Raw genomic sequence first — 57,671 nt, 5'->3', positions numbered from 1 at the left:
CCAGGCGTGCGGATCGGCCGAGCCCGCGTCGTGATCCTGGCTGAGCGCTTCGCCCGCTTCGATCTTGCGCGGTGCAATGCCCTTCGTGGCGACCACCGTCACGGCCTTGCCGCCCGAGGATTTCACCAGACGCGGCAGCCAGCCTTCGAGGCCAAGGCCATTGACGATCACGAGCTTCGCGTCGGTGATCTTCCGGGCGTCCGCGGGCGTCGGCGTATAGACGTGAGTATCGCTGTCGGGCCCGACCAGCGTAGTGACGCTAGCGCGGTCGCCGCCGACGTTCTTGGCAAAATCGCCGAGGATCGAGAACGTGGCGACGACGTTGAGCCGCTCCTGCGCACGCGCGGGGCTGAAGGCGGCAACGACCGCGACAGTCAGGATCGTCAGAACACGCCGCATCAAATTTCCCATCACGCTTCGAGATGGCGGCCGGGGAACAGTTGCCGCACCAGCCCGCTGACATTGCCGAACAGCACCGAGCCCACATACAGCACCGCGCAGACCAGAATGATCGCCGGTCCTGACGGCACCTTGGTGTGAAACGACAGCAGCAGCCCCGCGTAACCTGACAATACGGCGCTCGCCACCGCGATGCCGATCATACCGGTGATGTCGCGCGACCAGAATCGCGCGATGCCCGCGGGCAGGATCATCAGCCCCACCGCGAGCAAGGTACCCAGCGCATGGAAGCCGTTGACGAGGTTGATGACGACCAGCGCGAGAAACGCCAGATGTGCAGGCGCGCCGGCGCGGCTCACCGTACGCAGAAACACCGGATCGACGCACTCGATCACCAGCGGGCGGTAGATCACCGCCAGCACCAACAGCGTGATAGTGGCGTTGAACGCGATCACCAGCAGGGTCTGGTCGTCCATCGCCAGGATGTTACCGAACAGCACATGCAGCAGATCGATGTTGGTGCCCTTGATCGACACGATGGTCACACCAAGCGCCAGCGACACCAGATAGAACGCCGCCAATGAGGCGTCTTCCTTCAACTCCGTTGTCCGCGCAACCAGGCCGGACAGGATCGCCACCGCGAAGCCTGCAATCAGTCCGCCAAATGTCATCGCAAACAGATTGAGGCCCGAGAGCAGGAAGCCGACGGCCGCGCCGGGCAGAATCGCGTGCGCCATGGCGTCGCCGACGAGGCTCATCCGCCGCAGCATCAGGAATACGCCGATCGGCGCGCCGCCGAACGCCAGCGCGATGACGCCAGCCAGCGCGCGTCGCATGAACTCGAACTCGGTGAAAGGCGCGATCAGCGCGTTATAGATCATGACAATCTCACGCCGCCTGCGATGGCGTGTCGATGCACGGCGCGGCACCATCGTCAAACGCCTCGCACATGTGACGCGCGGCCAGAAGATTCTCGGCGGTCAGCACGTCCGCTGTCCGTCCCCATGCGACCTTGGAGCGGGCCAGCAGCAGCGTTTCGGGGAAATTTGCACGCACCATCTCCATATCGTGCAGTGCCGCCAACACCGTGCGCTTCTCAGAATGCCAGCGCTGCACCAGCGCAACCAGGTCGGCGGAGGTTTTGGCATCGATGGCGTTGAACGGCTCATCGAGCACGATCACGCGCGCGTCCTGTAACAACACCCGCGCGAACAGCATGCGCTGCATCTGCCCACCGGAGAGCGTGCCGATCGGGCGGTTCTCGAAGCCGCTCAATCCGACCGCGGCCAGCGCTTCGCGGATTTTCTGCTGCTCGGCCTTGCCGAGGCCACCAAAGATACCCTTGCGCCGCCAGAGACCGGTGCCGGTGAAATCGTAGACCGAGATCGGGAAACTGCGGTCGATGTCGGCGGTCTGCGGCAGATAGGCGATGTCGCGATGGTTGAGATCGCCAAGCCCGATAACGCCCGCCAGCGGCTTAAGGATGCCGACGATGCCGCGAAACAGCGTGGATTTCCCGGCCCCATTGGGGCCGACCACCGCGACCAGCGCACCGGCTGCGACTTCGCCACTGAGATGATGCACGGCGGGATGTCTGTCGTAGCCCAGCGTGACGTCACGGAGCTGAATCTGCGCGCTCATGCTCACCTCATCGCCACCAGCACGATGACCCACAGGCCCGCGCTGATCGCTGCTGCCGCGGCCAGACGCGCTGCCACCGTCATGCGCAGGATCGACCACGTCACCGGTTGCGCCGGATGGGGCGCATCACCGTGGCCATGCACCTGAGGACCGTGCGAATGATCGTGGCCATGGGAATGGCCATGCGCGTGAGAATGCCCGTGCGAATGGGCCATGAGGCAGCTTTCCAAACCAGATAAGGCTGAGCGGTCCGGAAACCCTCAACATCTTACTATGTTATAATATAACATAGCGTGAGTCCACGGTTCCGCAAGGCTGGACCGGACTCAGGGTTTACCGGTCATCATGGCGACCGCGGCCGCCAGAAACGGAAACGGCAGCGAACCCATTGCGCGGAACCAGACGAACCGGGCCGGCATGAAGGGAATTTCCCACAGGATCAGCCGCTGGAACGCAAACAGCGCCCAGGCGACCACATAGGCGGTCACCTGTGGCGCCCCGCCGCCGCTCTTGAGCGCTCTACGGCCCCGATGGAAAAGCCAACCACGGGCCCTCCGGGCGTCGCCGCGCCGGCCACCACGGCGGTGGCAACGCCGAACCATCCGGTGTCCGGACCGAGCCCGCCCACGATCACCTCCGAGGGAATGATTGCGGCGATGAAGCCCGACCCGATCACGCCAAGCGCGATGCGCGGCACGATGTTGATGAAATCCATTGCGCCGCCGCGCAGAGCCACGCTCAACACGGTCTTGTCCTGCCGCCACGCGATGATGCCCACGCCGAACAGCGAACCCCACAGCAGGATGTCGATGACAAGCGCGGTCACAGCTTGAACCTGTGCCGGACGCGGACGTAAACGAAGCGCCCGAGCGCGCCGGCGAGAACCGGCATCGGCAGCGAAATGACGATGCGCCAGAGCGTGAAATCCGCGCCCATGATCGGCATCTCCCACGCCACCGCGCGGCCATAGCCGATCAGCGTCCAGCTCACGACCATCGCGATGGTGGCGCCGACCGCGAGCAGCGCGCTCGCCACCGGATACGCCGTGAACGGACCGCCCGGCAGGATCGCGCCGAACGCCGTTCCGATCAGCAGCCCCTTCAGGCCGGATTCGGGTCCGAGCGATTTCGAGACCTTGTCGTGCGGCAGCACCGCAGCAAGCAATCCGCCGAGCAGACAGCCGGCCAGAACGCGGGGCATGATCTCGCCGAACAGGGAGATGTCATGAAAGAGAATGATCCAGACGCCGTCGAGACCGTCGCGCCGCCAGACCAGCGCGCCGCTGACCACGACCAGCACGGCGATGATGAAGGTCGACCAGCCGAATGGCTTGCCCTTGCGGGGCGGACTGGCGTCAGCGCCCTCGCCGTCATCGGCAGGTTCGGTTGTCGGTTGGGGAGCGGACAAAAACGGGGCTCGTGTGGAGTCAGGCAACGATCGAGCAATAACTGCGCCTCACGCATGAAGCAAATCGAAGCAGTGCAACATGCATGCGCTTGCCGCGTGGAGGCATGCGCATCAACGCGCAATACCGCTAAGCGAAATGCCGGACCAGCGCCAGACCCGCCACCAGTCCCGCGATCGACAGCACCACCGATCCCACCACATAGAACGCAGCGAGGCCAAGTTCGCCGCGCTCATAAAGCAGAACCGAATCCAGCGAGAAGGCGGAGAACGTGGTGTAGCCGCCAAGAATGCCGGTCATGATGAACAAACGCCAGGGCTGCGATGCCTCGCCCTTGAAGGCGAGGTAACCCGCGACGAGGCCCATCACCAGCGAGCCGGTGATGTTGATGACGAAAGTACCGTAGGGAAAATTGACGCCGCATGCGCGGGCGCAACCGACGTTGACCGCGTGCCGGAGCGATGCGCCCAGACCGCCGCCGACAAAAACCAGAAGATAGTTCATGGGATCGTCCGTATCTGCTTCACAAATGAAAAGCGGGGCCACAACGGGCCCCGCGAGATCATGTCGACATGCGCACGGCTGTCACACCGCTTTCGAGAACAGGGACTCGACATATTCCCAGTTCACGAGGTGATCGACGAACGCCTTGAGATAGTCGGGCCGGCGATTGCGGTAATCGATGTAGTAGGAGTGCTCCCACACGTCGACACCGAGGATCGGCGTCGCGCCGTGCACCAGCGGGCTTTCGCCGTTCGCCGTCTTCGAGATTTCCAGCTTGCCGTTCTTGACCGAGAGCCAGGCCCAGCCCGAGCCGAACTGGCCGACGCCTGCCGCCGCAAAATCGGTTTTGAATTTTTCGAGACCGCCGAGATCCTCGTCGATCTTCTTGGCGAGTTTGCCGGGCAGTTTGTCGCCGCCGCCGTTGGGCTTCATCCAGTTCCAGAAATGCAGATGGTTGTAGTGCTGGCCGGCGTTGTTGAAGAGCGGCGCGTTCTTGCCGAACGAGCCCTTCACGATGTCTTCAAGGGACTTGCCCTCGAACTCGGTGCCCTTCAGCAGATTGTTGCCGTTGGTCACGTAAGCCTGGTGATGCTTGTCGTGGTGATACTCGAGCGTCTCCTTGGACATGTGCGGCTGGAGCGCATCGTAGGCGTAAGGCAAATTCGGGAGCGTGAAGGTCATGGGTCTACTTCCGGAAATTGTGGGTGACGACGTGTCAACGCGGCGCACTATAGAAGGTTTCCCGGAGAGGGAAACAGGGAAGCCGCGGCCGGACGGCCGCGGAGATGTCCCGAAATGCGCGCTCAGGCCGCCTTTGGCAGCGCGCCAGCCAGTTCGTCCTTGGCTCTGGGCGGCCGCACATTCATCAGCATCTGGAACGATCCCGCTATCAGGCCGATGATAACCGCGCCTTTCCACGCCAGATCATAGTTGCCGAGATGATCGAAGATCAGGCCGCTGCCCCAGGCGCCGATGAACGATCCCACCTGATGGCTGAAAAAGGCGATGCCGGTCAGGGTCGCCATGAAGCGCAGTCCGAACAGTTGCGCGACGAGGCCGTTCACCAGCGGAATGACGCCGAGCCACAACGAACCCATCACCGAGGCGAAGATCAAGGTGGAAGCAGGCGTGGCCGGCAGGATGAAATACACCGCGATCGCCAGCGAGCGCACGATGTAGATGCCGCCGAGCAGCAGTTGCTTGGGATAACGTCCCCCGAGCCAACCGAATGCATACGATCCGAACACGTTGAACAGGCCGATCAGCGCCAAAGCCGTCGCTCCGAGGGACGGATCCAGACCGCAGATCGCAAGGTAGTTCGGCAGATGTGTCGTGATGAAGACAAGCTGCAATCCGCAGACGAAGAACGCCAGCGCCATGATGACGTATCCGGAATGGCTGAGCGCCGACTGCACCACCGCGCCGAGCGACAGATTAAGATCGTCCGCCTTGTCGATTTCGATCTTGTCGGCCTTGCCCGCGCTGAATGCCGACGGAAGCATGACGCAAGCGAGCGCGATGAAGCCGACCAGCGCGATCTGCCAGCCCGACGTTGAAATCAGGGACTGCGCTAACGGCGAGGCGATGACGAGACCGATCGAACCCGCGGCGGAAATCGCGCCCATGGTAACGCTGCGCTTTGCCGCAGAGACCGCACGCGCAGACACCGTCATGCTCATGCTGGAGGCGGTGCATGACAGCGCGATGCCGACGCAGATGCCGCAACCGAAGGTGAAGGCCAGCGCCGTGGTCGCGAAAATCATGGTGACAAGGCCGAGAATATAGACCAGCACGCCGACGAGCATCACATAGCGTGAGCCGTAGCGATCCGCGAAAATGCCGACGAAGGGCTGCGTGATGCCCCAGACGATGTTCTGAATCGCCGTGGCGAGCGAGAAGTCGGCACTGGTGATCTGGGTGTCGTGCAGGATGGAGGGCTGGAAAAGCCCGAAGCTCTGCCGCATACCCATCGACAGGCTCAACATGACGGATGCGCCGATCAGAATGGACCAGCGCTGGTAGGACGTGAGTTGAGCAGCCTGCATTGCAATTTCCTCCGGCCCTCGCGGGGCGCTGGAATGTTTTTCTTACTTTGGCATCGGAATCGCTAGTTTGCCATCGACCCCAAGGCAATGCTGATGTGCGCGGCGCAAGGACGAGCAATAAAATGAGTATCGAAATCGATATTGCGACCGGAGATTCCAGCTGGCCCACTGCAGAGCCCTTGCTTTCGGCGGTCTGGCCGCCCGAGACCGTCAAGGTGCTGCCATGGGGCCACATCGTCTTCGCTCATGCCGACCTGCGGGTGATGATCGAAGCGGATGGCGAGGTCGTCTGCCATGTCGGAATCTATCGCCGCACCGGCACCTGGAATGGCCGGCAGGTGATCATCGGCGGAATCGGCGGCGTGGCGACGCGCGAGGACTGCCGCGGACGCGGCTACGCGACGCTGGCGATCAATGCCGCGATCCATACCCTCACCGATGAACGGGCGACCGACTTCGGCATGCTGTTCTGCGAACCGGACACCGCCGCATTTTACGAAAAGCTGGGCTGGCAGACCTTCAACGGCACCGTCTATGCCGAGCAGCCTGGCGGACGCGGGACATTCACGGCGCTGACGCCCTATGTCTACAAGATCAAGCGCCTGCTGCGCGAAGGCACCATCGACCTCCGCGGCCTGCCGTGGTGAGCACGTCTCGCGCAGCAGCTTTCGCAGCGCTACGTTCATTGCCCGCTGAGGCGCAGCCGGGTTAACTTCCTTGCACAACAAGAAAAGCAAGGAGAGAACCACCGTGAATAAAATCAAGATTGCTCTGATGACCGCTGGCTGTATCGCTGCTGCGACGATGCTTTCACATCCAGCGGCGAAGGCCGAGACCGATGGCGACGGTTTCATCCGCATCAAGGCGGGCGAAGAGCAGTACAAGAATCCGTTCGGCGTCGGCGTCGAGGTCGCGACCCTGTTTGGCGATCCGTCGAAGCCCGGCATCTACGTGCTGCGCATCAAATGGCCGCCGGGCATCATGAGCAAGCCGCACAAGCATCCCGAGGACCGTCACGTCGTGGTGCTGTCGGGAAGCTGGTACACGGGCACGGGCGAAACCTTCGAACCGGAGAAAGCGATTCCGCTCAAGACCGGCGCTTACATGATGCATCCGAACGGCAAGGTGCATTGGGACGGCACGCGCGAGGAAGGCGCCGTCATCCAGATCACGGGATACGGTCCGAGCGGCAACGTCTTCAGCAAGCCGGACGAGCCGCAGTTCGGCAAGACCAACTGAGACATCCTGCAAGCCCGGCAAAAGCCGCCCAATGGGGCGGCTTTTTTCTGAGGCGCGGCAAAGAGGCCTAAATGCCTTCTGGTATACGATTGTGATGTATACCAAGATACGTTAGACGATTGGCCTCCCCATGGGGTTATTCCCTTGTGACGCTTGAGGGTTTGGCCTCCGCCGCTCCCGGCGAGACGGGATTTCTGGTGTGACGGACACTGTCCCTGTCCCCGCTTCGGCGGGTATCAGGGCATAATTTTGAACGGGTGATCATGGCGCGCAACATTCTCATTCTTGGAGCTTCATACGGCTCCCTGCTGGCGACGAAACTGCTGATGGCCGGTCACAACGTGACCCTGGTCTGCCGGAAGCAGACCGCAGACCTCATCAACAGCAAGGGCACTGAAGTCCGCATCAAGTTGCGTGACGAACCGGCGCATCGCTCGATCTTCTCGCGCGACCTGCCCGGCAAACTGGACGCAACCACACCCCATGAAGTCAGCCTGTCGCGTTACGATCTGGTTGGCCTTGCGATGCAGGAACCGCAATACACCAATCACACGATCCGGGTTCTGATGATCAAGATTGCCGAGGCGAAACTGCCTTGCCTTTCGATCATGAACATGCCGCCGCTGCCCTATCTCAAGCGCATCGAAGCGCTTAAAGGCATGGACCTCGAAGAAGCCTATACCAATGCCACGGTCTGGGAACGTTTCAAGCCGGGACTTGTCACGCTCTGCTCCCCCGATCCGCAGGCCTTCCGTCCGCCGGAGGAAGCAGCGAACGTGCTTCACGTCGGACTGCCTACCAACTTCAAGGCCGCGATATTTGAAGACGAGGCCCACAACAGGCTGCTGCGCGAACTGGAAGCGGATATCGATGCCGTGAAGCTCGACGGCCAGGATGTTCCCGTAAAGCTGAAGGTGTTCGACTCGCTGTTTGTGCCGCTGGCGAAATGGTCGATGCTGTTGACCGGCAATTATCGCTGCATCACGCCGACCGATCCGCAGCCGATCCGCGAGGCGGTGCATGGCGATCTGAAACTTTCGAAGTCGATCTACGAGCATGTCGACGCCATCGCGCTGCGACTGGGCGCCGATCCGCAGGATCAGGTCCCTTTCGAGAAATACGCCAAGGCGGCGGAAAGCCTGCTCAAGCCCTCGTCGGCCGCCCGCGCAGTCGCCAGCGGCGCCCCCTTCATCGAACGGGTCGACCTGCTAGTGAAGCTGATCTCGCATCAGCTGAACATGCCCAACGCTGAAATCGACCGCACGGTCGACATCGTGGATCAGAAGCTCGCCGAGAAGATCGTGCCGGGCGGATCGGGCGCATAGCGCCCTTCGGGCGAACATCCGCCGGCAAAGAAAAACCCTTCTAGATCACTGATCTAGAAGGGTTTTTTGTTTGGTTGCGGGGATAGGATTTGAACCTATGACCTTCAGGTTATGAGCCGCCCGGAATGCCAATCAAATATCTGATTTAATTAACATAAAGCCGCTTGAAAATATTTCTGTGCTAGCATTTGTGCTAAATTTCAAAGAATTCTGTGGTTTTGGTGGGCATCCCGACCTACGGGTTTAGACCGCTTTTTCGTTTGCACAGTCGTGGGCAAACGATAACGCACCGGCCTCTCGAGAATAAAGCCCACCGCCACTTTCGGCGTCAGAGTTCACGCAGAAAGATCGTTTCCCGCAGGAGTGCGGCAAACGATAGCGCCGGGCAAGCTATCAGGGAATCCTATTTGTCTGATGATTCATCACCGACGTGAGTCGCTTGCCGACTCCCTATCCAGCGCCGTCGGGAGATCATCGAGGCTCATCGCAAGCAGTAGCCAGGCATTTGCCAGTTTATTCCGGCTATCAATCCGCGAGAAAACAAACCCTTAGATCTACTTTTCCGCATCCGATTGCCGGTTTCTTTGCCGGTTTGGAATCAGGTCGATGAGCTATAGAAACCGTTTCTATAACTCACTGGCCGTTTTCAGCCGTTTAATCTCGTCACCCCTTGCAGAGAATAGCCTGCCTAATCTTCTCATTTCCCAGTCGCAGTGGATCCAAACGTACGCGATTAGACTCTGTCTGCCTTGTATGCATCTACCGACACATTTCGCACAATTGTCGATGCAGGTAACCTACTAACCGCAAGCCGACCAGCAAGCTCACGGGAGCGAGTCGGCCAAGTATTTAAGTGCAATGTCATGGGAAGATCCGGAACAGGCGTCGGATTCCATATGACTCGACGATGAACTAATTCGCCATCGACAAGCCACCGAATCTCACATGGATCCCATTCGATCGCGTAGCGATGGGGGGCCTTGGACGAATCAAATCCGAGCGGAATAGCTACCGGCGTCCCACGATAGCCATAGTCAAACTTTGCCCCTTCCGAACCCGGATTATAGAAAACGTTGACTAAAAGCCGAGTGGGACAATTTCCCGTTATCTCAATATCAATTTCCTGGCGAGGCGAGGAACGGTAAAGGAAGAAACCAGTAACTAGACCTGAAACGTTCGTTACTTGCAGAGTGGCCTCAAAACGCCCGTACAAAAATCTCTCAGAACTTGATATCGCGGCGGCGCTATAGTCCCGCACCCCGAGTGCTTCTCGACCAACTTTAAGTGCTAGACCAATATCTGGCTCAATCGACGCGTTAGCAGGACGGAACAATCCCAAGTTTCCAGGAAATGTATCGCTTCTTAGTAACCACCGGCGTGGCTGTATATTTATCAGATCTTCATCGAAACTTACCTTCAAAGCTAATGCGCGCGGCCGTTCTGCTGGACTCGCATTTATCCCGTTCCACCCCGTATACGGCCCTACACTCCATGGTGTCCGGTCGGACTTGAGAAGCTTAGCTCGATTTGCCCTTGCATTATCTATGACAACATCCCGATGCTTTCGCTGACCAATGTCTTTTATAGTTGGGTACGATGCTGTAGGTGGCGGCAGCCTCAAATGTTCACAAAGCACACGCCAGTCAGAACCTTCATCGCGATTCAAACGAACTACATCAGCACCATCTAAGATATCCATCATTTCGTCATAGCGAGAACCAACAGATTCCTTATCCTCAGTCACTATGAATTTAGCCTGCGGATAACACGACATAAGTGTTCGCAAATGAGGTTCTAGCGAACCAACATTGACGTAGGCATTGAATACGGTCTTGGCAGAACCGGCGAGGATTCTTTTAAGCTCTGCTTCCGGAATGCGCTCAATATCGCTGCAACATCGATAGCCTAGCATCGAGAGCGCTATCGCAAGTGACGACAGTCCAGATCCCGGCCTGCCAAATGCGAACACCGGAAATTGGGTCGGCTGCTGCTGAAATAGTGCAGCATTGCTGTAGTCGAGGACGCCGATCTTCGATAGGGCAGGCAAAATCGAATATGAATTGGTTGAAACAAGATCAAGACGTTGATGGATCACCGGACGCCGAAGAGCTCGCACATTAATGGTATGAAATAGGTGATTGATCCAAAGGTCGATGGGCCCCCGACACGGAAGGAGTCGAAGAAGCTTCTGCGCTCCTTTTTTCGATAATACATAGCCGGACAAGTACCAAAGCCCACGCTCTGGACGAAACACGTTTTCCGATATCAACTCCTTTGGTGCGCCATGACGCGCCTCTGCATAAGATAAATACAGAATATCAAAAGCGGGATCCGCCTTATCAATCTCCCTCATTTCGCGCCACGCTTGATCAATAGCGTTCGCGAAACACCTCTCAAACCAAACATCGTCTTCGACTACAAGCGCATAAGGCGCATCAGACTCCGCTACGGTCCTCCAGATCTCAATGTGCGAGCGGGCGATTGCAATCTCTGCCGGACTCATCCGTATCGGACGGTCTAAATCAAACTCGTCAGGCAGCGCATGAGGCTGCGGCTCAACATATAGCTGATCACCTAGCGTGTAGAAGGGATCAATTTCTACCAAATCTTCGAGGTCGTGTGGGGCATTTCTCGCGTCGTTCGCAGAGTACCTTACCGCCCACTTAGTCAGCGGCTCGCCGTCCGCACCTAAAATACAACCTAGCTCTCGAAGAACATCTATCCAACGCTCCGGCTGACGATCTAAGTTAATAACGTATATCTGGGTGATACCGGATTGTTGACCATCTGCTGATGGCACAAAAGAGTATGAACGTCTCCGCGGTAAATATGCTCGAATCTTCAAAAATAAGGAGTGCAAAATGCGAGAGACAGTATGCAAGGGCCTTGTAAGTTTCATTCCAGATTACTTTTCCTCGCGTTGAAACCGCTTTTGATTAGAGAAGCGCCAATTCCGAGCATCGTCACGATAGCTCAGAGGCCATTTCGAAATAGCAAGCGACTCCCAGTCTCGCAGTACCACCAAATCACGCTCCACAGCTTTTGCACCAACGCCAAATTCGAAAATTGACCTAGATAAATTTCCCGGTCCGGTCGTTGTCTGTATTTCCGGCAACGCATCCTTATCTGCGTATTGCAGCAATTCGGTTGCCCGATTGAGAGCAATTTCAATAATCGGATGGCGTCTGCTTGTAATGAGAGGATTGTTGTTGATGTAAAAAATCCAGCTTGATTCATAATTTCCTACTGGAAGGAAGCTGGCCGGGCTAATCATTGCTGATGATGCGATATCATAGCAGAGCGGCTGCACCTTCAATCGACCGTCATTGAAGAGAAAATCAATTTGCGGACCAATGCAGACATCGTCTGCATCAACATAGAAGCCTCCTTCTTCCCATAAATAACACAGACGAAAATAGTCTGATTGCATAGCTGGGTGGTAACAACGCTCAAAGGCCTGCTCATGCCGAGCATCTAGCGAATTTCGAATAAATGCCTTTGCGCTGATCTCATCGAACAAGCGATGCTCGAAGCCTCTCGCTGTCCAGCGGGTCCAAGAAGATATGCACTGGTGTATATCCGCCGGACAGGCAGTTAAATCATGCCAAAACTGCACAATCATTTTAGGTGGGGACTGTTTGTATTGGTCGTGGCATGCCCCTTCCAGCTCTGAGCGCTGGACTAGACCTCTGATAAATTCAGAGCGCTGCCGATGGTGCTCGGGACTATCCGACATGTCTACGCGATTAGTCATGCCTTATGGTATTAGTTCCAAAGCTCACAATCCACATGTAGTGTGCATGCATAGTTAGAATTGAGCTGAAGGTTAAAGCACGTATTTGTTTTCAAAGAATTCGGGCCGCAAGAGCATATTTGGAGCTAATTGGGAGACTGCGACGACATGAACATCCTTTCCTACAATCCCGGACATGACGGGGCTATCGCCTACCTCAAGGATGCTCGACTAGTTCTATCAATTGAAGCCGAGAAGAATTCGAACTATCGATACTCCCCCATATCAAGTGGCGATGTGTTCGATGTTCTGAGCGAAATAGGTGAGATTCCGGATGTCCTTTGCACTGGCGGCTGGTGGCCCAGGGATCATTTTGAATATGAGCGTGGAGCAATAACCCATGCAGGTTATCGCGGCACATTAAAAAACGATGTCATCGCGAACCAACGAAACTTATTGGGTAAACCCGTTCATTATTTTTCGTCCTCCCACGAGCGCTCTCACGTACTTTGCGCCTTTGGAATGTCGCCTTTACCGAAAGGCACTCCTTGTTACGCATTGGTTTGGGAAGGAGCGATCGGCTCATTCTACGAGATTGACTCAGAACTAAACATTAGATCGCTTGGCGAAGCTTTAGATAAGCCAGGAAATCGCTATGCGATGCTTTATGGCTTGGCTGACCCAACCTTTCCCAAGAATACTCCCTATTTTCGAATTTCTGACGCTGGGAAGCTTATGGCTTTGGCCTCATTTTCAAAACGAGATGTGCCATTGCCTGTCGAACAAAAATTGCTCGATTTCTTGTTAGAGGGTCCTTACCGGCAGCTATCCGAGTACGAAGACCTTGAGCACTTACCCTATCGTGATGTCGGGCTGGATGACCCAGAGTTTCGTAATTTTGCAGGCATATACAGTGACAAGATTTTTGATGCTTTTTATCAATTCGCAAGAAGGAATCTGAAAAGGGGAATGCCCTTAGTCATAGCGGGTGGATGTGGCCTGAATTGCGACTGGAATACAAAATGGAAGGAAACGGGCCTTTTCACCGAAATATTCATTCCCCCAGTTGCAAATGACTCGGGCTCGGCAATTGGAACAGCAATAGATGCGCAGTTTCATTTTACTGGTAATCCAAAAATCGACTGGAATGTTTACTCAGGCCTAGTCTTCAACAAGGCCGCGTCGTTTGATTTGGCGCAGTACGATATCTCGGAGACAAAATACAACACGATTGCCGACATGCTTGCCTGCGACCTGATCCTTGGGTGGGTGAACGGCAAGTATGAGATCGGTCCGCGCGCTTTAGGTAATCGATCTATTCTCGCGGCCCCATTTAAAGACAGCACTAGAATTAGACTAAACGACATCAAGCAACGTGAGCAATTTCGTCCGATTGCACCAATTTGTCTCGAGGAAGAAGCGCAAAGATGGTTTGGCTGCGATTGGGCCAGCCCCTTTATGCTCTACACACAAAAAGTCAAAACCGATGCCCTACCCGCTGTTACCCATGTCAATGGAACGGCTCGAATTCAAACAGTTTCAGCCGAAACAAACCGAGAGCTGTACGGACTGCTGAAGGCATTCAAGACCCGCACTGGCCACGGCGTGTTGTGCAATACCTCCCTGAATTTCAATGGGAGGGGTTTCATAAACAGAATGGATGATCTCTCAACTTACTGCCTGAATCATAACCTGGATGGGTTTGTTGTTGAGGGCAAAGCGTATCTTCGAAAATCGTCGGAGCGCTATCAGGCCTATCTCGACAGGCAAGCTCTCATGCCTTCAAGGCAATTGCAGAATTCTGAGTAAAATGCGCTGGCCAAACAACGCGGCTCAGTGTCACACTTTTAGGCAGCCTTCTTGACGAGCCCCCCTAGTGGGACGCAGGGTTGCTATCGCCTCTCTACCCAGCCCACTGGCAAGGATCGCGCCCAAAGCTGAGTCAACTTAACGCCTCTACTGTCGAGCAAGGACTCTCTCCAGTTGCTCAACAAGTGCAGCTCGTTTTTCTTTCGTCAGTGAATCGAGATTCTTCTGCCGCCATTTGACTGCGGGCAAATTGGCGGCCTCCGGTAATTCCAACAGTGACCAATCAGGTTCACCGCGCTCGAATTGTATAAGAAAGGAGCAATGGGGCTCTGGCATTTGGCCGACTATTTCCTCAATGAGCGCTTCCCGAGCTTTAAGAAGCTCGTCCAGACTTACAGGCTCGCTTGTCATGCCACGGAAGCCGCGCTCGTATTCTTGGGAGATGTCCTTGCGGTTGGCCGTCAGCACCTCGGACATCGGCCGACCGTGACTTGCGAGATAGACAACGAATGCTCGGCGAAGCTCTGATGTGAGGCCCTCATTGGCCAACAGATCCCTTATGTCGAAAAGATCACGAGGATGTTGACGATCAAGGGCGGCAACAATCTTGCCTGCATACAGATCTTCAAACGAAACCACCTGCATCTCTGCAAAGCCAAAGGCCTCTTCGACGGCCGGAGATACAGTTTTAAGTTCTGTAGCGAATACGCAGCCTCGTATGACAGGATTAACCTCTATCTTGACCTGCGTGCCATCATGAGTGAGGTGGAGTTTGACAGTCGCTCCATCCTCCTTTGCCTCGGTAATCCTGATACCGAGTACAGCTTGGACCGCGCGTTCTTTGATGCGCGCCATTGCGGCGGCAACCTCTGCCAACGAATCTTGGCGTGATTTTATCGGCAAGTAGGTCAGGTCTATATCGACGGATAGACGCGGCATATCACGGACGAACATGTTGATGGCGGTCCCGCCCTTCAACGCAAAGCACTTCTCCTCCGCCACCAAAGGCATCAATCGCAGCATCAATGCGACCTGTTTGCGATACCCTTCAGAGAATGCCATCAAGGTCCTCCGGGACCGTTATCTGGTAAGCGGAATCAAACTTGCCTCCCTTAGCCAACACGCGTTTGCCCTTACCGAGATCGATCTTGTCTTTCTCTAGATATTTGAGCCAAGCATGATGATGCCGATCGGAAAAGAAGAAGAAGAGCCTTTTAACCTTCACGCTTTTGCAGTCCACCAGTAGCTTCTGCAATCGTCTCGGACGCAGGCTACCCATGCCCTCCATCAGTTTGTCGACTTGGTGGAAGCTTTCATGATCGGGTAACTCAGCGAGCAATTCCAAGACAGCACGCTCAGGCGAGGATAGCGTGAGCGGCCAATTTGATTGCCCCCAGGATTGCACCTCAAAGCTCGCAGTGTCAGTGCTTGCAACCTGTTGTCTGACAACATCCCACTCCAAACTGCCAAGCCCTATCGTGACAGGTTCATTGCTGAAGAGTTTTTGGATGTTGTGATAGCGAAAATGCGTTTCTATCGGCAGCTTGTTCAGCCATTCCGGTGGCGCCTTGGTGCCGTAGAGATGCACCTCCAAAGTCCGATGCGAAAGATAGTGGGTGAATCCATGCAATTCGAGCGCGGTTCTCCCGCCGACGACAAGTGGAAGTTGCAACAGATTCTGGAGAGAGATCACCACCTGCTGCCAACTGAGGGGGCCACGGGAACGAGTATAGACCTGCCTTGCGGGCTGCTGAAGCCAACCACTCTTCACGTAGCGATGTCGTAGGGCGGTCGAATAATTATGCTTGGCAAGCCAGGAGGCATCAACCAAGAGCCCTTCTGGAAGGTGATGTTCCAACCAGTTTAACTTTCCGGCCATAAGCTCACTCATAGTTAGTAAAATAGCATATTTATAAACCAACGCCAGTTTAATATTACGCCCATAAGCTAACTATTAGTTAGCAAATGATCCATTTCTTAAACTATCGCTCTCGAAACAACCCATCCGGCAAGTAGCTTGCTGTCGCGAGGAGCGGACGCGATCCAAAGGCGGGCATGATAAAATCACGGGCCGAATCGCGACTACTGGAGCGTCCCAATGGATCCCCGAAATAAGTCGACACCAGACCTAACTGCCACCATGAGTGGCATAGATACCGCCACGGAACGTTTGCGCCTTGCCGCTGTCGGAGGCATTGACCCGAGCGTTGCAGCCAAGCTGCAAGGCGCGCTCGGTTCGGATGCTTTGCAGAAGCTCAACGTTGCAAGCGACCACATTAGGCAGGCAGCCTCGCGAATAACTGGAGCATCTGCTTACGATCAGGTTGCTAGCAGGCTTGCCGACCAGTTTAAGTCTATTGATGCCTTGCGCGTGAGCGTCCCGGAAATGCCGCGCATCCCAGAACCACCGCGCTTTCCGAAAATGTCGGTTCGCGACATCCCGGTCATTCAAAATCCCATTCTCGAAACGAATAAGCGGCTGAAGAGCATTGAGCAGCGGTTCAGTAAGATGGAAGAGATTGCGCTCAATGCCGCTGAAATCGCGACATCCTTGCAATCCTCTGCCGCGACATTCCTCGACAAATTTGAAGCCGCCGCCCATGATAACGACCAAACGACAAAGCGCGCAGTCAAGATCGGTGTTCTCGCACTGGTTGTTGCTGTTTTAATCCCGATGCTTCAATGGTTTTACACGGAAGTTTACCGCGCACCATCGGACACGGCGACGATGCAGGGAGCAATTTCCGACATCACGCGTGAGATGCAGAGCCTGCAACAGACGCAAATGATTATAGCTGACAAGGTTGCTGACGCTCTTGCCAAGAACGGCGACCAGGTAACCCAAGGCCTCAAGGAAATTAGAGACCTCCTGGCGAAACAGAAAGAACCCGCAACGCCTCCTACGGCCATCATTCCCTAGCGCGCAAACGGACATCGCAAAATCGATAAACGCGATCAGGAACATGGCGCTGGCGACGTCAACCGTAAAGCTACGACAATGAAAAACAGTCAAGCACAGTCGTTGACATCATCCCATATCTTACCCGTAGCAATCGGATCCAATTTATCAGCCTGTAGAAGCGCCCATTCCTGCCAGCGGGAAACGCGGACAATGTCAGCACCCTCGGTTGGCATTCCAATAACGGATGAGACGAAAGTCCGGATTGCCTGTGCCCGCTGATAGTTTTCTGCGCTGTCCGTAAGACGCTTCAACCTGTCGGCTTCCAACTTTAACAACCGTTCACGCTCGGCTTTTTCTTGCTCCAGTTTTTTCCTGATAGCCTCCTGCCGCATCTGCTCTCGGCGACGCACCTCCTCTTCGTAGACCCAAGTCCGGTGCTCGCGATATTGCATTTCTCCGGCGACGATAATTTCCACGGCAATGCTGGTAAGCTGATTCTCCAGCGATTGCTCGTCCGAGTCGACCCATGATGCGCGCTCAGTATTCTTATCGTAGCCCTTGAATATTGAGAACTTCAGCTTCTCGACAGTCTTTTCATCCAGCACTCGTCGGCGATTTGCTACGTGCTCAAGTCCTATGGATACGTTTTGGTGACCCACATTCACATAGATGGTGCGAGTGTCCTGGCCCTGCACCGTTACCGAGCAATCAAGGCGGCTCAATCCGTAAAAAAGCCCCTGTAAGATGCGGAGACGCCGCTTTTCCAGGGCGGTACTGAATATCGCTGTGTGCCACGACGATTGTGCAGCTTTCCGTGCATCATCCTCTACCTGGCGCCGAAACGCGGCATGCGGCGGCGATAAATTCTTCGACGCAAGCACGACCCCAATATTAAGCGTGACGCGCTCCCGCAAATTTTCTATGGGCTCGTCAAATACTGGCGCTACTGGTTCTGTCTCTTCAAGCTCCTTTTGATGCTGCCGATAATCCCATTGGCCGATCTGTATCGTATCGGACACGCCTGGCGGGCGCGGCGGCAAAGGGCTGGTCTTCACCTTCTGTCCCGCATGAACCTTATTCCAGTGCCCCTGTGGCGGTAATGGCACGAACGCCTTCACGCAGTGCTTTCTCAGTCCGTTATCGGACAACTCAAGCGTCTTCGCGACCTCGCGCATAGGTCCTGACCAGACGAGATCGTGCAATTGCTGGCGCGTGTAAGTTTTCATGTAGACTTCCTTGCTTGGGGCAAGCTAACCGAACCTCGGCAGCGCGACTGCTAGGTACGTAAGCATCTCTTTTCAGGAGCGCACAATCTTCTGTTGCTTGTTCGGCAGGCATCACCAGCGACGATGTGCAACAAACGCACTAACCTCTCACCATGCGTAAAATTCTTGTCTTTGCCCTGCTCGCCTTTGCGCCTGCAATGGGCTGGGCCGACTGCACCGCCCCCGCTGGCAACGAGGGCGATCAGGTTTATAGCGGCAACTATCATACTATGGTTTTCTGCAACGGTTCTAGTTGGATGAACATGGGCAGCGGCACCTTGGGCAGCAGCGGCTCGACCAGCGCGACTACCGGCACGTGGTGCGGTAGTCGGACGATAACGATAGAGGAGTGTTCCAGTGCTACGCCGCCGTATGCTTCCGTAAACATAGCTTGCGAGGGAGCGGCCATCACCGGCGCTTGCACCAATACCTACATTGCCAGTGAAGGCAGGTGGGCTTGGGTGCTTAACTCGACGATCAATTGTCCCGCCGGGTACATGGGGATGCGGTTTACAGGGCTAGGTTCAGTTTATATCTATTCTTGCGTCAAAACGTGAGAAGTCCACGCTTAAGCGTGGCGACAGGTTATCCTTCCAGCGCGTCCGCTTTTACATGCTCCTGCCCCGTGACTGGATGGCTCTTGTTTACGCGATCTGCACGCGGCCTCATTAGGTCCGTGCATAAGTCAAAACTTACCCATGAAAAGAACCCCTAAGCGTTCTATCCCCCGTAAGAATGTATGGCATGTCCTGAATGCAGAGTTTTTCGACCAGAAGCCTCACGCTCTCGGTGCAGCGTTGCCACATGAGTGCCCATGAAGTTAGCAATGGAGATGTCTCCCCGCACTATCCGCTGTATGATGTCCTCAGTGCGGACAGCAATTCCGTGTTGAGGCGTAAGAACCTCATTCAGTGGTCGGCTCCTGGCATGAGCCATAGGTAGAGCTGCTCCTTGTGAATACGCTGCGCCTTTATCGCTGACGGTTCTTACTTCCCAAGCCACCCGATTGATTGCTGCTGCACCCAACAAGAAGGGCGCAAGCATGGGCAATTGGCGATCTGCGACGACAGTTGCGGTTTTGCTATTTCCTTGTCTCGCGTGGGGTGCTTGCAACGTCCCAAACGGTGCACCCGGTCAAATCTTTTTTAACACTGCCTACAAAGTTCTCGAATACTGCAACGGCACTACCTGGATCAATCTCGGCAACCCCAATGTCACCGGCGCGTTAAACAACTGCACGTCGCCCGTCGGCGTGCCCGGCCAGATCTTTTTCAACACGGCCTATAAGGTACTGGAATATTGCAACGGCACCACTTGGATTAACCTCGGTACTCCCAATGCCACCGGCGCGCTGAACAACTGTACGCTCCCTGCGGGCACTCCAGGAAAAATGCAATTCAACACCAGCGGCAACACCCTGCAATACTGCAACGGCACCACTTGGGTGAACGCTGGCTACTGGCAGCTCGACACCGATCCTGACCCATTCAATTTCATCGATCTCACCGGCCAGGCTCTCAATACGCAGGTGGAATCGAACATCATTCAGATCATCGGCCTCGGCGGTTTCACCCCTGTCGCCGTCAGCGGAAGCGGCTCGCCACAACTCCGCACCTGTAACGATGCCGCATGTTCTTCGGTCATCACTACCTGGGCGACTGGCATGAACATTGCCAACAACAAATACCTGCAAGCACGGCTCACCACCGCAGGCACCAACAGCACCGCGCAAATCAGCAGCATTACCATCGGTACGCTGGGTAACAGCGTGTGGACCGTCACCACACTCGATGACACCACACCCAATGCCTACAACTTCACCAACCTCGTCGACCAATCCAAGAGCGCACAGGTCACCTCAAACATCATCCAAATCACCGGCATCAACGTCGCAGTCACCGCCGCCGCCTCCGGCGCCTCTTCGCAAGTCCGCTCCTGCATCGATATCACCTGCTCCTCCGTCCTCTCCACGTGGGGCAGCAGCATCAGCATCTCCAACAACCAATATCTGCAAGTACGTCAAACCACCTCAGCAAGCGCCGATACCATCACCACCGCTACGGTCACGGTGGGCACCGGCACCTCCGACTGGACGGCGACCACCGTCGCGGTCACGCCTGGCAGCCAGAACTACGGTACTCCAGGCACCTACAGCTTCGTCGTCCCCAACTACAACACACTCACCGTCACCGCTGTTAAGGGCGGTACTGGCGGCACCGGCGCCTCAATCCAAGACATTGATAGTTTTCCCTATGCGGAAGGCAGTGTTACCTGCAACGTGGTGGGGGTTATCCCCGGCTCACCCGGTTCTCCAGGCGGCAACAGCACATTCGCTGCAAGTCCCGCCGTTACCAACGCAACCAAAGTTTACAGCATCGGCGATTCCGGTGCTCCGATTCCCGGCCAAACCATCACCATCACTGTGGGTGCGGGTGGCGCGGGCGGCGCGGGTGGCGTTGATCCCAACTATGAATGGCCATGCTCGTTCCCGCAGGGCGCGACCGGAGCGACCGGTAGCCCTGGCTCAGTCAACACCGTCTGGAACTAACAATGAAATTCTCCTTATCGTGGACGAGAGCCACTCAGCTTAACGTGAGCGGTGGCCGCGCACGGCATAACGCGGCATGAAGCGGAAGCGTCTCCGAATTTTTGTAAACATTTAGGACGAGGCGGAAAATCGCTCACCTCAAAGCCGCGCGCGATTTTCTCAAAGTGCCTTGCCCGACCTGTGATGGATAATCAATTACCGTCAACCGCATCGTCGGAATTCTTGAGATTGTCGAATGACTCACATTGAAATCTTTTGCAATTGCTGAAATTGATTCTCCAGCGCCGCGCCGACAAATCGCCTGCTCCCGTTCCATGGGACTCAGTTTCGAAGGACGCCCGAACTTCACGCCATTCGCTCTCGCCTCTGCCCGACCTCGTGCGGTTCGCTCCATCATCCGACGCCGCTCGAATTTCGCCGCAAGACCCAGTACGGCCAATACCAAGTCCGAAAACTCCGATGTTGTATTCACCAACGGTTCAGCCAACGACTTCAAACCCGCTCCCGCTTGTTGCATTTGCCGCGCCAGCACCAACAAATCCGTCGTATCACGGGAAAGCCGGTCTACAGCCGAGATGATTACCAAATCGCCGGGCTTTAATACCCTCAGCATTCGTTTTAGCTGCGGTCGATCAGCGGTCGCACCACTTTGATGCTCTCGATAAATACGATTGCAGCCTGCGTCCCTTAGCTGTCTGAGCTGGGCGTTCAGACTTTGGCCACACGTGCTGACGCGAGCATAACCATAGATCATTTTCTCTTGGCCTTGCCGGGTGCAAATGTCCTGACTTTTGCAAGGTATGTGAAGCCCACGCCGCCAACATTATTGCCATCCGAAATATCGGAGTCGTTCCAACAACTTACGAAATTCACTTAATCTGACTCCCCTTTGAATGATTGTTTTCATTCTGCTCTTACTGCTGAAATGCGTAAATCAGGATTTTCGCTAAGACCAATTACTGCCGTTACAGCGGCAAAGCGGTTTTCCGCCGCGCATAGCGGCTCCCTGATTTATTTTTGGTCATGAACGAATCCCGTGAGCTTCCGCCTTCAGACGTTGGCCGCGATTCCAACGACACCGCTCGGCATGTAGACCGTCATTCAAGGCCCGAGCGGCTCGCACCAAACTACGACGCGGGCGGCAGCAGTTTCGTCACTGTTGCCATCGCCGTGAGCGTCATCCTCGCAATCGCTGTCGGCGCATATGCCTATGTAGTGACGTCTCCAGTACCCGCCGTTCTCGCGCCCGTTAAAACTGCTTTGACGCCTGCACCGCCTCCCAGCCGCTACCAGGCTGTCTACGAACAGTTTGGCGTTGCCACGCTGCCTGCTGATTTTGATCGCAAGAATCCCAAGATTGTCCGCTACCTGGATCAATTCAGCCGGGAGCCTTGCGATTCCAGTGCCATCCTGCCGTTGATGAGAATCTTAGACGAGGCTGGTTATCCGCGCGAAGCCGCCAAGAGCGGACATTCATTCTCCACGCGGTGCCAATTCTACAATGATGTGATAGGGGCCACGTTTGCCTACTACGAGCAGATAAACGACCACACCAGCGCGCTGGCCATCGCAAACGATGCAGTGAAAGAGGATGAGGCGCGCGGCCGCTACCGCTTCTTTCGCGGCACCGCCTATGAGGGCCTGAAAAACTACAAAGCCGCGTTGAGCGACTATATCAGCACGCTCCAGTTGTTCACTGACCTGTCTAATGTCGCGCTTAGCGAATTTTATCGGGTGTCACGCATGTATGTGGCCGTCGGTAGACCGTGCGATGCCATCACGCCGCTGGAAATGTATCTGTCCTACGACGTGCAGAAGCGGCAGACCGCCCAAATAACCCGCCTCATCAGCGACTATGCCAAGGCCGGGAATTGCCAAGCGACCTACGCCAACGGCGGCGACCGCATCATTGTCGGACCCAACAACATTGTGGACGTGACCATCAATGGCGCGCGCGGCCGAATGATCGTGGATACTGGCGCAACCTCCATCGCCATCACGCCATCGTTTGCCGCGAGGGCACGCATCGTGCCGGACGAGCAGAACATGATTACGGCCTACGTTGTCGGCGGCACCGTGAAGCAGGCACCGGGTTATGCCCAACTCGTGCAGGTCGGCACCACAACCGCCAGCAATGTGCCTCTGACGATTTCGACGGGGAACGATACGGCCTTTGGCCCGCAACTCGACGGCCTGCTGGGCATGACGTTCCTAGCGCGATTCACCGCGTCCCTATCGGGCGGCGTGCTTGAGCTGAAACCGCGCCCGCTCAACTAGGGAATGGCGTCCGTACCGTCCTAAAGGAGTTTCCGGTGAACGCTTGGGCCTTGCGAGCTTTTCTTACTCTTGCCTTTGCGTGTGCAGCACTTCCTGCCATCGGGGAGTATACGACGCCGTGGGAGAAACAATGCGCCCAGGCAAAGACTCCGCGATGTGCGGTTATCGCCAGATACTCAAGCGAGAACCCCTTTGAAAGCATGTTTGAGGTGCGCGTGGGGCTGGTGTCTTCTCCAGGCTCCCCGGATTTTATCAGGGTCTTGTTTCCGCTGGGCACGCAAACCAAACATGGAGCGCGCATTGTCATTGAGGATCTAGCCCCGATACAAGCCTGGTTTCATCATTGCAGCGAAGACGGGTGCGTGGCGAACTTCACGCGTGCGGATACTCTGCGTAGCCTGCGCAGTGCCAGCAAAGTCCGCATTCAGGCTATCAACGCCCGAGGCGCGGAAATCAGCCCGCTATTCCACACGGCGACGTTCAAGTCAGCCGATGACAGGAAATTGGTGCCGCTCCAAAAGGGCGGCGGCACTCAGGATGACCAGATCAACTATCGCATATTTCTGGCCGACACCCCGCCAGCAAAAACGGCCGGTGACACAACAGCGATCCTGAGCAGTGGTGTCTGGCAAAAATCCTGCGACGGGCCGAACTGCGACGTCAGGATGAAAACAAAATGGAATGACGGCAAGAACAGCATCGGCGCCTACTATTTCGAGCGGGAGACAAACGGGGTCAAGAAACAGTTGATCCAGGTCCGGTTCCCGTTCGAATTCTACCTTCATAAACGGCCACAGCTTGCGTTCGACAACTTCGCCCCGATTGAAAGCAACTACAACATTTGCCTGAAGCAAGGAGGATGCGATGTCATTTTTGATGCGGGGACTGGCTTTCTGGATGCGATGAAAACCAGCAAGGAGTTTGTGATTACGGCGGTCACGATCCAGGGAAATATCTGGCGCATCACCTTTCCGCTCGGCAGCTTCGCAAAGGCTTACGAAGGGCCAGCCATTACGCCCGCGCTTATCCAACAGGATGACGAAAAGCGAACAGCCGCCGTGAAGAAGCTGGGGTATCGCCTGTCAAGGTCGAACCTGCCCACTACCACCCTCCAAGTCACCAAGGGGCCGGAGCCAGCATTGTGAAGGCAAGCGGCATTTGATGACCAGATCGCCAGGAGAGACCTACATGAAACAATTTGCACTGCTGGCTGCGATGGCCGCTGTTCTAACTGGCTGTGGCGATGACACCGCATCCGAGGCTCGATTGACGGCTGCGGCAAATCTCTACGGTCGCACGGGTGATCGCGGTTTTGAGCTCGAAACCTATACGTCTTCTCCCGTCTCGCACGGTCTGACTTTTACGCCCAAGAATGGCAGCGCGTACGGGACGTTCACCGTCACCGAGCCGCAACGGTGCCGGTTTGTCTATCGCTGGCACCACTACAACACTGTTTATGATGTGAACTTTAATCTACTGAACATGTCCGCCGCGCGCGTTGAGCGTGCGCGAAACCCGATCTTTTCCCTCATCATCATCCCCGGCGTAGCCGGGGCATTCACCGAGGCCGGTAAACCCCACAGCGAGTTCGCGATTACAAGTTTCGAGACAAACGAAGCTCCCATCTTCTTGCAGCGCGTTGTCAAATTCAAGGAGATGTGTTCCGGTCGCGCCTAGTTTGAAACACCAACGGTGACCAAATGGTCAGGGGCACCGTACAATCCGCGCTGGACTAGGCCCAACTCATCTAGGTCGGCTAGGCAAGTCTGTTCCGGTCTCCATATCAGTCGGCAAGGAAGCCGCTTTTGGCCGCCAGATCGACGGCTGCTGGAAATGACCTTCCTCGCCCGGTTGAATGTGACGGTTTCAAGCGGAATACTGGAGCTTAAGCCCCGGGCACTCAATTAGAGAGAGTGATTAATCAGGCTCATTCTCGCACTCGGATTCTCTTGATATTGCATTCTTGTCCGACGAAGCCTCGGCCTTGCGGGCAGCCACAAAAGCCTGAAAGGCCTCCCGCTCTTGTGAAGCAAGTTTGGAGGCGGATACCGCCCGCTCCTTTTCTTTTTGATGGATTTCGGACTGGTAACGGTTGGCGCGCACTTGCTCCTTGGCTGACATTTCTGCCCAGCCAAGCGCGGCAATCTCCTTCCTTACCTGTCGAAGGTGCGCACTGCGACCGGGGATAAGCCGCGACTTGGACTCCAGCTCGGTCCTTTTCCTTTCCAAAACCGCGATACGGCGCTCTATGGCCAACAGATCAAGCGCATCTGCGGGCTTGCCGCTCTTCAGGAATATCTTGATGGCCGTTGCATCTTCCTCATCCGTCATTTGATCCCACCAATGGTTGAACGGCAGCGACGTACTTATCAAACGTTTCGATGCAACGGCGCATGAGCGCAATGCGATCATTATAGAACTTTTGATCCTCGATCAGGCGGGTTGCCCAGTCGAAGCCGTATAATTCAGTGTCGGGATCTGGATTGAGCTGCATGTACTCGCGGATCGCATCTATCTCCACCTGGGCTTCTGCAACGATGGCTTCCATGCGGGCGATTTCCGCTATGGCCTCGTCCTTCGCCGCGAGCGTTTCCACGATCTTCTGCCGCCAATCGACGTTCTCTTCCAGCATGGGCAAGGCATCAGCCATGAGTTCATGATGGGTAAAGCTGGCCCGGTTGACAAGCATTACTCAGGCTCGTGCTCATCGTCGCGGCTGCGTGTATGCTTTGTTGCAGTGGCGGGCTTGGCTTTCCGCATGTACGCGCGGAATACCGCGCGCTGCCCCTCCGCGGTCGTGGGGGAAGGTTTATGAATCGCGCGGAGCTGTTCAATCTCGCGACGCTGCGCGTCGGCATCAAGCGCCTGCCAATAATCCGAAGCGGTCTCGTTGGCGCGCGCCCGCAAAGCCTCATTGTAGGCGCAACGCGAACGCCCCTTGTCGATCGCCGGGTAATCGACCGCGCGGCTGCGGCTTCTGGCCGACACGGCGTTACGCCGCGTGCGCTTGCGTGAGGAGACCTTCCGCCGTTCGCGATGCATCCGGCGGCCGCGAACACCTTCATGGATGGTTGGTGCACGGGCGATGCCCTGCGCCTCAAGCGTGCGGTGATCGATCCTGTCTTCCTTGTTAGCCTGCACCAGAGCCGCATTAGCGCACTCCTGCCACAGTACCCGCAGTTTCTCGGTCGAACCGTTTTCGCTCATGCCGAACACGCGCTTGCCGCTTTCAAAATCCCGGTCGCGGATGACCAGATGGCAATGCGGATTCTGGGCATCCTTGCCCTTCTCATGGAAGGCTGCGAGCCAGGAGGCACGCCCTTGCGTGATCGCCTCGGCATATGCCCGAACCAGCTCGACCCGCTGCCTGGCGTTCAACTCGCGCGGCAACGCCAGCATGACCTTGTCAATCACCCGCGCATTCTTCCGGTCCGTGTCTTCGGCTTTCCGCAAGAATCGCATAGCGTCTTCGGAAGCGGTCGGCATGCGGGCACCCGCCACCCGGCTCAATGCCCTCGCCCTGGTAATGTATTTGATATGCGCGGCGGCGGTGTAAGCCTGCGCCTGGGTCGATTTGCCAACGGGGCTGTGGTGAAGGCTATAGATCGCCACACGAGCACTCCCGAAGGGCGCGGGTTTGCCTGCAAACCCATAAGTGCGCCCTAACGACCCGGCCAGGCTATCTCCAAATCCCGCCAGGAATCAAGAACGGCCGTGGCACGCCAGCGGGGCGCAGGTCCGATGGCGGCCCGGCCGCCCGCCGAATGTCTGGGCGAAGCTCCTGACTGCCGGGTCGTCGTGCGGGAAGCCTTGACGCTTCGGGCCGGGATATTCGATGCTGGCAACCCGGTTTTACTTTTTGGATTTTCCCCGATGGCTTTGGAAATTGTCGCCCAGGAGGCGGCTGAAATTGTTTTGCCGTGGTTACAGCCCCTCAACATCCGCGATGGCAGTCCCGCCAGGATCGACTTTTCCCTCGTGAAGGTCGAAGCCGGAAGCTTGCTCTACCTTGATGAGGGCGCGCGCCGCTTTCGCGCTACCTCGCCAGCGGGCTTCATCCACGCCTGGGACCGTTTTCGTGAGCTCCGGGTGGACCCCGGAAAGTTCTGGTCGGTGAGCTGGCACGCCCAATCCTATGATTATCCCCGCTTCGGGTTTGCCCGACAGGACGGCGCGGTGTTGCTCCAGACCAACAATATGGACGGCGAGGAGCACCTGTTCGCCGACTTCGTCACCCTGATGGGCGATACCCAGTTCAACCCCGCAGGCCTGCCATTCGAGGACGGCGATTACACTTCAGAGGACGGTTTCGAATTCACCGTCTCGTTTGGCCGCGATGGCTCGGAGCCCCAGCTTAGCGCCATCGAATACTTTGAGCCGGTTCAGCCGGTACTCCCCGCCAAATTCGTGGCGGAAATCTCCGATGGTGCTGCCATGGTCGAAACCCAGGACAAGCAGACCGTCCAGGTCCCGCGCGGCCTTTACCACTGCCACATCGTCGGATGGAATTTCAAAACCGGAGAAGTCTACATCGTCCAATTTGACGGCCCCAAGTATTTCCAATCCAGCGGCTCCGAGATCATTCGTCTCGTCAACGAGAAGAAGCTGGCTATCGCGCACGTCGTGCAGCGCCAGATGGATCGCTTCTGACACCGATGGACAGCCCTCACCCCTTGGACGAGCCGTTGCAGCGTTTCCTCATGATCGTCGAGAAGACGTTTCAGGAGCCGACCGATATCGTCAAAGCGGGCTGGAAGCTGAACGAAGGCTCCTATATTTTCGCCCGCCCCGCGTATCAGTTTTCCGACTACGAGAAGTTTGTTTTCCAGTTCACCATGCTGATGGCCGGTATTGGTTCGCTTGACCGCGCGATGGCCGAGCAGCTTATCGCGTCGGCCACCTACGCCGACGGGAAGGCAGCGTTTTCCGGCGTGACATATCCGGGTCATGACCACGCGGTCATGCATGGTCTCATCAGCGACCGCTCCGAACACTTCGTCCCCAAGAGCCTGTCGGTCTACGCCAACCTCATCAGCGAGAAAATCCACGAGCACCAGGCGGCGGATTCTCCACCGGTCTTGCGGGCCTGGCTGGCTCGCCACGTTACCCCGCCGAAACCGGCAGGACTGGACTCAGCACTGTTCTCGGAAGAACCCGGCCCTTACGCGCTTCCGCTTGGCCAAAATCCCGCCAACGGCAAGACCGTCCACTACGTCGGCGAAGCCTCGCTTCTCACCATCGCGCCGTCCGGCAAGGGCAAGACCCAATGCCACGTATTGCCTGCGCTGGCGTCGTACCGTGGACCCGCGATCGTGCTCGACATCAAGGGCGAGTGCCACGAACACACGGCGGCATGGCGCAGCGCGAACATCGGACCGGTGATCCGCTTCAACCCCGTCGAGCCTGAACACAGCGCCAGCTACAATCCACTCGCCTTCGTTGATGATCATCCCGACGAGTTGTGGGAAAGCGCGCGCTTTCTCGCCGAACTCCTGGTCGTGACGCGCAGCCAGAACGATCCGACCTGGGAAAGCCAGGGCAAGGACCTGCTGACCCTTGTCATCGCCTATGTGGTCGCGCTGTCCGAGCCGGACGCGCGAGCGATGGGCCTTGTCCTTGACCTTGTGGCGACGGTCGGCCTGAACGAAATGCTCGCCAACGTGGGAGACACATCGAGCCCCTTCCCTTCTGCGATGAAACGCGTGGCGACTCGCTTCGGTCAGATGGCGAAGGCTGCGCCGAAACAGTTTGAGGGCGTGCTCAGCGGCGCATCGCAACACCTCCAGGTGTGGGAAGGCCCCAAACTTGAGCGCGTGACCTCACGCAACGATTGGCAGCCGGAGCATTTTGCAACGGTCGCATGCCCGACGCTGTACCTGTGTATTCCCCCCAATGCGATAGAGACCTACGCTCCGGTTCTCCGCGTGATTATCGGCCAGCATGTACGGCGCTTGATGCGCCGCGATTCCAAACCCGCCGCACCGATCCTGTTCATGCTCGACGAACTGCCGCGACTTGGCCGGATGGAGCCCGTTCGCGAAGCACTGGAGGTCGGCCGCTCCTATGGCATCAAACTCTGGATGTTCGCGCAATATGCCGAGCAGATCGTCCACGCCTATCCCGGCGTCGGCGACGGCATGATGGAAAACTGCGACGTGCGTATGTACATGAACCCGCCGTCCGCCATCGCGGACCGCATCGCGCGGGCGTTCGGTAAAGCCGACAGCGTACTTGAAAGCACCAAGCGTCCGGTCATCGAAACGGCCGACATCATGGGGCCAGCGCATCGGGACAGCATCTTCACACTCGGCGCGAACGAAACACCGCTGGTGCTGCACAAGCAATTCTTCCACCGCGCCCAATCCGTTTAGCCTTCGGACGCGTCCAGAGTGCGGCCTTAGCCGCTGGCCAGCAAACAGCCGCCGCCTGCCGCCGCAGTCAAGGGCGGCGCAGCCGCTCGTACAACCCTTGACGGCAAGGCGGCGGGTACGGCCCTCCGATGTCTTACGTCTGCCCTTCCCTCCGGCTTTCCCCAACAATGCCACCCGCTGTCTGCAATTCGCTTAAGCCTCACCCCGCCCTGTGCAAGACTCGCGCATGGTGCGTGCGTTCTTGCTTTTGTTGAAACTCTCTTGGCTGCTCGCACGGACCGCCTTCCGGCTCACACTAAGAACAGCGTCACTGTTGCACACGCTGTATCGCTGGGGCGGCTTTAACCCAGGCGGAGCCTTGGGCTCTGCCCGCTTCGCCAACCCATGGGAGTTGCTCTGGTCAGGCGTGCGGAGAGGCAATGGTCCCATCATCGGCCGCACAGGCCGTTCTTTTTTGCGCTTCAACAAGGACGGCATGGTGACCGTATTCGCGCCAATGGGCGCGGGGAAAGGCGTCGGCATCGTCATCCCGAACCTGCTTGAGTATCGCGGTTCCGTTGTCTGCACCGACATCAAGGGCGAGAACCGCGCAATCACCCATCGCCGCCGCCGCGAGTTCGGGCCGGTGCGCGTGCTCGATACCACTGACCCGCATGCGTCAGACCGTTTCAACCCGCTCGACATGGTCAGGATCGGCACCATCCATGAGAAGGATGACGCCGAAGCGCTCGCCAAGCTCATGATCATCCCGGATGGCAAGGAGAGCCATTGGGACAGCAAGGCGGAGGGCATGGTCACGTGCCTCATCCTGCATGTGGTCCGGCTGGACCCCGAACGCCGCTCGCTGGCTCAACTGCGCGCGCTGTCCACCCTTCCGCCGGAATCGTTCAAAGAGCTTCTGCATCAGATCGCGCGCGATGGCCCGCGCGCAGCCGCCGAACTGGCGGGCAGCTTCCTTGCCATGGAAGGCAGCGAGGAATTCCGCAGCGTCATGTCCAACACCGAGAAAGCCACGCGGGTATGGTCGGCCGGCAGTCCTGCCGGCGCGATCTCTTCACACTCCACGTTCAAGCTCTCGGCTCTCGTTGACCAGACCAAGACGCTGTACCTCGTCGTCGATGAGGAGAAGCTCTCCATATACGCGGGATTCCTCCGCGTGATGGTCGGCTGCGTGCTCAACGCACTGACCCGCGCCAAGAATCGCCCGCGACCAAAACACAAAATCTTGCTCCTGCTCGACGAAGCCGCCGCCCTTGGCACGCTTGAGCCCCTCGAACGCGGCGTCGGTTACTTGCGCGCCTACTGCACGCCCATGCTCATCTTTCAGGACCTGAACCAGCTTCGCGCGCTTTACAAACGCGCGGGTTCATTCCTGGCCAACGCGACCTGCAAGGTCTTCTTCAACGTAGCGGACCTCGAAGCCGCTCGGTTCATCTCGGAGATGATCGGGCAAACCACCTCCCTCGCCCATAACCAGGGCACCTCGCAGGCCAATACCGACTTCGTGAGACAACAATATTCCCTGGGTATGTCGGAGACGGGCCGCTGGCTCCTCGATCCATCCGAAGTGATGCGCCTGCCTGGCAACCGCGCCTTGGCTCTCTACCGCAGCGACATCCTGCGCTATCCGGTGCTGGCGACGAAGATTAACTACCGCTCATGGCGTCATTTCCGCTGGTGGGGCAAGTACGACCGCTGGCCTCAGCAACTCAACGCGTCCGATTCCGCCCCCCGCCCCGCGTCGGCTCAAGATCAAGGCGCTGCCAGCGCCCCATCCGGTTCGACCAAACGGTGCGCCGCATAAACTGGCTCTCGCGAATGCCCAGCACCGCGAAAAACAGCTTGTCCAACTCCGCCAGCCAGAAAGCGACCTGCTCCCGTCGCTTCAAGGCATGCTCATACCGCGCGCGACGCGCTTTAAATGATTCTTGTTGGTCTTGGCTGGCCGACTGTTCTTTCGCGATCAGGGACTCGTAATAAGCCTGCCTGCGGCGCATACGCTCTGCCTGCCGCTCAATCTTGGCCGCCCTGGCCGCGAACCGATCGCTGTTCGCGCCCAGCCTCTTGATATTGGCATTGGCCCGGCTGCCCTTGTCCAACTCGGGATAACGGACCATCCGCCTGACCGGAGAAGGCAATTCTCGTATACGAAATGGTCCCGCCTCACGGTCCCGACTCTGCGGCGTCCCGGCAAAGCCCGCCTTCCGGGCCTTGGGCCCCACATGAATTTCCGCCAACCTGTCAAGCTCAGCGGCCAGCCTTGGCTCGCGCCGGGCCACGGCCTCCACTCTCTGCACCTCAAGACTGCGATGATCGACCTTCACGGCATGCCCGCGCTCGCGCAACACTCTATTCTGGTGTTCTGCCCAGGCCGCCCGCCATTTGGCCAGCATGGCGTCGCTATTCCATTCCCGCGTCTTGACGCGGCGAAATCCGCCGCCGCCCGCCTGGCGCATGGTCAACAGCACATGCGCATGGAAATTCCGGGGATCGTCGCCTTTCTCGGCAACCGGCGCATGGATGGCGAAATCCGCGACCATCCCCAGCGACACGAACTGCGCCGCGACGAACTCCCGCACCAAGACAAGCCGTTGCTCGTCCGTAAGCTCACACGGCAAGGCCATGTTGATTTCCCGCGCAAGCTGCGCATCGCGCCGAACCTCGCTCTTCTCGACGCCGTTCCACAATTTCTCACGATCAAGCAGCCATTCGGCACTTCCCTCCGGCGCGATGATCTCGGCATGAACGACGCCGCGCCGCCTGGTGTAGTCCGCATCAACACCTCGGCGCTCATCCCTCAATTTCTCCCCAGCGCGATAAGCCGCCATCGCGACCACCGAACGCCCTTCGGAGCGTTTCACCGCCTGTGCCGAAAAATGATAAGACGCCATCGCCCTCCTGACCTTGTCGCTTGCGACACCTTACGGCCAATAGACACACATCTGTGTCGGCCGTGCACCTATGTCGCGTAGCAATCGCCTAGCGATGTATAAGTGCGCAATTTACGGCCTTCAAAAGTATTCCGCTAAGCCAGTGTTGCAAAACTATCGAAACCGCAGACATTTGCGAGAAACTCGGTATTCAGACAGGACATCATTTGTCGGTTGAATACATTAGCTGGGGGCAAGCCCCCAGACCCCCATTCCGTGAATCTTGATCTGTTGCGTTAAGCCGAAACGCATTGAATTTTTATGCGGTGTGCCCGACGCTCGGAATCGAAAAGCGCTCGTTCCAACGGCCATTTCAGCAACACATCAGCATTTACGCCTTAAACGCTACCCGGGCTTCCGCTCCGCACCGCCTCCCGGCGACATGCGGAGGCAGGAAGTTTGATCATGATGCTCAAGGTTGAAAATCTATCTCCCCGCGACGCATTCCGACTGGCTTATCGACTACAACGCATCAATCAGGCTTACGGCGATCTGCGCACCGAGCGGATAGATCTCTATCCGCCGTTTTGGCCGAATTACAGCGCACTACTTGGCACCGAGCTTGAGAAAAAGGCCGAAATCGCATGGCAGGCCGAGCACCTGTACTGTATTGAGGCCAATCCCAATTTTCGCAGCCAGATGTTCGCCTTCATGAAAGAGGATGGCGAGATTGAAACAGTATCCCCGCCTCGAAAAACCGTCGCCGATTTCAATGAGCTGTTCCCCAACGATCCCTTTAAATATATCCGATAAAGACAGGGCGTCCTTATGGACGCCCTAATATTGCGCGGCGATGGTCGAAATGCACGTCACTTGCGCGGACATTTGCGCCTATCATTTTATAGATCGACCGCGACTTCTCAATAATATCTACAGCATCCTCATGCCTGCCAAGACCTTCGGCGATAATTCCCTCAACGTGCAGAATATTCGCAAGATTGGCGTTGTTTTGACTATCGCCCGATCCTAATAGCTTTTTGGCAACGTCAATATGTCTCATGGCTTCGTCAGATTTCGACAAAGCAAAGCCCCGGGCCAAATTGCATCGGGCGCGTATAGCCACAGAAACTTGCGACTGCGACTCGGCAAGCAATGCCCCATCCTCCATCGTTTGAGCTATAGTACGCCGCCCGGGAACTAACTCGCAAACAGTGTCCATCGATACGCCACGAAGTCTTCGTTCATTCGCCCCGCCGTAGACGGCCATGGGGTCTTTAAGTTTGCTTGAGAACAGCCGCGAGGCACGTCCCGAGAAAATTGCCTTGAAACCTTTTTCTCCTAGCTCGATGTTAGGATAGCTGCGATCACCCATTGTGAGCCGCACACGGTAGGATTTTGCAATGTAGCCATGACCCTCAACAAAAGGGTCTTTGCTCACATCCGCCGACCACTTTAACTGATTGATGGCGTCGGAAAGGCGCGGGAGATTTCCAGTCTGCAAACAGACCATAGCATTCTCTTTTGCCACCCATCCGACCAACGCCGCACAGTCTTCCCGCTCAAGGCTTAGCACGTCGTTTCCGATTCCAGCCAACTGGATAAACATATCGCCAATGTTGAGTGCATCAGCAAATTGGCTGTTCTTGCAACGACCAGCGATAATTTTTGCGACAATCTCCGCGAATTCCTTTGGATCCTTTAGGTCGCCAAACGAAATTTGAAGCTTCGTGAGCCGCTCTCGAAAGAAATACTCTTTTTTTATGGCGTCGAACCCCGCTGGAACAAACCAACGGTTCTTACGGGAATCCCGTGCCTCTTGGAGTTTCTCGTATTGTTCAAGTGGATTCCAGACACGTCTGTCCAGCAATTCCTGCTCAACGCGATGCGCATTTCTTATTAGCCTCACGACGGTGGTTAATTGTGCGCGAGAAACGGGCGAACCTTTAGCCGGATTTTTAAGACGACGGTACCACCGCTTGACCGCTGTCTGTGCCGCGCTTGCACTTTTGTCATCGGCACTCCCAACGAAGCTCACCAGCGACTTTTCTGGCGGAAGAAGTGCTTCAAGGCTTTTCAGAATTTCCCAAGCGAGATAATCGCTAGACGAAGGCGGCAACTCGCTCGTCATCACACGCTCCCTGTCAAGGGTCAAAATCTCTGGCAAAGCGGCCAAGCTCTGAATCTTAGCGGCTCGCCCCTTGCCCGATAGACCATACCCGAAAGCTTCCGGTTCAAGAAGATGTCCGCAAGACGCGGGCAGCCGTCCGAAGCAGGAAGGGGTCGAACATGGGCACCTAATCAGCGATGACTGACAGCGAACCCGCCTCGCGGCGGGTCCTTTTTTGAGAGCTCAACGGTTCGGTGTCGCCAGTGGGTAGCTGGCGCCACCACCTTCTAACGAAAGAACAATTGCTCACCCCGCATAAAAATTCGATGCGGATTTTGTGCTCCAGAAAGAAAGTCAGAAAGATGTCTGCCAAACTTGCTTTCGCAATTAGCGCTCTCATCACTAACGCGGTTATCCTTTGGTATGCACTCGCCGATCACTAGACATGCCTTCCACGTATACACCGAGGGCCGCGCTAACGGCTTCCCGTGCATCTCGGCGGGTACCATGACCGTGGCTCTAGGCGACGCACTGCCGTTCGATGGTGTTGCGCATCCAGTTCAATCCCGATGTAGTCGCGCGCGGATTCCCCGGCGGCAACGAGCGTAGAACCTGACCCACAGAAAGGATCGAGCACGAAGTCGCCCCGACGAGTAAAGTTTTCGATGATGGGCAGTAGAGACTTTACCGGCTTTTGCGTCGGATGAAGGCGGTTGCCGGTATAATCCCATTCGATGATGTCGGGTAAGGGAGCGGAAGGCAGGAGCGGCTTTCCCTTCGCAAGCAAGTACGCCTGTTCATGACGGTGCTCGAGGAAACGCTTGGACGACGCATACTTCTTCCGGAACACTATATGCCCGACGATCCGAAATCCCGCCTTGCGCCACGCGCTGATGAACTTGTCGGCGGCATTCCAACCATAGAAGCTCACGCAGAATGAACCCGACTTGAGTAGCCGGTACATTTCGGCAAAAGCGGGTTCAAGCCAGTCGTCTCGATCGTCATTAGCAATCGTCTGCCCGGAACGTGAACGATAGCGCACCAGATACGGCGGATCGGTGAGGATGAAATCCACCGAAGTCGACGGCATACCGCGCATGACCTGCACGCAATCACCGCGCAACACCCTGTTGCGAAATTCATCGGGAAGGAGGCTCATGACTGATCCTCCAGGATTTCCGCTTCCCACCCTTCATCTCCAACGGTCTTGAAGGTGAATGCACTGAGGCCATCGGTGTGATAGAGCGCCTGTGCCTTCGCTATGGCAGCGTCTTCACCTTCGGCTAGGACGACGGTTTCGTACAACGTCCAGTCAACAAACCGGACGCTGTAGCGACGAGAGGTAGCGGGGCTCATCGCCCCGCCTCCGCGTCTGCCTTCGGCTCGCGAACGACCAAGCGGCCATTCAGGGGCATGCAGGTCAGGTTGATATTGAAGCCCTTGCCGTCATCGTGACGCCAAGCTGCGCCGATCTTGGTCCAGAAGGCGCTCTCGCCCTCGCCCTCGACCACATAAACCGCATGTGGCTTCTGGCTCTTCTGGTTGTTTCTCATGTGACTATCTCCCGTTTGTTTCCCGGTGCGCCAATCGCGGCCGGACGGGATTGCCCAAGGACAAGAGGTCCAAGCAGCGGCGCAAGGAGGCTCCGGCCGAGGGACCCGGCACGGGATACGGTTGGATGCCTTGCGCGGATGCGCCTCGGTCCTAACTTCCCGTCCTACTGGCCGTGTTGGGGTAGATGGATTCGGGAATAGGCCCTGAGACGAAGCAGGGACTGATTTAAAGCGGTTTTGAGTTCGAGATAGACAAGTGTTGCTCCGAGCCAAGAAGTGCTGCACATACGAAGCGCTCGGTGCCTTACATCATACGTATATACCCAAGCGCTCTTGAACGAGACGCGTGGCAGCTGGCAAATTGCGCCTGACGAGTAGTTCGTTGACGACAATGATCTGACGATTTTCGCCTTCCTCTGACAGCGCTCTCAGTGCGGGGTCATTGGGAACGTCTGGCGTGAGCGGACCACAAAGGGATATCGAAAATTGCCGCCCGCCGACAGTTGCAAGAATGGGCGTCGTCAACACCTTGCCGGTTCGCAATTCAAAGTTGCCATTCGGTTCATAGCTGACGGCTTGCTGCCCTTGCCTTTCCAAATCATTCAGAAGAAGCGTCGTAGCATCCTCGATTCGCTTCGCGTTGAATTTCGGCTTGCCGCCATCAAGAATGTATCGAAGCAATTCCGATCCGACGTGGCGATCAAGCAACGAATGCTCGAACTTGTTCTTGAAACTACGCATGCAGCGATAACAGGACGCGTCACATCCTTCAGGACAGTCCTCCATCAAATCGCGCGCCTTTCGGAAAAGTTCGTCCCCTCGGTCCATCAGTTGCACTGAGAAGCCCGCGCCACCGGGCAGGGTATCGTAAAGAAATATTTCTGCTTCCAGACCTAGCCTGCCTTCCGGTGTGAGTGCCGGTCGGTATTCTGCCATCAATTCACCGGGCTCGATCTCCAGCATTTGGCACGCTGCTTTTGCAAGCGCCTCGCTGACCGAGCGCATGGCTACATCCGTAGAATAGTGCCCCGGTTTAAGTTGAAGTGGAAGCTCCACTTGCAAGGAGAACAAGACGATATCCGTGATAAAGTCAGTACCCAGCACCAGATGCCGTGTCGTTCGCGTTCCGTCACAAGTCGGATCGCGCTCGTCAGGAAATGGTTTTCGGTGAAGACCGAATAGCGTCGCTGTTGCTTCACTAGTTGCTTCGATGCGACCGCACTTCAAACAATACGAATAGCCTTCTCGCTTGGGACCCGTGTTCGAGACCAAGAGGTGTTGCCGCGCGCCTAAACCTCGCAGTCGACTGTTTATGCGGAGCCAATTCGCGTTTTCAGATGGTGTCTCCATCGTAAGCTTTGCACGAGTGGCGTAGCTGGTCTCCGGCATGTCGTCTGGAGATGTCACTTCCGGCGCGTCTACGGGATGCGCGAAGCCTGGCGGCCTTAGCCACTGACGAGCTGGTCCAAAGCTATTTTCAGACCCGCAGGCTTCACAATCCTGCAAATCACCGTTTCCGACCTGGCCGAGGAATTGAGTTCGAGCGAAACCACACTGACTGCACTCTTGATACATACGCCGGTTTTCCCAGGCGTTGAATCGGTCATCCGGCATCGTCGAGTAGATGGCCCCGGATGAATAACATTTATTCGATATCCAGATTTGCTTTCCTGGCGCGTATTGAGATAGCGCAATCGGCAGGCCTTGGGACGGCGCAAACTTCATCCTTGGCCGATACCGCGTGGACCTTGCTTGGTCAAATACGCTGAAGGTCGCGACGTCGGTAGGAAATGCGTAACGCGGAAGAACACCGCAATAGAGCAAGCGGTCCAATAAATTTCCACTCGCTTCTAAATTCGGACCCTGCTCTTCACCTGTTTCTGCGGCTTCTTCGACAACGCTATCTTCGTCGGTCACCGCTTCGATTTCGGAGGCCTTCACAGTGTCTGTCTTTGCAAAATTTATCGCTTTATCCAGTTCCGCGATACAATCTAAGACCAACTCATCCAACAGACTCTTACGATCTACGGGTGAAAGCTCTGATGGAATCCACCCGCCAACGCGCGCCTTGAGCGCATCCGCATTGGTCGCGAGCCATGCCGCAAAATCTGTCCTGTTTAAAATTGCATCAGTGGACTTGAAACTAGCTACCGACCCCAAAACTGAAAAGAGATCATGCCGCTGTGCGGGATTCACTTCCGGCAAGCGTTCCTGGTGGTAACACTGCAATAAGAATGCTCGAATATGTCGCCGAGCGATTTCTTTGTTCTCTAGTGTCAGTTTTGGGTCAACCACATCGCCGCGGATCATCCCATCCGGGCTTGTGAAATAATGATCGTCGTGGCTATCCGCACTACCGAAAGCCACCACCGTTGCCACCGCATTTCCACGACGACCTGCTCGACCTGCACGTTGCTGGTAGTTAGCTCGACCTGGCGGCATATTGCGCAGTGCGACGCCGGACAATGCACCGATGTCGATACCGACTTCCATCGTTGTCGTGCTTGAGAGAACATCAATCGCGGTAGCGCGCACCCTGTCCGATTCCGTTTCGATAGGAACGTCCTGGAAAAGGAGTTCATTTTCTTCAGCTTTAGAAAAAACATCCTCATTTTGAGGTGAGTTCAATTGTGCGGTGTGCTCGGCCGCAATCAATGCCATCGGCTGCTCCGGCGGATCGCTCAGTGCGCCCATCACCGGATTACGGTAGTAGCCCTTTCGCGCAAGGAACACTTCGTCGGTGTTAGGCTCCAAGTCTCTTATTGCATCACTTCCGCAATCGAGGCATTGATTTATATTAGGAACGGGTCGGTGCACCGACTTACAACTCTCGCAGCGAACCCAGTCACCATCTAGCGATAGAGACAATTGCATGCCGCGTAACCGCCGCGTACCTGCCATATCCTCGGTGAATGTGCGCAGAAGTTCCGGCAACCAACTATCGTTGAAAATCTTGCGATGTGCCCTTTCGGTCAAGATCCGATCGAAGGCACGAAACTTTCCTTTTTGACCCCGAATACTAGTTCCCTGCGTCCGAGGACGCTGCCACCATACGGCTGGCATGGAGTTCAGCCAAAAGCCTACCCCTCTCCAACAACGAAGCCACGCACGCACCAACGCAACTTTCGCTTCGGGTGTTTCAATAAGCCCTGGTAACGGCGGTAGTCTTTCAAGGGCCGCCTTGAGTTCGCTCCTTTCGCAAATGGATACTAGTGCCAGCGCTTCGAGACCCAGAAACTTGTCTTGAACTGTACTAATGATGTCTTCGAGCAACGATTCAGGCGGTCGTTCGTTTTTCATTCTCATCCAAAGAAACTGCAATCCTGAATCAGTCGCCGCAGAGCCATCCTGAACAGCGGCCTCGACCACGTCTTCCGCTGCAAAGCTCTCACCTTCTTTCAGTTCGGGGCGCAAACGCACACCAAGATGCTTAGAAGCGAGTAGAACAGCCAGGTAAAGGTCTTCTAGACTGAGCAAAGGATGAAGAATGGCGAGATTTTGCAATCGCCTAAAGCCCCAAGCGATTAGAGGGCGAAGGGAGTCACGCACCGAATACATTTGAAGATGCGGTGCCAATCTGGCGGCGACTTGTCTAGAATCCGAAAACACCAGCACCTTTCTCCCTCGTAAAGGTGCGAAGCGGCTTGCTTCAACGGCGTTTGGCGGCTGAATTTGAATTTGCTTAGCAACCAGAGCCTGAAATGGTTGATCGCCTTTGGTTTGATGGTCTTGCACTGTTGATCGTCCGAACCGCGACGATTCTCCGCAGCAAGCGCAGGGTATGAACTGGCCGCGTGTTTCATAGCTTGTATCAACTTCACCATCGGCGTCAGCGCCTTCACCGAGGCGATTGCCGCGCAAATACACGGTCCGCGTTCTCGCACCAGCAATGTTGGGATTCACCCGTCCAGTTTCTACGTCGAGGTTGGCAGGCTCGACCTCTTCATGTTGAGCAGGCTCTTCAAGCAAAAGATCGACCGGCAGCAAGGAATCGACGTCGATTCCTTCTAGATGCATGCGCTGCCCCTGTTCAGACCAAAGCGCAGACGGGTTTTCCACATCATCAGTATAGCCACGTGCATAGGCGGTCCCGCAAAACCGACACGTGAAAAATTCAAAAACACGTGCGCCGCACGAACACACATCGCGTGGCTGCCCGTACATCTTTCCGCAGATGCCACTTCTTTCGTCTTCTTTTATCTCAGAGCACTGCGGATCGGCGCAAACCCAAAGTCCAGGAAGGCCACGATAAAAATTGTGGATGCGACACGGCAGTAAGCCCGCCCCTTTTGGGTCAACTCGCGCGATGCTGCCTAGCGCCAAAAGTGCCGTGACGGCAGCATCCGCAATGTCTGGCGCGTCAGGGAAAAGTTCTGCGCCCAATTCCGACACGCGTAGAGCCGTTTTCATTGTTGAATTGACAAGTTGGCTCAATGGCCCAAATTTTTCGAGCGCATAAAAGAGACGCTCCTCCAACGAAGTCCCTCTGGTGGATTTGCGATAGTCCAAAAACTTCTGAATTTGCTCTATTCGAGCCTCGTCTGAAGTCGCCTCGTAGAAACGAAACAGGTCGATTTCAGAAAGAGCTTTGGCGTCCTTTTCGCTGCCTGGCTCTGCACCCTCTCTCAAGTCTAGATTGCCAGTGATCGGCACAAAGCTCTTAACGGGCGCACCGGATAGCTGCGCGCCGAACTCGGGGGCGTAGTCTTTGTCTTTGAAGCTTGCCGTGGCACAAATGACTTGGAGGCGGTCTGCTTGAATACCTAGCCTGTCACGAAGGCGACGAAGAAGCAGGCCCACCTCGGCCCCAGCCGCGCCACGATAGAGATGCGCTTCATCCAGCACGACGAGAAATTTTTCTTCTGGGTTGATGGTCAACCACTCGCGCGTCTTATCGAAGATCGTCCGCTCAATCGGCCGCATGAGCATGTACTCAAGCATGGAATAGTTTGTTACCAAGAGATCGGGTGGCGACTCCTGAATCTCGTGCCGAGTAAGAAGCTCAGTGTCGTTTGGCAGTGTAACGGCCCGCTGAAACGCTCCGGTTTTCCGATTTTGCCAGTTCGTACCTTTCTCACCCATCCAAGCCGCCAAATCAGGCTTAGCAGGCCACTTGCCTTTCAGCTTTAACTGGTTGCGCAAATTAGACGCGCGCGCCTGCGCATCGGACGCTACACCATCGGCTTTGCGCTGAAGGTCAACGTAAAATTCTTCGAATGGCTTTAGTTTTCGCGAATCTTTCTCTCGCGTTCGCATCCCTGCGTATGGAGTTCGACTTGTGTAACGGGCGAACCTTGGCGGCCGTCCAGCCCAGTCGTTGAACTTCGCGACTGTCCGGGGATCACCAAACATGGATCGAAGGCGACCCAATTGGTCGTTTACGAGTGCGTTCATCGGATAAAGAATAAGAGCCCGCATCGCTGGCTGTTCGCGGAAACTTTGCGGATTGCCCTGAGCTTCCCGCGCCAATTTTCCCAGAATGGGCAGAAGGAATGATTCGGTCTTACCCGAACCCGTTCCAGTCATAATCAAGAGATTTTTGCCATCGACCAAACTTGTTTTGATCGACTTTGACTGATGCTCATATGGGGGATCGTAGAGTAAGGCTGCTTGGGACCCGCTGGCCTGGGCCAAAATCTCGTAGATTTCGAGCGCGGCCTTGTGCAGCCCCGCGATCTCCGAAAATTTTTCACGCGTCTGATATTTCGGGGTTGATTCGATATAGGGCGCTTGGGAAATAACGCCCTCTCTGTCTAGCAGCTCTTTGCGTTGAGCGATCAGTTGAGGAGAACTTATGTGGTAGGCGGCCTCGATATAATCGCGGAGCGATCCGTGAAGTTGGCGAATTGACTCTTGAATTGTCTGATTCACGACGACACTTCCCCTAATTCTTCATCTCGTCCCTGGCCACTAGCCAAAGACGTTCTTTCAAAAATTTTTCTTCAACATCCGCTTCGGCCGCTGGAAGTAAATAAGAAATCAAACAATTTTCGCGAACGGTTGGCTTTCCGATCACGGCTAACCGTCGCTCAGCCCACAATGGTAATGGGGAGTAGAAATCAAAGATAGCTCCCTGCTCAATATTGCGTCGCCGATAATTCTGGGGACGTCCTTGGCGACTATCTATTGCCATTTGAAGATGCCATGCAGCGTCACACCCGCGCCACCGAAAGTTGGCGGAATACGGGAGGTCTAGAAGGTTCTTAGTCTGTCCGGATTCGATCTTTACAACACCCCAAAGCGGCGCTCCGTAGGCTTGAGGGCGCCTGGCAACATAGATTCCTGTTTGGCTTTTTAAGGTTGTCCAACGGCCCCTATAAAAGCCGACGGGCTTCTCCGGATCTAGAATTTGAATTTCTTCAATTTGCCCGCTGGGTGGTTGCGCCAATAGCCGAGCAAGCGTGCCTTCCACTAGGGTCTGAGGCGTCTCTTCCTTCGGTGGCCGCAGCCACGCACGTTCGCTGAGTTCGATAAGTCCTAAATCTCGCAAAGTAAGAGAAAGTGTCTCGGACTCGTTATGTTTTATGACCCTGCAGAATCTCTCATAACTAACCCGGTCTGCAAGTTCTCGTGGCAGAGGGCTAAGCTCATCGCCTGCGATGCCTATAATGAAAGTACTGCCATTTTTTCGATCCACAAATGACGGCGGTGCGGCAAACACCCAAGTGCCTTTGACGTTCGGGTCGTCCGAAGCAACTTGGTTCAATTCAAGCAAGTCGCCAACGACTAGTAGACCGTCGACGGCCTCATCAACTTTTTCGCGGAGGGACGGCGGATCAATCGCGAGAAGACTTAAACCGTCCGCCACGAAGTTCGACAAACTCGAAACCGAACAAGGGCAACAAATCGCAGCTGCCCGCCTTACCAAAGCTGCAAGGCACACGTCATCGATCTGGTCGCCCCCATCCACCACGGGAATTCCAAGTGTGCGCCGCAGGTCGGTTAGTACTTCCAGGGCATCAATCGAGCGAACTACCATGTCCACCTCGGCGCGAAACTATATGTGCGAACTTGGTCATGGGTCATTGCAAAAACGGAGAGCATTCGAGCAGCTCGTAACAGCGGCTGGCCGGTGGATTGCGCGAGCGGCGAAAATCTATCGCCGTACTTTTCCATAGCCACCCAAGGGGCACTGGCAAAACGGAGAGCGAACTCGCAAAGCTCTTTGTCAGCCGTTATTCCATAACGTGCGGCCAGTTGGAAAAATGCGGTAACATTAGGTTTGTCGCTGCTTGTAAACTTCGAGATCTGCTCACCTAACAAAAACCCAAAGCTAGTGTTGCCACCAATCGCCTCTCTTAAAGTCTTCAACTTTTGCGATGAATCCGCATCGCTCGCAAAAGCGTGTTCCGCCGCTTCCCATCGAGGTCCCAAAAAATTTCCGAAGAAATGCTCTGTTGTCTTTCTAAGGACGTACGCTCGCCTGTTCGCCGCCAATGGTCCGGCTAGGCGAGCTTCCGACCAATACTTCAAGCGACGCAGAACGTCTGGCACGCCGGGCCAATCGACTGTAAAAGTCGAGGGCTCAATCAGCAGACCTTGCAATCCACCGGCAACGTTTTTCGAGCTACCGACAACGCAGTCCATGTGCTCACCGTGCTTCGCGACAAGCAAACCTCCTTGTCCCGAGAGTTCAAAACCCTCAACGACCTTCTCTGGATCGCAAGCGGTACCAATCAATGGCTGGCCAAAACTGAAAAAGGTCAACTCGGCCTCCCCCTCTAGCCCAGTGTCATCAAAGAAGCGGGCCGATGTGCCGTGACCACCTGCACGGCAAACCCATCTGACCGGCTTTGTCTCCCTCTCAAGCGGAAGACGGTATTGGCCCAATTCTTCTCCATCAATTTTGAGGATTGCCGATCTTGCTTCGAGGTATTTCCAAGCGCGCGCCTCGTCTCTATTGGATTGATCCCAACGTCTGTGCCAATCGTTCGGCGATACTGGAAGCTCAAGCGTTCCTACAACGTGATCGAGCAACGTTCCGCCGTCCTTGTCTTTGAGCGAAATCGAACAAGTCACCTGCCGATTGTCGGGTCCGAGAACTGAGAGGTCGCAATCTCCTTCCCAAATCGAATCTAGTGATGGGTCGGTTGGGTCAGTAAAGACCGTTAATCCTGAATGAAGCGTCGTCCCAGGCACCCACGGCAGTGGGTCCCGCACCACGAGAGCAATCGTACCCTCCGTATCGCGGGTAAAGGCCAGCGCCGCCGCAGAACTGAATGTCCCTACCCGTTCGGCTCTTACAGTCAAGCGATGCTTCCCAGGGGTGAGCGGTGGCAGGGACAGGAAATGCGGTACGCCAGCACGACCCCCTTCTATTGAATGGCAAAGATTATGATTGAGGTAGATATTATACTTATCGACCGGGTGATCATGAACGATGCTGAAACAAGGCGCTTCGGTTGTGAGCCATTCACTGTTGCCTTCGCCGTCCCAATTTCGTGCGGAAAGTCCGGCAGGCGTGATGCGGATTGTGCGACAAACTTGGAGACCAAATGAACTCAACGATTGTATTTGCGCAGCGGAAAGCGTCGCAGGGATATCGAGGAACTGCGCGTGCATGTCCGGGCACGTTAGATCGACAGGCGTCCCAATGTCCGGTGGAACAGTAACTGGTTCTTGGCTCACAAAAACGTAGCTTAGCCCTGGCCGCACCATCATTCCCTCAATGGAGCGCGCAATTCCGTCTCGAGCTAACTTGAATAGCCAAAACGGCGCCTTAGGAATTCTACACTCTGAAACCAATAAGTTTTGAAGCGCAGGATTTGGTTTTTCGAACTCAATTGCGAGCCGACTTGCGTCAGGCCAGTTTTTCAAAACGCGTCGTTGTCTTGCTGACAGGAGCCAGGCTGGCGGGAGCCATGTATCGGGAAGACCGGAAATTCTGCATCTTGTGGTTTTGAGGAATGCCGAAAACTCGCTATTGAGTTTTGCAACTCCGGCGAAGGAGGGAAATTCCATTATAGGAGCCCAGGTCTTCGCGTCTGTTCTGCGCAACAGCAAAGAAGGCTTCACGCTCGTTGGTTGTCCGCCTGCGAAACTTTGAAGGCTTCGTACCAGTTGCTGCGACGAAAAGAGATTTGTCGCTCTCCCCGTTCCAACCATTCGATCCAATACGAATCGACGAACATCTTTGAGCCACTCGCGAGATTGGCGTACTTTCTCCAAGTCTTTTACAATTTTATCGAGGGTGGGCCGATAAATTGGCCCTTCGCGGCTTTCCCCGCCCTGTAAGAGCGCTATCGCTATCTGACCCGCGAGGGCTTCTTGTTGCAAAAACTGTTCAAATCGCGTTGACGCGTTCCAAGCGCTGTTCGCCAGGATTTTGCCAAGTGACGCGGCATCAGATGTATTGGACCTCGCAAGGGTGTATCTCAGCGAATAGAGCAACTGCGCAAATTGTTGCTGTAAATAGCTTGGCAGGATGGCGTGAGTGATGGGCAGCGAGATGATTGAAAAATGGCGAGCCCAGCGACCAGTCGGAGAAATTCCATTATAATCTTTTCGGAATCGACGAAACCAATTCTTTAGCAACTCCCGGCTTCCGTATTGGCGCCAGCCAGGCGTTTCAGACTCGAACGAGTCCCAATACTGATCACCGTCGTAGCCATAACCAAACTCCGTTGCGTACGCGACCCAACCCAACCAATGCGTACTGAGCCTATGCCCGCCGTGGCGCACGCGAGCGCGAAGTAAGGCAGATAGCTCCGACAATTCTGCTTCGGAAAGTCCGTGCTCAAGCGCAAAAAGCGGATAGCCCGTAAAAACGCGCGCACTGGCCAAATCGGCAAAGTGCGTTTCTAGTCGTGCCTGCCATTCGTCGAGCGCTAACGACATAAGAGGGCCCCGCCCCATTTATTATTTCATTGATATAACCTTCGGCGCAGCCACCTTTCGGCCAAGCAATTGCATAATATCGCCCACTTCCCACAAGCGAAACTCAGGAAGCCTTTCCGCGCGCGGCACCATCCAACGCTGAACCGCTAGTCGCGAAACTTCTTCGACCGTCTTAAGCCCTTTCAAATTTGGTCGGCCCGTTCCGGTCTTTAATATTTTCAATGAGTTGGTTGCAAACTCACATAGATAGACTTCTCGCTGAATGCCGTGGCGAAGCATGTCATCTTTATATCCAAGCGCAGATAGAGCTGCACGAGTGGTGCGCATTCTCCAGTTAGGCCCTTGGCCATATCTATGCAGGTCAGCATACGGATGTCCGATATCACGGAGATACGATCGCATATCTGCGAAGAGATCATCGGGAATGTGAAAGTGGCCCCATCCGCCGGTAAAACCAATGGGTCTGAAATACTTTTGGTCGCTCAACTTTAGACGATTGTAAATTGAAGATCGCCCCAGCGACGAGGAGGTTGTAACAACGAGTAGTCGCGCGTTCTTCTTTTTCTTGGAGATAATTCCGCGCGTATCGCCGTAAGCCTTCGCAAAATCATTATAGATCTCTCTCGTTCTCACAAGGGAGGCGACCAGCTTGCCACCGAGCAACTGGTTATATGGCGGAATCGAACCAAGCACGTAAGCGTCCATAACGTTTACGAGACGACTTCCGCGCTCCTTAGAATTCCAGCCGATGAGTTTGTCACGAACCGATAGGTTAAAGACGGGATCACCTATCGCGAGCAAACCTATGAGTTTGTCGTTCTGTTTATCCCAAACGAGGTAGCGAAGCCGTCGCCCGAAGCCGTTGGAGACAGGGACGGACCAGGTCAAAGACGCGAGTCTAAATAGTTTACTCTGCCAAGTACCCGATTTGACTAGCTCTAAGCGGGGCGTAATCTTTGCGGGATCAATGTCCTGCCCACCAGCAAAATATTTTTTTAGACCGTCAAAATTCTCAGCGATAAACTGACGATGAGCATCGATCCGATCTCCGCGATGCTCAGAATGCAACCCGCGAATTACATCTTTGCCAGAACCCTCAAATGTGAGAACCCCTTTCGTCCTGCGAAAGCCCAAGGAGCTTAGGTGTCGTCGAAATTTCCTAACTAAAGCAGCCCGGCGAAGATTTACTTTCGCAACATTAGGTTTTTTACTTTTACGCTTCATCGACGAGTTGATCCCAAGCTTAAATTGCTTTCAGTATTCTCTCCTACTGCTGGATGCCAACAAACATTCAGCCACAGGTATTTATTTTTACGATGCAATCCTATCGGAGCAAAGGAGTAAACTCGATTTTAGCACACGGATTAATCTGACTCTTACAAAGTACAACAAGGACCTGCCAAGCAGGTGAAGGCGAAACGCTAAACGTTTCGTAGTGAGCGAGGACCCCTCGGCCCTTTAAGATGCAGGCTTACTCGGCCTGCTGATAAAGCTCAGTGTCGTCTTCAGCCCGCACAACAGCCTTTTTGCGAACCGCAGGTTTCGCGCGGCGCACATTGATCGCCGCAGTATCAAGCCGGTTCTTGATGTGGGCTGCATAAAACTTCTCAATCATTTCAACGCTAGTCCGGCAGTTCTTCGCAATCTGATAAATATCAGCACCTTCCATCAACCGCATGCAGATGTAGGTGTGACGCAAACTGTACGCGGTCCGTCGGTTGCCATCGCGATCCAGCTTCAACCCGCTTTTATCGAGCACACCATTGAACAGCTTGATGTGATTGCCTGGAAATACAGGATCGGTCGATTTTGGTAATTTCGGCGGTTCGGTTGAAGGCAGTAACTTGGCCCTCTGCCTCGCCTTGCCCTGTTTGACGTATCGTGGGCGGGCCAACAATCGCTCATAGGGCCGTACGGCCATCGGCATGCTCTTGCAATAACCCACACCCCGTTTGCCCCGCACTTCAATCTCTAAAATACTTTGGCCGCTATGGTCGTCCTCAACGATGGTCACGTCGCGGTGCTGGAGGTTTTTAGCTTCGTCCGGCCGCAACCCAGTGTTGGCGAGAAACAGCACATAGTCATGCACCTGCTCCGCGCTCCAGCGATGATGGATTTGGCTTGCTTTGGCGTGCGCGCGGGTCGCTTCATAAAGCTGCTTGTATTCTTCGGGACTGAACCACGGCCGATGCACGACCTTTCCCGACGTTTTATAGGGAGGCGAGAAGTCAGGCAGGTGCCCGAGCCATTCGTGCCGGATTGCGGTTTTAAGCACCTGGCGGATGGTCACCACCTCATCATGGATGGTGCTGCGGGCGGGGGCCTTGCCGGTTGTAGAGGTGGCAATGCGGTGCACCCTGTATTCCTGGACCTTGCCGGGTGTGATTTCCGATAGCCCCATGTCCCCGAAGAACGGCAACAGGTGCAGCCGCAGGCGGATCGCATATCCCTCAACCCACCGCTTGCTCCGGTGGCCCTCAGTGATGACCTCATATTCCTTTAAGAACTGCTCAGCCGCCTGCTTGAAGGTTTTCTCGTTCTTCTTGAGAAGCCCGGCCTGGGACTTGCCACGGAGGCCCAGATACCAGTTTTCAGCGACCTGCTTGGCGAGGACGAGGTCGTCCTCGCCCGTGGTGGCGCGGTACTGGCGGCCCTTGAGGGACGCCGAACAGTGCCAATGGCGGCCGTCGCCGCGCCTGTAGACCTGAACCAATCCTCCAAGGATCTCATGTCGGGCCATATCGCACCTCCATTGAAGGCAGATTAGCGCGAGGGAACCGCACAGTCGAATTTTGTGCTAGGCCTGTGCTAGCCGATTTACGAAAAATTAAAGGGTTAGCCTTTCGGCTAACCCTTTGTATTACGTACAATATTTGGTTGCGGGGATAGGATTTGAACCTATGACCTTCAGGTTATGAGCCTGACGAGCTACCGGGCTGCTCCACCCCGCGATAAACCGGTGCGCGCCTTCAAAAGCGGACGGACGACAGTTCAACGCCAAAAGCGTCGTTCCAACCCGTCCGGAGGCGAGAGAAGGCTACCAAGGCAAGCGCCCATGGTGCGAGGGGTATGTACCAACGGCATACGGCTTTGGAAAGGCCTGCGGGCGATCTTTTTCACGAATTTATGACGCCCGCGCAAAGCGCCGCCACTGCCCGAGCCAGGATCGAACCTCGTGGCCCCACTTGCCAATAAGCCGGCGAAAGACCAGCCTTGAGAAAGCCCACACAAGACTCGGCGCGCTACAATAAGCCGGGCGGGAGGAAACCGATGAATCAGGCGTTGAGGAATCCCGTCCCGGACGGGATCGAGGATGTTTTCCGGAGGGCCGTCGCCTTGTCGCGCGCGGGAACGCCGGATCTCGCCGAGCGCCGCGACCGGCTTGCGCGCCTGCGCGCCATCGTCGTGGAAAATGAAACTCAATTTGACGAGGTTATTTCCGCTGATTTCGGCAACCGCTCCTCGACCGAAACGCTGATTGCCGAAACGCTGTTCGTGCTTGCCGAGATCAAGCACGCGACGAAAAATCTCAGCCGCTGGATGGCACCGAAACACGTCGCCACCGAACTGCAATACTTCCCGGCGACAAACAAACTGCTGCCGCAGCCGCTCGGCGTGGTGGGTATCATCTCGCCCTGGAATTATCCGCTGCAATTGACGCTTGCACCCGCGATCGCAGCCATCGCGGCGGGCAACCGCGTCATGATCAAGCCGAGCGAACTGGTGCCGCGGTTCTCTGCGTTGTTGCAGAAACTGATCGCGTCGAAGTTCGACGATACCGAAATCATGGTCACCGGCATCGACGGCGACATCCCGGCGCAATTCGCGGCGCTGCCATTCGACCATCTGATCTTCACCGGCTCGACACGTGTCGGACGGCTGGTAGCGGAGGCCGCCGGCCGCAATCTCACGCCGGTGACACTCGAGCTCGGCGGCAAGTCGCCGGCGATCATTGATCGCTCCGCAGACATCGCCGAGGCCGCCGAGCGCATCGTCTACGGCAAGCTGATGAACGCAGGACAAACCTGCATCGCGCCGGATTACGTTCTGATCGCGCGCGGCAGCATGGATGAGTTCGTCGCCAAGGCACAGAGCGCGGCCGAGCGCATGTTCGGCGTAAGCCCGGACAACAAGGACTACACCTCGATCGTCTCCGACAAGCACTACGCCCGGCTGGAAGGCCTGGTGCAGGATGCCGCCGCGCGCGGCGCGAAAATCATGCGCTCAGCCCCGTCGGACGATCCGGCGTGGAAATCGAAACGCAAATTCCCGCCGACCTTCATCAGCGGCGCGACCGCCGACATGACGGTGATGCAGGAGGAGATCTTTGGACCGGTCCTGCCTGTGTTCGCCTGCAACACGACGGACGACGCGATCGCCTACATCAACGCCAACGACCGCCCGCTGGCGCTGTACTGGTTCGGCAAGGACAATGCGGCCCGCGACAAGGTTCTGGCACGGACCATTTCCGGCGGCGTCACCATCAACGATTGCCTGTTTCATTTCGTGCAGGCCAACCAGCCGATGGGCGGCGTCGGCGCGTCCGGCATCGGCGCCTATCACGGCGAATGGGGCTTCCGCACCTTAAGCAAGATGAAGCCGGTGTTCTATCGTTCACCGCTGAACCGGCTTGCCGATCTGTATCCGCCTTACGGCAGCAAGATCGCGCGCCTGATCAAGCTGCTTCGTTTCATGTCATAAGATTTCGGCTGCATACGACCGGCAACAATGCCGGCGGCAAAAAATACTTTGGGGGCACAAGGAATGGCGGACACGTTCGATTACGTGGTTGTGGGCGCTGGCTCGGGAGGCTGCGCTGTCGCAAGCCGCCTGTCGGAAGACCCTAATGTCTCGGTTGTGCTATTGGAAGCCGGCGGCCGCGACGACAACTGGGTCGTCACCACGCCCGGCGCACTGATCCTGATGGTACCCGCCCCAATCAACAACTGGGCATTCAGCACGGTGCCGCAGCCCGGACTCAACGGACGCATCGGCTATCAGCCGCGCGGCAAGGGACTCGGCGGATCGTCGGCCATCAACGCCATGTGCTACATCCGCGGTCACAAGGCCGATTACGACCGCTGGGCGTCGCTCGGCAATACCGGCTGGTCCTACGCGGATGTGCTGCCCTACTTCAAGCGCTCCGAGGACAACAGCGAATTGACCGGCTTCTATCACGGCACGGGCGGACCGCTCAGCGTCACCAAACTTCAGACCGACAATCCGGTCCAGGACATCTTCCTGCAGGCCGCGCGCGAGGCGCAGTTTCGCATCAATGAGGATTTCAACGGCGAGGAACAGGAAGGCCTCGGCGTCTATCAGGTCACGCAGAAAAACGGCGAGCGCTGGAGTGCCGCGCGCGGCTACATCCACCCGTTCATGAAGACACGCAAGAATCTCCACGTCATCACCGAGGCACATGCCACACGCATCCTGTTCGACGGCAAACGCGCGACCGGCATCGAATACCGTCACGGCAAGGACATGCGGCAGGTCCGCGCGCGGCACGAAGTCATCCTCGGCCTCGGCGCGTTCCAGACTCCGCAACTGCTGATGCTGTCCGGGGTCGGCGATCAGACTGAGTTGGCGAAACACGGCATCGCGCCGGTTCATCATCTGCCCGGCGTCGGCAAGAATCTGCACGATCATCCGGATTTCGTGTTCGGCTTCCGCTCCAACAATCCGAATTTCCTCGGTCTCAGCCCGGCCGGCATCGGCCGCATGGTCAAATCGATCTTCCAGTATCGCCGCGAACGGCGCGGCCTGATGACCTCGAACATCGCGGAATGCGGCGGGTTTCTCAAAACCCGGCCCGATCTGGAATTTCCCGACATCCAGCTTCATTTCTGCATGGCGGTGGTCAACAACCACGGCCGCACGCCGTTTTTCGGCAATGGCTTCTCCTGCCACGTCTGCCTGCTGCGTCCGAAAAGCCGCGGCAGCGTTTGGCTGCAGAGCGCCGATCCGATGCAGCTCCCCGCGATCGATCCGAATTTCTTCGGCGACCCGGAGGATATTGAAGCGATGGTCGCAGGTTTCAAGACCACGCAGCGCCTGCTTGACGCACCCGCTCTGAAGGCGATCCAGACCTCCGACGTCTTCACCGCCCATGTGCAGTCCGATGATGACATCCGCGCCGCGCTGCGCGCCCGGACAGACACAGTCTATCATCCCGTCGGCACCTGCAAGATGGGCGTCAACGATCCGATGGCCGTAGTCGACCCGGCACTCAGGGTGTATGGCGTCGAAGGACTGCGCATTGCGGACGCATCGATCATGCCGGAGGTGATCGGCGGCAATACCAACGCGCCGACCATCATGATCGGCGAGAAGGCCGCCACCATGATCAGGGCTGAAATGCGCCTTCACTGATTGCGGGCGAAGCCCGGATCGGGCATCACGGCAAAGGCTATCTAACCAAGAAACTCAACAACAGGAGTGAGACAGTGGATCTCGGAATTTCAGGACGGCGCGCCATCGTATGCGCGGCGAGCAAGGGATTGGGCCGCGCCTGCGCCATCGCGCTGGCCAACGAAGGCGTCCATGTGACGATTACCGCACGCGGCGCGGAAGCGCTTGCAAAGACGGCGGCGGACATCCGCCAGGCCAGCCCCAAGGTGACCGTGACGGAAGTCGTCGGCGACATCACCACGCCTGCGGGCCGCGAGGCCGCACTGAAGGCCTGTCCCGATCCGGATATTCTGGTGAACAACGCGGGCGGCCCGCCGCCCGGCGATTTCCGCAACTGGACGCGCGACGACTGGATCAAGGCGCTCGACGCTAACATGCTGACGCCGATTGAACTCATCAAAGCAACCGTCGACGGCATGATGGCGCGCAAGTTCGGCCGCATCGTCAACATCACGTCGGCCGCTGTGAAGGCGCCGATCGACGTGCTCGGCCTGTCAAACGGTGCACGCAGCGGCCTCACCGGTTTCGTCGCCGGCATCGCACGCAAGACGGTGATCAACAACGTGACCATCAACGGCCTGCTACCGGGACCGTTCGATACCGACCGCCTGCGCGGACCGATGCTCGAGCAGGCCGCCAAGGCTCAGGGCATTTCGACCGATGAAGTGCTGAAGCAGCGCGCGAAAGCGAATCCCGCCGGACGCTTCGGCGATCCGGAAGAATTCGGCCTGGCCTGCGCCTTCCTGTGCGGTGCCAAGTCCGGCTTCATCACCGGACAAAACATTTTGCTCGATGGCGGCGCCTATCCCGGCACGATGTAAGCGATTGGGTTCAAATCACGGTCTCCCCGCGTCCATTGCACCGGACGCGGGAGATATTCATTTTACGGCAAAGACCAAAAACGACCGGGAGCTGGCTTGATGCACTGGACCGTGGGCCGGGTCAAAATCACCAGGATCGTGGAAATCACATCGGTCGGCGGATCGCGCTTCATCCTTCCGCAAGCAACGCCCGAAGCCATCCAGACAATGCCCTGGCTGGTGCCCAGCTACGCCACGCCTGAAGGCAAACTCAAACTCACCGTGCAATCGTGGATCGTCGAGACGCCGTCGCACCGGATCGTGGTGGATACCTGTATCGGCAACGGCAAGCAGGACCGTTCGGTCCCCGCCTGGAATGGGCTCGATAAGCCATATCTCGCTGATCTCGCGGCGGCAGGCACTCCTGCAGAGACCATCGACACGGTTGTCTGTACACATCTCCATGTCGACCATGTCGGCTGGAATACGAAACTCGTGAACGGTCAGTGGATGCCCACGTTCAGCAACGCGCGCTACGTGTTCGGCAGGACCGAATACGACCACTGGGCGGCGCACAGCCCTGAGGGCGAGCACAAGGCCGTGTTCGACGATTCGATCCAGCCGATCGTGGCCGCCGGCCTCGCCGATCTCGTCATCGCCGATCACCGGATCGGCGACGAAGTCTCACTGATTTCGACCCCCGGACACAGCCCCGGCCATATGAGCATCCTGATCAGGTCCGACGGCGCAGAGGCGCTGCTGACCGGGGATGTCGCGCATCATCCCTGCCAGATGGCCCGGCTCGGCTGGTCCTCGACGGTGGACTTCGATCCCGCGCAATCCGCAGAGACGCGGAAAATGCTGTTCTCGCGCTTCGCCGATACGCCCACGCTGGTGTTTGGAGGCCATTTCGACCCGGGCCATCTGGTACGGGATGGCGAGGCGTTCAAACTGATTCCGGCATCAAATCCGGCTTGACCGCACTGCACACACGCCGCGGACGGTTGAATTTCCCCGCGCCCTGTCGCATGAAACATCCGACGAATGAAAAGTCGGACAAGAACGAAAAGGAACTGCCTATGAAATTGGTTCGTTTTGGCGCCATGGGCCAGGAGAAGCCCGGACTGCTCGACGGCTCGGGCCGCATTCGTGATCTCTCGGGGGTGGTGAAGGACATCACCGGCGACACGCTGTCCCCCGCAGGACTGGCGAAACTCGCCGCCATCGATGCGGCATCCCTGCCGCTGGTCGACGGCAACCCGCGCCTCGGGGCGCCGGTCGGTAACATCTCCAAGTTCGTGGCAATCGGGCTGAACTATGCCGATCACGCCGCCGAAGCCGGCATGCCGATTCCGTCCGAACCGATCGTGTTCATCAAGGCCAACACCAGCCTGTGCGGACCGAACGACAACGTCGAGAAGCCGCGCGGCTCGACCAAGCTCGACTGGGAAGTCGAACTCGCCATCATCATCGGCACCAGAGCCAAGTATGTCTCCGAGGCCGACGCGCTGAAGCATGTCGCCGGTTACGCCGTCTGCAACGACGTCTCTGAGCGCTTCTTCCAAATCGAGCGCGGCGGACAATGGACCAAGGGCAAGTCCCACGACACCTTCGGACCGGTCGGTCCGTGGATCGCGACCGCCGATGAAATTCCGGACCCCCAGAAGCTCGGCATGTGGCTCGACGTCAATGGCCAGCGCTGCCAAACCGGTTCGACCGCGACCATGATCTTCGGCGTGGCGAAGATCGTATCCTATGTGTCGGAAATCATGACACTGCTGCCGGGCGACATCATCACCACCGGCACGCCGCCCGGCGTCGGCATGGGCATGAAGCCGCCGAAATTCCTCAATGTCGGCGATGTCGTTACTCTCGGCATCGACGGTCTCGGGGCGCAGCGCCAGCAGATCGTCGCGGCCTGACAGGTCTTGCGGCTCCGGCGTGCGCGCCGGAGCCGTTGTCGTTCACGTCGATCCTTTTCCCATGACATTCAGGACAGCCGCATGAAACTTGTCTACTCACCGGCGTCGCCGTTCGCACGCAAAATCCGCATCGCGGCCATGGAGCTCGGCCTGTTCGACAAGATCGAATTCATCTCTCCCATCAAGGCGATCCCGGTCACCGAGAACGAGGAATATGCGCGCAACATCTCTCCGCTGCGGAAGATTCCCGCGCTGATCCTCGACAGCGGTCAGGTCATCGTCGATTCCTACGTCATCGTGGAGTATCTCGACGAACTCGCCGGCGGCAAGCTGATCCCTGCTTCCGGTTCGGCGAAGTGGCAAGCGCGGACAGAGCATTCCATCATTCAGGGCATGCAGGATGCGCTGCTGCTGTGCCGCTACGAGAAGATGCTGCGGCCGGAGCAATATCGCTGGCCCGAATGGTTCGATGACCAGTTCAAGCGCGCGTGGGACGGTCTGGCCCGCTATGAAGCCCATCCCGACGTCCTCAACGGTCCGCTCGACGTGATACAGATCGGCATCGTCTGCATTCTGGGCTATCTCGATTTCCGGTTTCCGGATTGCGGCTGGCGCAAGACCTTTCCGAAGCTCGATGCCTTCCATGAAAAGATGATGCAGCGCGAGTCGGTCAGGACAACAGTGCCGCCACCAGCCTGATCCGGGACATATCGATGAGCGACCGCGCGGACGAAAACAGTTTCAAAGCCTGGCACGCGGTCGCCGATCTCTATCACGGCTATTTCACCGGCCTGATCATATCCGTGGTGACGCGGCGCTCCACCGCCGACGCGGCGGAGTTCGTGTTTCGCGTATTCCGCCGCCAGCATCACGAGCGGTTTCTCGCCGGCATCGAGAAGTTCGGCCTGACCAATGCGCCGCATGCGGTCGCCGCCGCGCAGTATCACTATCTCAGCAACCAGATCGGCGGCGTGAACGTCGAGTACATGCGCGAGTCCGACCGCAAGGCCTGGATTCGCTATCCTCCGCCGCGCTGGGCGTGGCGTGGCACCGCGATCTGCGCCATTCCCGGTGACGTTTCCACCGCGATGCTACGCGGCTGGCACGCGCACAACGGCGTGTCCTTCAGGAATCCCCGCATCGGCTTTGTTTGTACGAAGCAGACCGTCGATGGCCAGAATGGGCTCGAAGGCTTCTACTACGAATATGATCGCGATCTCGCGCCGGAGGAACGGCTGGTGTTCGCGCGGCATCTCGAAGCCCCGCTGTTCGATCCGGCGGCCGCTCCGAAACTCGCCAGCGATACCTGGCCGCGGGCCCGGCTGGAGAAGGCCTATCGCAACTATGCGATGGAATATGTGCGCTCGGCGTTGCCGGTGATCGTGCATCTGCTCGGGCCGAATGATGCAGAGCATCTGCTGCACCTGACCGGACGGTTGATCGGCATGCAGTTCTATACCGACATTGCAGTGGGCTTCGGCACTCGGCACGATCAGGGACCGCAAGGTTTCGGCGCACTGCTGCGGGATGTGCTGGAGGCCGAAGGTGATGAGGCCGATCTGAGCACCGCGAACGGCAAGGCGGTCGTTTCGCAGAAACAATGGGGTCTGATCGCGGGCGTGCCCGACTATCATCCGGCGTGCCTCGCGGCCCTGAAAGGCCTCGTCGCGGGATTAATGGACGCGCACGACCGAGGATTGTCGCTCGACTTCGCGGTGAACCCTGAAAGCGCTCCCGGTCCGCTGCGGTGGACGATCACATCGCGGCCCCTCGGCGCGACCGACGACAACCGGTTTCCGGCGTAGAAACTAACGCATCAACGGCGCTCCAGCGCGGCGCGGTCCCAGTTGCCCGCATTGGCCGCGGCTTCATAGGTGCTCTGAAAAAACTCCAGCAGCATGGCGTCGGGATCTGGCGACGTCCTGACGTCCTCGTAATCGAGAATAAACTCCTGCAAATTCGTATCGAAGACCGCCGCCGGCGGACGGAGCGGCGCCCCGGCGAAGCCGGCGGGCGCAGGATAGGCATACGAATAAAACGCCGCCTTGCCGAACCCGCCGTTGCCTGGCCAGAAACCGCAGCTCGAAACTTCGTGCGAATAGGCCTCAACCGCCACCCAGTCGCCGAGGTTCGGCATCCCGCCGGGATGCGGCGGCGCGGTTCGCCCCGAAAATCGCGTCACGGCGAGATCGAAGCTGCCCCAGAAGAAATGCACCGGACTGACCTTTCCGGTGAAGCGTGCGCGAAACTGCTTCATGACGCGATCACCCTGCACCAGCGCCCGCCAGAACCGCTGCGCGGCACGGGCATCGTAGGATTTGTGATCGCGATCCTGCTCGAACGGAATGGCATCGGAGACTTCGACCGGCATGGTCCAGATCGTCACATCAATGTCGAGATCCCGCAGCGCGCCCATAACCTTCTCGTAGAATTCCGCCACCGGATACGGCGCGAGCGCGAACTCGCGGCGCTGCGGATCGCTCGTGGTGATGACGAGAACGTGCCGGCAGAAATCGAAATCGATCTGGAAGCTGCGGGCGTTGTGGGAGATCGGCGACGTCGTCAGCCCGGAGGATGTGACGTAGAGCGGCACCTGCCACCAGTGATTGACCATCGGCTCCAGCGCAAGCCGGATCTTGCCAACGATCTGAGTCCACATGTGCAGCGTCGCGCAGGTGTCCCGCCAGCCGATGAATGGCAAGGCCGGC

General features: G+C 56.8%; 50 protein-coding genes and 1 tRNA gene (2 of these 51 cut by a window edge). 20 read left to right on the top strand and 31 right to left on the bottom strand.

Annotation, left to right across the window (positions count from 1 at the left end):
- The 10 genes from LVY71_RS21915 to LVY71_RS21870 all read right to left on the bottom strand — a co-directional run.
- A protein-coding gene (locus LVY71_RS21915) for a metal ABC transporter substrate-binding protein (protein WP_235102041.1) crosses the window boundary here: on the bottom strand, positions 1-399 show its 5' portion. 507 nt of this gene lie to the left of the window's left edge; only the first 399 of its 906 coding nucleotides appear in the window; it begins with the start codon at positions 397-399; the stop codon falls past the left edge of the window.
- Positions 400-410: 11 nt separating this feature from the next.
- Positions 411-1,280: a metal ABC transporter permease gene (locus tag LVY71_RS21910; RefSeq protein WP_235102040.1), complete on the bottom strand. Its 870-nt coding sequence runs from the start codon at positions 1,278-1,280 to the stop codon at positions 411-413.
- Positions 1,281-1,287: 7 nt separating this feature from the next.
- A complete protein-coding gene (locus LVY71_RS21905) occupies positions 1,288-2,040 on the bottom strand; it encodes a metal ABC transporter ATP-binding protein (protein WP_235102039.1) in 753 nt (250 codons plus the stop codon).
- Positions 2,041-2,042: 2 nt separating this feature from the next.
- Positions 2,043-2,255: a hypothetical protein gene (locus LVY71_RS21900; RefSeq protein ID WP_235102038.1), complete on the bottom strand. Its 213-nt coding sequence runs from the start codon at positions 2,253-2,255 to the stop codon at positions 2,043-2,045.
- Between the two features lie 111 nt (positions 2,256-2,366).
- The gene (locus LVY71_RS21895; protein ID WP_235102037.1) at positions 2,367-2,528 is read right to left on the bottom strand and encodes a hypothetical protein; all 162 of its coding nucleotides are present in this window, start codon (positions 2,526-2,528) and stop codon (positions 2,367-2,369) included.
- Positions 2,525-2,866 carry a hypothetical protein gene (locus LVY71_RS21890; protein ID WP_235102036.1) on the bottom strand — a complete coding sequence of 114 codons (342 nt, stop codon included), beginning with the start codon at positions 2,864-2,866 and terminating at the stop codon, positions 2,525-2,527. Before LVY71_RS21890 ends, LVY71_RS21895 begins: the two co-directional genes overlap by 4 nt.
- A complete protein-coding gene (locus tag LVY71_RS21885; RefSeq protein ID WP_235102035.1) occupies positions 2,863-3,447 on the bottom strand; it encodes a permease in 585 nt (194 codons plus the stop codon). Before LVY71_RS21885 ends, LVY71_RS21890 begins: the two co-directional genes overlap by 4 nt.
- 127 nt (positions 3,448-3,574) lie before the next feature.
- Complete coding sequence (crcB, locus tag LVY71_RS21880) at positions 3,575-3,949, bottom strand: fluoride efflux transporter CrcB (RefSeq protein ID WP_235102034.1); 375 nt, start codon at positions 3,947-3,949, stop codon at positions 3,575-3,577.
- Between the two features lie 81 nt (positions 3,950-4,030).
- Positions 4,031-4,630: a superoxide dismutase gene (locus LVY71_RS21875; protein WP_235102033.1), complete on the bottom strand. Its 600-nt coding sequence runs from the start codon at positions 4,628-4,630 to the stop codon at positions 4,031-4,033.
- A 122-nt stretch (positions 4,631-4,752) separates the two neighbouring features.
- Positions 4,753-5,994, bottom strand: coding sequence for an MFS transporter (locus LVY71_RS21870; protein WP_235102032.1), 1,242 nt, complete (start codon positions 5,992-5,994; stop codon positions 4,753-4,755).
- Between the two features lie 122 nt (positions 5,995-6,116).
- Here LVY71_RS21870 and LVY71_RS21865 point away from each other — a divergent pair, with 122 nt between their 5' ends.
- The 3 genes from LVY71_RS21865 (at position 6,117) to LVY71_RS21855 (ending at position 8,558) form a co-directional block, all read left to right on the top strand.
- Positions 6,117-6,641 (top strand): GNAT family N-acetyltransferase, encoded by a 525-nt coding sequence (locus LVY71_RS21865; RefSeq protein WP_235102031.1) that lies wholly within the window; start codon positions 6,117-6,119, stop codon positions 6,639-6,641.
- A 103-nt stretch (positions 6,642-6,744) separates the two neighbouring features.
- Positions 6,745-7,233 carry a cupin domain-containing protein gene (locus tag LVY71_RS21860; RefSeq protein ID WP_235102030.1) on the top strand — a complete coding sequence of 163 codons (489 nt, stop codon included), beginning with the start codon at positions 6,745-6,747 and terminating at the stop codon, positions 7,231-7,233.
- A gap of 263 nt (positions 7,234-7,496) precedes the next feature.
- Positions 7,497-8,558: a ketopantoate reductase family protein gene (locus tag LVY71_RS21855; protein WP_235102029.1), complete on the top strand. Its 1,062-nt coding sequence runs from the start codon at positions 7,497-7,499 to the stop codon at positions 8,556-8,558.
- A 733-nt stretch (positions 8,559-9,291) separates the two neighbouring features.
- Here LVY71_RS21855 and LVY71_RS21850 read toward each other — a convergent pair.
- On the bottom strand, positions 9,292-11,457 hold the full coding sequence (locus LVY71_RS21850) for a family 16 glycosylhydrolase (RefSeq protein ID WP_235102028.1): 2,166 nt from the start codon (positions 11,455-11,457) through the stop codon (positions 9,292-9,294).
- A gap of 6 nt (positions 11,458-11,463) precedes the next feature.
- Positions 11,464-12,312, bottom strand: coding sequence for a glycosyltransferase family 32 protein (locus LVY71_RS21845; RefSeq protein WP_235102027.1), 849 nt, complete (start codon positions 12,310-12,312; stop codon positions 11,464-11,466).
- A 147-nt stretch (positions 12,313-12,459) separates the two neighbouring features.
- Here LVY71_RS21845 and LVY71_RS21840 point away from each other — a divergent pair, with 147 nt between their 5' ends.
- Entirely contained in the window at positions 12,460-14,100 is a 1,641-nt protein-coding gene (locus LVY71_RS21840; RefSeq protein ID WP_235102026.1) for a carbamoyltransferase C-terminal domain-containing protein, read from the top strand.
- A gap of 147 nt (positions 14,101-14,247) precedes the next feature.
- Here LVY71_RS21840 and LVY71_RS21835 read toward each other — a convergent pair whose 3' ends face one another.
- Both LVY71_RS21835 and LVY71_RS21830 read right to left on the bottom strand, forming a co-directional pair.
- Complete coding sequence (locus tag LVY71_RS21835) at positions 14,248-15,162, bottom strand: nucleotidyl transferase AbiEii/AbiGii toxin family protein (protein ID WP_235102025.1); 915 nt, start codon at positions 15,160-15,162, stop codon at positions 14,248-14,250.
- Positions 15,149-15,991 (bottom strand): type IV toxin-antitoxin system AbiEi family antitoxin domain-containing protein, encoded by an 843-nt coding sequence (locus LVY71_RS21830; protein WP_235102024.1) that lies wholly within the window; start codon positions 15,989-15,991, stop codon positions 15,149-15,151. The genes LVY71_RS21835 and LVY71_RS21830 overlap by 14 nt, the downstream gene beginning before the upstream one ends.
- Before the next feature lie 207 nt (positions 15,992-16,198).
- Between LVY71_RS21830 and LVY71_RS21825 the strand changes: the two genes are divergently transcribed.
- Positions 16,199-17,020 carry a hypothetical protein gene (locus LVY71_RS21825; RefSeq protein ID WP_235102023.1) on the top strand — a complete coding sequence of 274 codons (822 nt, stop codon included), beginning with the start codon at positions 16,199-16,201 and terminating at the stop codon, positions 17,018-17,020.
- Positions 17,021-17,109: 89 nt separating this feature from the next.
- On the opposite strand, the gene LVY71_RS21820 is transcribed toward LVY71_RS21825, so the two are convergent.
- Complete coding sequence (locus LVY71_RS21820; RefSeq protein WP_235102022.1) at positions 17,110-18,228, bottom strand: nucleolar 14 family protein; 1,119 nt, start codon at positions 18,226-18,228, stop codon at positions 17,110-17,112.
- 1,045 nt (positions 18,229-19,273) lie between these two features.
- Between LVY71_RS21820 and LVY71_RS21815 the strand changes: the two genes are divergently transcribed.
- Complete coding sequence (locus LVY71_RS21815; protein ID WP_235102021.1) at positions 19,274-20,815, top strand: hypothetical protein; 1,542 nt, start codon at positions 19,274-19,276, stop codon at positions 20,813-20,815.
- A gap of 133 nt (positions 20,816-20,948) precedes the next feature.
- Here LVY71_RS21815 and LVY71_RS21810 read toward each other — a convergent pair whose 3' ends face one another.
- A complete protein-coding gene (locus tag LVY71_RS21810; RefSeq protein ID WP_235102020.1) occupies positions 20,949-21,569 on the bottom strand; it encodes a recombinase family protein in 621 nt (206 codons plus the stop codon).
- 269 nt (positions 21,570-21,838) lie between these two features.
- On the opposite strand from LVY71_RS21810, the gene LVY71_RS21805 reads away from it, so the two are divergent.
- From LVY71_RS21805 to LVY71_RS21795, 3 genes are read left to right on the top strand one after another with little or no spacing between them, the layout of a single operon-like run.
- Positions 21,839-23,092, top strand: a complete 1,254-nt coding sequence (locus LVY71_RS21805; RefSeq protein WP_235102019.1) for a retropepsin-like aspartic protease — start codon at positions 21,839-21,841, stop codon at positions 23,090-23,092.
- 35 nt (positions 23,093-23,127) lie between these two features.
- Positions 23,128-24,237, top strand: coding sequence for an invasion associated locus B family protein (locus LVY71_RS21800; protein ID WP_235102018.1), 1,110 nt, complete (start codon positions 23,128-23,130; stop codon positions 24,235-24,237).
- 43 nt (positions 24,238-24,280) lie between these two features.
- The gene (locus LVY71_RS21795) at positions 24,281-24,769 is read left to right on the top strand and encodes a hypothetical protein (RefSeq protein ID WP_235102017.1); all 489 of its coding nucleotides are present in this window, start codon (positions 24,281-24,283) and stop codon (positions 24,767-24,769) included.
- A 240-nt stretch (positions 24,770-25,009) separates the two neighbouring features.
- Here LVY71_RS21795 and LVY71_RS21790 read toward each other — a convergent pair whose 3' ends face one another.
- From LVY71_RS21790 to LVY71_RS21780, 3 genes are read right to left on the bottom strand one after another with little or no spacing between them, the layout of a single operon-like run.
- Positions 25,010-25,423, bottom strand: coding sequence for a hypothetical protein (locus LVY71_RS21790; RefSeq protein ID WP_235102016.1), 414 nt, complete (start codon positions 25,421-25,423; stop codon positions 25,010-25,012).
- Entirely contained in the window at positions 25,413-25,781 is a 369-nt protein-coding gene (locus LVY71_RS21785) for a hypothetical protein (protein WP_235102015.1), read from the bottom strand. Before LVY71_RS21785 ends, LVY71_RS21790 begins: the two co-directional genes overlap by 11 nt.
- Positions 25,781-26,704, bottom strand: coding sequence for a MobA/MobL family protein (locus LVY71_RS21780; RefSeq protein ID WP_235102014.1), 924 nt, complete (start codon positions 26,702-26,704; stop codon positions 25,781-25,783). Before LVY71_RS21780 ends, LVY71_RS21785 begins: the two co-directional genes overlap by 1 nt.
- A 129-nt stretch (positions 26,705-26,833) precedes the next feature.
- Here LVY71_RS21780 and LVY71_RS21775 point away from each other — a divergent pair, with 129 nt between their 5' ends.
- From LVY71_RS21775 to LVY71_RS21765, 3 genes are all read left to right on the top strand, one after another.
- On the top strand, positions 26,834-27,742 hold the full coding sequence (locus LVY71_RS21775; protein ID WP_235102013.1) for a hypothetical protein: 909 nt from the start codon (positions 26,834-26,836) through the stop codon (positions 27,740-27,742).
- 35 nt (positions 27,743-27,777) lie between these two features.
- On the top strand, positions 27,778-29,463 hold the full coding sequence (locus LVY71_RS21770; protein WP_235102012.1) for a type IV secretory system conjugative DNA transfer family protein: 1,686 nt from the start codon (positions 27,778-27,780) through the stop codon (positions 29,461-29,463).
- A gap of 226 nt (positions 29,464-29,689) precedes the next feature.
- On the top strand, positions 29,690-31,267 hold the full coding sequence (locus tag LVY71_RS21765) for a type IV secretory system conjugative DNA transfer family protein (RefSeq protein WP_235102011.1): 1,578 nt from the start codon (positions 29,690-29,692) through the stop codon (positions 31,265-31,267).
- Here LVY71_RS21765 and mobQ read toward each other — a convergent pair.
- Entirely contained in the window at positions 31,173-32,354 is a 1,182-nt protein-coding gene (mobQ, locus tag LVY71_RS21760) for a MobQ family relaxase (protein ID WP_235102010.1), read from the bottom strand. The genes LVY71_RS21765 and mobQ overlap by 95 nt on opposite strands.
- A gap of 444 nt (positions 32,355-32,798) precedes the next feature.
- Here mobQ and LVY71_RS21755 point away from each other — a divergent pair, with 444 nt between their 5' ends.
- On the top strand, positions 32,799-33,146 hold the full coding sequence (locus LVY71_RS21755; protein WP_235102009.1) for a hypothetical protein: 348 nt from the start codon (positions 32,799-32,801) through the stop codon (positions 33,144-33,146).
- A gap of 13 nt (positions 33,147-33,159) precedes the next feature.
- On the opposite strand, the gene LVY71_RS21750 is transcribed toward LVY71_RS21755, so the two are convergent.
- From LVY71_RS21750 to LVY71_RS21705, 10 genes are all read right to left on the bottom strand, one after another.
- A complete protein-coding gene (locus tag LVY71_RS21750; protein ID WP_235102008.1) occupies positions 33,160-34,461 on the bottom strand; it encodes a hypothetical protein in 1,302 nt (433 codons plus the stop codon).
- Between the two features lie 454 nt (positions 34,462-34,915).
- Complete coding sequence (locus LVY71_RS21745) at positions 34,916-35,599, bottom strand: DNA methyltransferase (RefSeq protein ID WP_235102007.1); 684 nt, start codon at positions 35,597-35,599, stop codon at positions 34,916-34,918.
- The gene (locus LVY71_RS21740; protein ID WP_235102006.1) at positions 35,596-35,796 is read right to left on the bottom strand and encodes a hypothetical protein; all 201 of its coding nucleotides are present in this window, start codon (positions 35,794-35,796) and stop codon (positions 35,596-35,598) included. Before LVY71_RS21740 ends, LVY71_RS21745 begins: the two co-directional genes overlap by 4 nt.
- Positions 35,793-35,993, bottom strand: coding sequence for a hypothetical protein (locus LVY71_RS21735; RefSeq protein WP_235102005.1), 201 nt, complete (start codon positions 35,991-35,993; stop codon positions 35,793-35,795). Before LVY71_RS21735 ends, LVY71_RS21740 begins: the two co-directional genes overlap by 4 nt.
- A gap of 309 nt (positions 35,994-36,302) precedes the next feature.
- Entirely contained in the window at positions 36,303-41,864 is a 5,562-nt protein-coding gene (locus tag LVY71_RS21730; protein ID WP_235102004.1) for a DEAD/DEAH box helicase family protein, read from the bottom strand.
- Between the two features lie 13 nt (positions 41,865-41,877).
- On the bottom strand, positions 41,878-42,972 hold the full coding sequence (gene druD, locus LVY71_RS21725; protein ID WP_235102003.1) for a Druantia-type antiviral defence protein DruD: 1,095 nt from the start codon (positions 42,970-42,972) through the stop codon (positions 41,878-41,880).
- A complete protein-coding gene (locus LVY71_RS21720; protein WP_235102002.1) occupies positions 42,966-45,830 on the bottom strand; it encodes a hypothetical protein in 2,865 nt (954 codons plus the stop codon). The genes druD and LVY71_RS21720 overlap by 7 nt, the downstream gene beginning before the upstream one ends.
- A gap of 21 nt (positions 45,831-45,851) precedes the next feature.
- Entirely contained in the window at positions 45,852-47,054 is a 1,203-nt protein-coding gene (locus LVY71_RS21715) for a Druantia anti-phage system protein DruA (RefSeq protein ID WP_235102001.1), read from the bottom strand.
- A 247-nt stretch (positions 47,055-47,301) separates the two neighbouring features.
- Positions 47,302-48,570, bottom strand: a complete 1,269-nt coding sequence (locus LVY71_RS21710) for a tyrosine-type recombinase/integrase (RefSeq protein ID WP_235102000.1) — start codon at positions 48,568-48,570, stop codon at positions 47,302-47,304.
- Between the two features lie 134 nt (positions 48,571-48,704).
- Positions 48,705-48,781 (bottom strand) — tRNA-Met (locus LVY71_RS21705).
- Between the two features lie 319 nt (positions 48,782-49,100).
- Between LVY71_RS21705 and LVY71_RS21700 the strand changes: the two genes are divergently transcribed.
- From LVY71_RS21700 to LVY71_RS21670, 7 genes are all read left to right on the top strand, one after another.
- Positions 49,101-50,531, top strand: coding sequence for a coniferyl aldehyde dehydrogenase (locus LVY71_RS21700; protein WP_235101999.1), 1,431 nt, complete (start codon positions 49,101-49,103; stop codon positions 50,529-50,531).
- 63 nt (positions 50,532-50,594) lie between these two features.
- Positions 50,595-52,202 carry a GMC family oxidoreductase gene (locus LVY71_RS21695; RefSeq protein WP_235101998.1) on the top strand — a complete coding sequence of 536 codons (1,608 nt, stop codon included), beginning with the start codon at positions 50,595-50,597 and terminating at the stop codon, positions 52,200-52,202.
- A 74-nt stretch (positions 52,203-52,276) separates the two neighbouring features.
- Complete coding sequence (locus tag LVY71_RS21690) at positions 52,277-53,062, top strand: SDR family oxidoreductase (protein ID WP_235101997.1); 786 nt, start codon at positions 52,277-52,279, stop codon at positions 53,060-53,062.
- A 99-nt stretch (positions 53,063-53,161) separates the two neighbouring features.
- Positions 53,162-54,019 (top strand): MBL fold metallo-hydrolase, encoded by an 858-nt coding sequence (locus tag LVY71_RS21685; RefSeq protein ID WP_235101996.1) that lies wholly within the window; start codon positions 53,162-53,164, stop codon positions 54,017-54,019.
- Positions 54,020-54,120: 101 nt separating this feature from the next.
- Positions 54,121-54,963 carry a fumarylacetoacetate hydrolase family protein gene (locus LVY71_RS21680; protein WP_235101995.1) on the top strand — a complete coding sequence of 281 codons (843 nt, stop codon included), beginning with the start codon at positions 54,121-54,123 and terminating at the stop codon, positions 54,961-54,963.
- An 81-nt stretch (positions 54,964-55,044) separates the two neighbouring features.
- Complete coding sequence (locus LVY71_RS21675; RefSeq protein ID WP_235101994.1) at positions 55,045-55,662, top strand: glutathione S-transferase family protein; 618 nt, start codon at positions 55,045-55,047, stop codon at positions 55,660-55,662.
- Positions 55,663-55,676: 14 nt separating this feature from the next.
- Positions 55,677-56,768: a hypothetical protein gene (locus LVY71_RS21670; RefSeq protein ID WP_235101993.1), complete on the top strand. Its 1,092-nt coding sequence runs from the start codon at positions 55,677-55,679 to the stop codon at positions 56,766-56,768.
- A gap of 11 nt (positions 56,769-56,779) precedes the next feature.
- Here the strand turns inward: LVY71_RS21670 and LVY71_RS21665 are convergent, their stop codons facing one another.
- Positions 56,780-57,671, bottom strand: partial view of a DUF5996 family protein gene (locus LVY71_RS21665; protein ID WP_235101992.1) — the 3' portion only. 32 nt of this gene lie beyond the right edge of the window; only the last 892 of its 924 coding nucleotides appear in the window; the start codon falls outside the window, past its right edge — the gene reads right to left on this strand; its stop codon occupies positions 56,780-56,782.

Origin of the sequence: Bradyrhizobium sp. G127 (genome assembly GCF_021502575.1) — a bacterium.
In the GTDB taxonomy this organism is placed as follows: domain Bacteria; phylum Pseudomonadota; class Alphaproteobacteria; order Rhizobiales; family Xanthobacteraceae; genus Afipia.
This window is presented reverse-complemented; position numbering and strand designations above follow the sequence as displayed.

Coding starts and splice junctions, on each gene's coding strand:
- LVY71_RS21865 (WP_235102031.1), top strand. CDS start 6,117: ATGAGTATCGAAATCGATATTGCGACCGGAGATTCCAGCTGGCCCACT.
- LVY71_RS21840 (WP_235102026.1), top strand. CDS start 12,460: ATGAACATCCTTTCCTACAATCCCGGACATGACGGGGCTATCGCCTAC.
- LVY71_RS21820 (WP_235102022.1), bottom strand. CDS start 18,228: ATGAAAACTTACACGCGCCAGCAATTGCACGATCTCGTCTGGTCAGGA.
- mobQ (WP_235102010.1), bottom strand. CDS start 32,354: ATGGCGTCTTATCATTTTTCGGCACAGGCGGTGAAACGCTCCGAAGGG.
- LVY71_RS21845 (WP_235102027.1), bottom strand. CDS start 12,312: ATGACTAATCGCGTAGACATGTCGGATAGTCCCGAGCACCATCGGCAG.
- LVY71_RS21830 (WP_235102024.1), bottom strand. CDS start 15,991: ATGAGTGAGCTTATGGCCGGAAAGTTAAACTGGTTGGAACATCACCTT.
- LVY71_RS21740 (WP_235102006.1), bottom strand. CDS start 35,796: ATGAGCCCCGCTACCTCTCGTCGCTACAGCGTCCGGTTTGTTGACTGG.
- LVY71_RS21680 (WP_235101995.1), top strand. CDS start 54,121: ATGAAATTGGTTCGTTTTGGCGCCATGGGCCAGGAGAAGCCCGGACTG.
- LVY71_RS21810 (WP_235102020.1), bottom strand. CDS start 21,569: ATGATCTATGGTTATGCTCGCGTCAGCACGTGTGGCCAAAGTCTGAAC.
- LVY71_RS21825 (WP_235102023.1), top strand. CDS start 16,199: ATGGATCCCCGAAATAAGTCGACACCAGACCTAACTGCCACCATGAGT.
- LVY71_RS21900 (WP_235102038.1), bottom strand. CDS start 2,255: ATGGCCCATTCGCACGGGCATTCTCACGCGCATGGCCATTCCCATGGC.
- LVY71_RS21855 (WP_235102029.1), top strand. CDS start 7,497: ATGGCGCGCAACATTCTCATTCTTGGAGCTTCATACGGCTCCCTGCTG.
- LVY71_RS21795 (WP_235102017.1), top strand. CDS start 24,281: ATGAAACAATTTGCACTGCTGGCTGCGATGGCCGCTGTTCTAACTGGC.
- LVY71_RS21670 (WP_235101993.1), top strand. CDS start 55,677: ATGAGCGACCGCGCGGACGAAAACAGTTTCAAAGCCTGGCACGCGGTC.
- LVY71_RS21715 (WP_235102001.1), bottom strand. CDS start 47,054: ATGAAGCGTAAAAGTAAAAAACCTAATGTTGCGAAAGTAAATCTTCGC.
- crcB (WP_235102034.1), bottom strand. CDS start 3,949: ATGAACTATCTTCTGGTTTTTGTCGGCGGCGGTCTGGGCGCATCGCTC.
- LVY71_RS21745 (WP_235102007.1), bottom strand. CDS start 35,599: ATGAGCCTCCTTCCCGATGAATTTCGCAACAGGGTGTTGCGCGGTGAT.
- LVY71_RS21700 (WP_235101999.1), top strand. CDS start 49,101: ATGAATCAGGCGTTGAGGAATCCCGTCCCGGACGGGATCGAGGATGTT.
- LVY71_RS21735 (WP_235102005.1), bottom strand. CDS start 35,993: ATGAGAAACAACCAGAAGAGCCAGAAGCCACATGCGGTTTATGTGGTC.
- LVY71_RS21710 (WP_235102000.1), bottom strand. CDS start 48,570: ATGGCCCGACATGAGATCCTTGGAGGATTGGTTCAGGTCTACAGGCGC.
- LVY71_RS21905 (WP_235102039.1), bottom strand. CDS start 2,040: ATGAGCGCGCAGATTCAGCTCCGTGACGTCACGCTGGGCTACGACAGA.
- LVY71_RS21685 (WP_235101996.1), top strand. CDS start 53,162: ATGCACTGGACCGTGGGCCGGGTCAAAATCACCAGGATCGTGGAAATC.
- LVY71_RS21750 (WP_235102008.1), bottom strand. CDS start 34,461: ATGACGAGCGAGTTGCCGCCTTCGTCTAGCGATTATCTCGCTTGGGAA.
- LVY71_RS21775 (WP_235102013.1), top strand. CDS start 26,834: ATGGCGGCCCGGCCGCCCGCCGAATGTCTGGGCGAAGCTCCTGACTGC.
- LVY71_RS21910 (WP_235102040.1), bottom strand. CDS start 1,280: ATGATCTATAACGCGCTGATCGCGCCTTTCACCGAGTTCGAGTTCATG.
- LVY71_RS21875 (WP_235102033.1), bottom strand. CDS start 4,630: ATGACCTTCACGCTCCCGAATTTGCCTTACGCCTACGATGCGCTCCAG.
- LVY71_RS21720 (WP_235102002.1), bottom strand. CDS start 45,830: ATGTCGTTAGCGCTCGACGAATGGCAGGCACGACTAGAAACGCACTTT.
- druD (WP_235102003.1), bottom strand. CDS start 42,972: ATGGTAGTTCGCTCGATTGATGCCCTGGAAGTACTAACCGACCTGCGG.
- LVY71_RS21695 (WP_235101998.1), top strand. CDS start 50,595: ATGGCGGACACGTTCGATTACGTGGTTGTGGGCGCTGGCTCGGGAGGC.
- LVY71_RS21870 (WP_235102032.1), bottom strand. CDS start 5,994: ATGCAGGCTGCTCAACTCACGTCCTACCAGCGCTGGTCCATTCTGATC.
- LVY71_RS21835 (WP_235102025.1), bottom strand. CDS start 15,162: ATGGCATTCTCTGAAGGGTATCGCAAACAGGTCGCATTGATGCTGCGA.
- LVY71_RS21675 (WP_235101994.1), top strand. CDS start 55,045: ATGAAACTTGTCTACTCACCGGCGTCGCCGTTCGCACGCAAAATCCGC.
- LVY71_RS21850 (WP_235102028.1), bottom strand. CDS start 11,457: ATGAAACTTACAAGGCCCTTGCATACTGTCTCTCGCATTTTGCACTCC.
- LVY71_RS21805 (WP_235102019.1), top strand. CDS start 21,839: ATGAACGAATCCCGTGAGCTTCCGCCTTCAGACGTTGGCCGCGATTCC.
- LVY71_RS21785 (WP_235102015.1), bottom strand. CDS start 25,781: ATGCTTGTCAACCGGGCCAGCTTTACCCATCATGAACTCATGGCTGAT.
- LVY71_RS21755 (WP_235102009.1), top strand. CDS start 32,799: ATGATGCTCAAGGTTGAAAATCTATCTCCCCGCGACGCATTCCGACTG.
- LVY71_RS21790 (WP_235102016.1), bottom strand. CDS start 25,423: ATGACGGATGAGGAAGATGCAACGGCCATCAAGATATTCCTGAAGAGC.
- LVY71_RS21765 (WP_235102011.1), top strand. CDS start 29,690: ATGGTGCGTGCGTTCTTGCTTTTGTTGAAACTCTCTTGGCTGCTCGCA.